The sequence below is a fragment of the Ramlibacter sp. genome (genome assembly GCF_036383835.1).
Lineage (GTDB): Bacteria > Pseudomonadota > Gammaproteobacteria > Burkholderiales > Burkholderiaceae_C > Ramlibacter.
On sequence record NZ_DASVNN010000150.1, the window covers coordinates 1 to 54,414 of the forward strand.

General features: G+C 70.2%; 60 protein-coding genes (1 of these 60 only partly in view). 45 read left to right on the top strand and 15 right to left on the bottom strand.

Going from position 1 to position 54,414, the window contains the following annotated elements; translation table 11 throughout:
- The first annotated feature begins 146 nt into the window (after positions 1-146).
- Positions 147-941 carry an alpha/beta fold hydrolase gene (locus VF522_RS23145; protein ID WP_330910692.1) on the top strand — a complete coding sequence of 265 codons (795 nt, stop codon included), beginning with the start codon at positions 147-149 and terminating at the stop codon, positions 939-941.
- Here VF522_RS23145 and sigJ read toward each other — a convergent pair whose 3' ends face one another.
- Positions 942-1,871: an RNA polymerase sigma factor SigJ gene (sigJ, locus tag VF522_RS23150; RefSeq protein WP_330910693.1), complete on the bottom strand. Its 930-nt coding sequence runs from the start codon at positions 1,869-1,871 to the stop codon at positions 942-944.
- Entirely contained in the window at positions 1,868-3,049 is a 1,182-nt protein-coding gene (locus VF522_RS23155; protein WP_330910694.1) for an NAD(P)/FAD-dependent oxidoreductase, read from the bottom strand. Before VF522_RS23155 ends, sigJ begins: the two co-directional genes overlap by 4 nt.
- Before the next feature lie 180 nt (positions 3,050-3,229).
- On the opposite strand from VF522_RS23155, the gene glnA reads away from it, so the two are divergent.
- Both glnA and VF522_RS23165 read left to right on the top strand, forming a co-directional pair.
- Positions 3,230-4,732 carry a type I glutamate--ammonia ligase gene (gene glnA, locus VF522_RS23160; RefSeq protein ID WP_330910695.1) on the top strand — a complete coding sequence of 501 codons (1,503 nt, stop codon included), beginning with the start codon at positions 3,230-3,232 and terminating at the stop codon, positions 4,730-4,732.
- Positions 4,733-4,734: 2 nt separating this feature from the next.
- Entirely contained in the window at positions 4,735-5,082 is a 348-nt protein-coding gene (locus tag VF522_RS23165; RefSeq protein ID WP_330910696.1) for a P-II family nitrogen regulator, read from the top strand.
- A gap of 12 nt (positions 5,083-5,094) precedes the next feature.
- Here VF522_RS23165 and VF522_RS23170 read toward each other — a convergent pair whose 3' ends face one another.
- Together VF522_RS23170 and VF522_RS23175 are read right to left on the bottom strand one after the other, a co-directional pair.
- Entirely contained in the window at positions 5,095-6,135 is a 1,041-nt protein-coding gene (locus VF522_RS23170) for an MBL fold metallo-hydrolase (protein ID WP_330910697.1), read from the bottom strand.
- Positions 6,136-6,138: 3 nt separating this feature from the next.
- Positions 6,139-6,798 carry a peroxiredoxin gene (locus VF522_RS23175; protein ID WP_330910698.1) on the bottom strand — a complete coding sequence of 220 codons (660 nt, stop codon included), beginning with the start codon at positions 6,796-6,798 and terminating at the stop codon, positions 6,139-6,141.
- 149 nt (positions 6,799-6,947) lie between these two features.
- On the opposite strand from VF522_RS23175, the gene VF522_RS23180 reads away from it, so the two are divergent.
- Positions 6,948-7,952: a cysteine synthase A gene (locus tag VF522_RS23180; protein WP_330910699.1), complete on the top strand. Its 1,005-nt coding sequence runs from the start codon at positions 6,948-6,950 to the stop codon at positions 7,950-7,952.
- Positions 7,953-7,956: 4 nt separating this feature from the next.
- On the opposite strand, the gene VF522_RS23185 is transcribed toward VF522_RS23180, so the two are convergent.
- Positions 7,957-8,415, bottom strand: coding sequence for a thioredoxin family protein (locus tag VF522_RS23185; protein WP_330910700.1), 459 nt, complete (start codon positions 8,413-8,415; stop codon positions 7,957-7,959).
- 128 nt (positions 8,416-8,543) lie between these two features.
- Between VF522_RS23185 and VF522_RS23190 the strand changes: the two genes are divergently transcribed.
- The 4 genes from VF522_RS23190 (at position 8,544) to VF522_RS23205 (ending at position 11,651) form a co-directional block, all read left to right on the top strand.
- Positions 8,544-8,918: a DUF2946 family protein gene (locus tag VF522_RS23190; RefSeq protein ID WP_330910701.1), complete on the top strand. Its 375-nt coding sequence runs from the start codon at positions 8,544-8,546 to the stop codon at positions 8,916-8,918.
- 76 nt (positions 8,919-8,994) lie between these two features.
- Positions 8,995-9,981: a hypothetical protein gene (locus VF522_RS23195; RefSeq protein ID WP_330910702.1), complete on the top strand. Its 987-nt coding sequence runs from the start codon at positions 8,995-8,997 to the stop codon at positions 9,979-9,981.
- A 61-nt stretch (positions 9,982-10,042) separates the two neighbouring features.
- Complete coding sequence (locus VF522_RS23200; protein WP_330910703.1) at positions 10,043-11,140, top strand: MBL fold metallo-hydrolase; 1,098 nt, start codon at positions 10,043-10,045, stop codon at positions 11,138-11,140.
- Positions 11,141-11,171: 31 nt separating this feature from the next.
- Positions 11,172-11,651, top strand: coding sequence for a VOC family protein (locus tag VF522_RS23205; protein WP_330910704.1), 480 nt, complete (start codon positions 11,172-11,174; stop codon positions 11,649-11,651).
- A 37-nt stretch (positions 11,652-11,688) separates the two neighbouring features.
- On the opposite strand, the gene VF522_RS23210 is transcribed toward VF522_RS23205, so the two are convergent.
- Positions 11,689-12,867 (bottom strand): serine hydrolase, encoded by a 1,179-nt coding sequence (locus VF522_RS23210; protein ID WP_330910705.1) that lies wholly within the window; start codon positions 12,865-12,867, stop codon positions 11,689-11,691.
- 182 nt (positions 12,868-13,049) lie between these two features.
- Between VF522_RS23210 and VF522_RS23215 the strand changes: the two genes are divergently transcribed.
- From VF522_RS23215 to VF522_RS23250, 8 genes are all read left to right on the top strand, one after another.
- Positions 13,050-13,679, top strand: coding sequence for a 3'-5' exonuclease (locus VF522_RS23215; protein WP_330910706.1), 630 nt, complete (start codon positions 13,050-13,052; stop codon positions 13,677-13,679).
- A 67-nt stretch (positions 13,680-13,746) separates the two neighbouring features.
- The gene (locus VF522_RS23220) at positions 13,747-14,625 is read left to right on the top strand and encodes a LysR family transcriptional regulator (RefSeq protein ID WP_330910707.1); all 879 of its coding nucleotides are present in this window, start codon (positions 13,747-13,749) and stop codon (positions 14,623-14,625) included.
- Between the two features lie 109 nt (positions 14,626-14,734).
- The gene (locus tag VF522_RS23225) at positions 14,735-15,748 is read left to right on the top strand and encodes a tripartite tricarboxylate transporter substrate binding protein (protein WP_330910708.1); all 1,014 of its coding nucleotides are present in this window, start codon (positions 14,735-14,737) and stop codon (positions 15,746-15,748) included.
- A 34-nt stretch (positions 15,749-15,782) separates the two neighbouring features.
- On the top strand, positions 15,783-16,592 hold the full coding sequence (locus VF522_RS23230) for an SDR family NAD(P)-dependent oxidoreductase (protein WP_330910709.1): 810 nt from the start codon (positions 15,783-15,785) through the stop codon (positions 16,590-16,592).
- A 4-nt stretch (positions 16,593-16,596) separates the two neighbouring features.
- Entirely contained in the window at positions 16,597-17,391 is a 795-nt protein-coding gene (locus VF522_RS23235) for an SDR family NAD(P)-dependent oxidoreductase (protein WP_330910710.1), read from the top strand.
- A gap of 15 nt (positions 17,392-17,406) precedes the next feature.
- Entirely contained in the window at positions 17,407-18,204 is a 798-nt protein-coding gene (locus VF522_RS23240) for an SDR family NAD(P)-dependent oxidoreductase (protein WP_330910711.1), read from the top strand.
- 28 nt (positions 18,205-18,232) lie between these two features.
- Positions 18,233-19,210, top strand: a complete 978-nt coding sequence (locus tag VF522_RS23245; protein WP_330910712.1) for a tripartite tricarboxylate transporter substrate binding protein — start codon at positions 18,233-18,235, stop codon at positions 19,208-19,210.
- A 17-nt stretch (positions 19,211-19,227) separates the two neighbouring features.
- Complete coding sequence (locus tag VF522_RS23250) at positions 19,228-19,743, top strand: carboxymuconolactone decarboxylase family protein (protein ID WP_330910713.1); 516 nt, start codon at positions 19,228-19,230, stop codon at positions 19,741-19,743.
- A gap of 40 nt (positions 19,744-19,783) precedes the next feature.
- On the opposite strand, the gene VF522_RS23255 is transcribed toward VF522_RS23250, so the two are convergent.
- The gene (locus tag VF522_RS23255; protein WP_330910714.1) at positions 19,784-20,383 is read right to left on the bottom strand and encodes a DUF2306 domain-containing protein; all 600 of its coding nucleotides are present in this window, start codon (positions 20,381-20,383) and stop codon (positions 19,784-19,786) included.
- Positions 20,384-20,622: 239 nt separating this feature from the next.
- On the bottom strand, positions 20,623-21,183 hold the full coding sequence (locus tag VF522_RS23260) for an N-acetyltransferase (RefSeq protein WP_330910715.1): 561 nt from the start codon (positions 21,181-21,183) through the stop codon (positions 20,623-20,625).
- Positions 21,184-21,929: 746 nt separating this feature from the next.
- On the opposite strand from VF522_RS23260, the gene gdhA reads away from it, so the two are divergent.
- From gdhA to VF522_RS23320, 12 genes are all read left to right on the top strand, one after another.
- A complete protein-coding gene (gene gdhA, locus VF522_RS23265; protein ID WP_330910716.1) occupies positions 21,930-23,273 on the top strand; it encodes an NADP-specific glutamate dehydrogenase in 1,344 nt (447 codons plus the stop codon).
- Positions 23,274-23,293: 20 nt separating this feature from the next.
- On the top strand, positions 23,294-24,022 hold the full coding sequence (locus tag VF522_RS23270; RefSeq protein WP_330910717.1) for a hypothetical protein: 729 nt from the start codon (positions 23,294-23,296) through the stop codon (positions 24,020-24,022).
- Between the two features lie 10 nt (positions 24,023-24,032).
- Positions 24,033-26,909 (top strand): monovalent cation/H+ antiporter subunit A, encoded by a 2,877-nt coding sequence (locus VF522_RS23275; protein WP_330910718.1) that lies wholly within the window; start codon positions 24,033-24,035, stop codon positions 26,907-26,909.
- Positions 26,909-27,253 carry a Na+/H+ antiporter subunit C gene (locus VF522_RS23280; RefSeq protein ID WP_330910719.1) on the top strand — a complete coding sequence of 115 codons (345 nt, stop codon included), beginning with the start codon at positions 26,909-26,911 and terminating at the stop codon, positions 27,251-27,253. Before VF522_RS23275 ends, VF522_RS23280 begins: the two co-directional genes overlap by 1 nt.
- Complete coding sequence (locus VF522_RS23285) at positions 27,250-28,890, top strand: monovalent cation/H+ antiporter subunit D (protein ID WP_330910720.1); 1,641 nt, start codon at positions 27,250-27,252, stop codon at positions 28,888-28,890. The genes VF522_RS23280 and VF522_RS23285 overlap by 4 nt, the downstream gene beginning before the upstream one ends.
- Positions 28,887-29,375 carry a Na+/H+ antiporter subunit E gene (locus VF522_RS23290; protein ID WP_330910721.1) on the top strand — a complete coding sequence of 163 codons (489 nt, stop codon included), beginning with the start codon at positions 28,887-28,889 and terminating at the stop codon, positions 29,373-29,375. Before VF522_RS23285 ends, VF522_RS23290 begins: the two co-directional genes overlap by 4 nt.
- A complete protein-coding gene (locus VF522_RS23295; protein ID WP_330910722.1) occupies positions 29,372-29,647 on the top strand; it encodes a K+/H+ antiporter subunit F in 276 nt (91 codons plus the stop codon). The genes VF522_RS23290 and VF522_RS23295 overlap by 4 nt, the downstream gene beginning before the upstream one ends.
- A complete protein-coding gene (locus tag VF522_RS23300) occupies positions 29,644-29,943 on the top strand; it encodes a monovalent cation/H(+) antiporter subunit G (protein WP_330910723.1) in 300 nt (99 codons plus the stop codon). The genes VF522_RS23295 and VF522_RS23300 overlap by 4 nt, the downstream gene beginning before the upstream one ends.
- A 77-nt stretch (positions 29,944-30,020) precedes the next feature.
- Positions 30,021-30,146 carry a hypothetical protein gene (locus VF522_RS23305; protein ID WP_330910724.1) on the top strand — a complete coding sequence of 42 codons (126 nt, stop codon included), beginning with the start codon at positions 30,021-30,023 and terminating at the stop codon, positions 30,144-30,146.
- Positions 30,147-30,260: 114 nt separating this feature from the next.
- Complete coding sequence (locus VF522_RS23310; protein WP_330910725.1) at positions 30,261-31,244, top strand: universal stress protein; 984 nt, start codon at positions 30,261-30,263, stop codon at positions 31,242-31,244.
- A complete protein-coding gene (locus VF522_RS23315) occupies positions 31,241-31,807 on the top strand; it encodes a hypothetical protein (protein ID WP_330910726.1) in 567 nt (188 codons plus the stop codon). Before VF522_RS23310 ends, VF522_RS23315 begins: the two co-directional genes overlap by 4 nt.
- A complete protein-coding gene (locus tag VF522_RS23320; RefSeq protein ID WP_330910727.1) occupies positions 31,804-31,968 on the top strand; it encodes a hypothetical protein in 165 nt (54 codons plus the stop codon). Before VF522_RS23315 ends, VF522_RS23320 begins: the two co-directional genes overlap by 4 nt.
- Positions 31,969-31,996: 28 nt before the next feature.
- Here the strand turns inward: VF522_RS23320 and VF522_RS23325 are convergent, their stop codons facing one another.
- Positions 31,997-32,263, bottom strand: a complete 267-nt coding sequence (locus tag VF522_RS23325) for a hypothetical protein (protein WP_330910728.1) — start codon at positions 32,261-32,263, stop codon at positions 31,997-31,999.
- A 187-nt stretch (positions 32,264-32,450) separates the two neighbouring features.
- Positions 32,451-33,386, bottom strand: a complete 936-nt coding sequence (locus VF522_RS23330) for a LysR family transcriptional regulator (protein ID WP_330910729.1) — start codon at positions 33,384-33,386, stop codon at positions 32,451-32,453.
- A gap of 91 nt (positions 33,387-33,477) precedes the next feature.
- Here VF522_RS23330 and VF522_RS23335 point away from each other — a divergent pair, with 91 nt between their 5' ends.
- The 13 genes from VF522_RS23335 to VF522_RS23395 all read left to right on the top strand — a co-directional run bounded on the left by VF522_RS23335 (position 33,478) and on the right by VF522_RS23395 (position 49,085).
- Entirely contained in the window at positions 33,478-35,313 is a 1,836-nt protein-coding gene (locus VF522_RS23335; protein WP_330910730.1) for a gamma-glutamyltransferase family protein, read from the top strand.
- Between the two features lie 37 nt (positions 35,314-35,350).
- The gene (locus VF522_RS23340; protein WP_330910731.1) at positions 35,351-36,316 is read left to right on the top strand and encodes a tripartite tricarboxylate transporter substrate binding protein; all 966 of its coding nucleotides are present in this window, start codon (positions 35,351-35,353) and stop codon (positions 36,314-36,316) included.
- Positions 36,317-36,327: 11 nt separating this feature from the next.
- Positions 36,328-36,849, top strand: coding sequence for a GAF domain-containing protein (locus VF522_RS23345; protein ID WP_330910786.1), 522 nt, complete (start codon positions 36,328-36,330; stop codon positions 36,847-36,849).
- A gap of 75 nt (positions 36,850-36,924) precedes the next feature.
- On the top strand, positions 36,925-37,905 hold the full coding sequence (locus tag VF522_RS23350; RefSeq protein ID WP_330910732.1) for a MurR/RpiR family transcriptional regulator: 981 nt from the start codon (positions 36,925-36,927) through the stop codon (positions 37,903-37,905).
- Positions 37,902-38,879, top strand: a complete 978-nt coding sequence (locus tag VF522_RS23355; protein WP_414709576.1) for an isoaspartyl peptidase/L-asparaginase family protein — start codon at positions 37,902-37,904, stop codon at positions 38,877-38,879. The genes VF522_RS23350 and VF522_RS23355 overlap by 4 nt, the downstream gene beginning before the upstream one ends.
- Before the next feature lie 2 nt (positions 38,880-38,881).
- A complete protein-coding gene (locus tag VF522_RS23360; RefSeq protein WP_330910733.1) occupies positions 38,882-40,867 on the top strand; it encodes a dipeptide ABC transporter ATP-binding protein in 1,986 nt (661 codons plus the stop codon).
- 29 nt (positions 40,868-40,896) lie between these two features.
- Positions 40,897-42,435, top strand: a complete 1,539-nt coding sequence (gene gsiB, locus VF522_RS23365) for a glutathione ABC transporter substrate-binding protein GsiB (RefSeq protein ID WP_330910734.1) — start codon at positions 40,897-40,899, stop codon at positions 42,433-42,435.
- A 16-nt stretch (positions 42,436-42,451) separates the two neighbouring features.
- The gene (gsiC, locus tag VF522_RS23370; RefSeq protein WP_330910735.1) at positions 42,452-43,372 is read left to right on the top strand and encodes a glutathione ABC transporter permease GsiC; all 921 of its coding nucleotides are present in this window, start codon (positions 42,452-42,454) and stop codon (positions 43,370-43,372) included.
- A complete protein-coding gene (gsiD, locus tag VF522_RS23375; protein WP_330910736.1) occupies positions 43,369-44,304 on the top strand; it encodes a glutathione ABC transporter permease GsiD in 936 nt (311 codons plus the stop codon). The genes gsiC and gsiD overlap by 4 nt, the downstream gene beginning before the upstream one ends.
- Before the next feature lie 5 nt (positions 44,305-44,309).
- Positions 44,310-45,314, top strand: a complete 1,005-nt coding sequence (locus VF522_RS23380) for a P1 family peptidase (protein WP_330910737.1) — start codon at positions 44,310-44,312, stop codon at positions 45,312-45,314.
- Positions 45,311-46,129, top strand: coding sequence for a M55 family metallopeptidase (locus VF522_RS23385; RefSeq protein WP_330910738.1), 819 nt, complete (start codon positions 45,311-45,313; stop codon positions 46,127-46,129). The genes VF522_RS23380 and VF522_RS23385 overlap by 4 nt, the downstream gene beginning before the upstream one ends.
- A 138-nt stretch (positions 46,130-46,267) precedes the next feature.
- Positions 46,268-47,644: a glutamine synthetase family protein gene (locus VF522_RS23390; protein ID WP_330910739.1), complete on the top strand. Its 1,377-nt coding sequence runs from the start codon at positions 46,268-46,270 to the stop codon at positions 47,642-47,644.
- A gap of 13 nt (positions 47,645-47,657) precedes the next feature.
- On the top strand, positions 47,658-49,085 hold the full coding sequence (locus tag VF522_RS23395) for an aspartate aminotransferase family protein (RefSeq protein WP_330910740.1): 1,428 nt from the start codon (positions 47,658-47,660) through the stop codon (positions 49,083-49,085).
- A 45-nt stretch (positions 49,086-49,130) separates the two neighbouring features.
- On the opposite strand, the gene VF522_RS23400 is transcribed toward VF522_RS23395, so the two are convergent.
- A complete protein-coding gene (locus VF522_RS23400; protein WP_330910741.1) occupies positions 49,131-49,619 on the bottom strand; it encodes a hypothetical protein in 489 nt (162 codons plus the stop codon).
- 71 nt (positions 49,620-49,690) lie between these two features.
- Positions 49,691-49,951, bottom strand: coding sequence for a hypothetical protein (locus tag VF522_RS23405; protein ID WP_330910742.1), 261 nt, complete (start codon positions 49,949-49,951; stop codon positions 49,691-49,693).
- Positions 49,952-50,142: 191 nt separating this feature from the next.
- Here VF522_RS23405 and phnC point away from each other — a divergent pair, with 191 nt between their 5' ends.
- From phnC to VF522_RS23425, 4 genes are read left to right on the top strand one after another with little or no spacing between them, the layout of a single operon-like run.
- Positions 50,143-51,003, top strand: coding sequence for a phosphonate ABC transporter ATP-binding protein (gene phnC / locus VF522_RS23410; RefSeq protein ID WP_330910743.1), 861 nt, complete (start codon positions 50,143-50,145; stop codon positions 51,001-51,003).
- 29 nt (positions 51,004-51,032) lie between these two features.
- Positions 51,033-51,998, top strand: coding sequence for a phosphonate ABC transporter substrate-binding protein (gene phnD, locus VF522_RS23415; RefSeq protein WP_330910744.1), 966 nt, complete (start codon positions 51,033-51,035; stop codon positions 51,996-51,998).
- A gap of 10 nt (positions 51,999-52,008) precedes the next feature.
- Positions 52,009-52,815: a phosphonate ABC transporter, permease protein PhnE gene (phnE, locus tag VF522_RS23420; protein ID WP_330910745.1), complete on the top strand. Its 807-nt coding sequence runs from the start codon at positions 52,009-52,011 to the stop codon at positions 52,813-52,815.
- Between the two features lie 8 nt (positions 52,816-52,823).
- Entirely contained in the window at positions 52,824-53,387 is a 564-nt protein-coding gene (locus tag VF522_RS23425) for a phosphohydrolase (RefSeq protein WP_330910746.1), read from the top strand.
- On the opposite strand, the gene VF522_RS23430 is transcribed toward VF522_RS23425, so the two are convergent.
- The 3 genes in view from VF522_RS23430 to VF522_RS23440 are tightly spaced (each overlapping or abutting the next) and all read right to left on the bottom strand, a layout consistent with a single transcriptional unit that may run on beyond the window.
- On the bottom strand, positions 53,384-53,815 hold the full coding sequence (locus VF522_RS23430; RefSeq protein WP_330910747.1) for a GNAT family N-acetyltransferase: 432 nt from the start codon (positions 53,813-53,815) through the stop codon (positions 53,384-53,386). The two genes, VF522_RS23425 and VF522_RS23430, sit on opposite strands and share 4 nt — an antisense overlap.
- Positions 53,812-54,354, bottom strand: coding sequence for a phosphonate metabolism protein/1,5-bisphosphokinase (PRPP-forming) PhnN (gene phnN, locus VF522_RS23435; RefSeq protein ID WP_330910748.1), 543 nt, complete (start codon positions 54,352-54,354; stop codon positions 53,812-53,814). The genes VF522_RS23430 and phnN overlap by 4 nt, the downstream gene beginning before the upstream one ends.
- A protein-coding gene (locus tag VF522_RS23440; RefSeq protein WP_330910749.1) for a DUF1045 domain-containing protein crosses the window boundary here: on the bottom strand, positions 54,351-54,414 show its end. It continues 620 nt past the right edge of the window; the window shows 64 of its 684 coding nt (coding positions 621-684); its start codon lies off the right edge, out of view — the gene reads right to left on this strand; the stop codon is at positions 54,351-54,353. The genes phnN and VF522_RS23440 overlap by 4 nt, the downstream gene beginning before the upstream one ends.

Here is a 54,414-nt window from a genome sequence, read left to right on the forward strand (position 1 = left end):
CTCGCCACGGAGGGAATGGTGGGCAAGCGGAGCTTGCCCACCCTACGGGGTGCCGGGGCGATCACCGGGGTTGCGCGGCGATCGTTTCGGCGTAGGGTGGGCAAGCTTCGCTTGCCCACCATTCCCCGCGCCTACCGGAGAAGCCCATGCCCGACGTCGACTCCGACGGTGTCTCCATCCACTACGAGCTGAGGGGCCACGGCTCGCCCGTGCTCCTGCTCGCCGGGCTGGCGGGCGTGGCAGCGTCCTGGGGGCCGCAGCTCGAGCTCTTCGCGGCGCATCACCAGGTGATCGCACCGGACCACCGCGGCACCGGCGCCTCCGAGCACACCGCGCGTGGCATGACGATCGCGCAGCACGCCTGGGACATGGCGCGGGTCATCGAGGCCGTCGGCTGCGGGCCTGTCCACGTGGTGGGATCCTCGACCGGCGGCGCCATCGCGCAATGGCTCGCGATCCGCCACCGCGAGCTGCTCCGCAGCGCCACGATCGTGTCTTCGATCGCGCGCGCCGACGCGTTCTATCGCCGCCAGTTCGAGATGCGCCGGCGCATGCTGGCCGACTCCGGCCTGCGCGCGTCCACCGAAGCCAACGCGCTGTTCCTGTTCGATCCGCGCTTCATGCGCGAGCATCCGGAGCGGGTGCAGGCGTGGGTGGACGCCGCATCGGCCGGCCCCTTCGAACCGGAGATCGCCTTCGCGCGGATCGACATGATCGTGGGACACGATGCCTTCGAAGAACTGCCCTCGATCACGACGCCGACGCTGGTGCTGGTGGGCGAGCGCGACTTCTGCGCCCCGCCGCATTTGTCCAGTGAGCTGGCCGAGCGGATCCCCGGCGCGGAGTTCGCCGTGCTGGACGGCGGGCATTTCATCTTCCTGGAGCAGCCCGAACTGCTGCACGACACCGTCGAGGCTTTCATCGCCAGGCACGAAGGGTGATCAGGCCGCGCCGCTCGCCAGCGTCTTCATCCCCCGAGCCGCCGCGATGCGCGCGAGCTTGTGCGGATTCATCACGTTGTCGATGCGCCGGATACGGTCGCCTTCCACGGACACCTGCATCACCGACAGCAGCAAGTCGCCCACGATCAGCAAGGCCGCAGGCCCGCCGTTGACCGTCTCCACGCGCACCACCAGGTCCGGCGGGATCTGCTGCGACAACCCGACATACAGGCGCGACACGGCGCGCACGCCGACGACGGGCTTGGTCGCGGCCGTCACATGGCCGCCGCCGTCCGCGCGCGACTCCACGTCGTCGGCCAGCAGCTGCGCGAGCTCGTCGACGTGGCCGCGCCGCACGGCGGCGATGAAGGACAGCAGCAGTTCCCGATGGCGCTCGGCGGAGGCCGTGGCCGGCTTGCGCACCGCGAGGTTCTGCTTCGCGCGGCTGAGCGCCTTGCGGCAAGCCTCCGGCGTGCGGCCGACGATGGTCGCGACTTCCGCATGCGGGTAGTCGAAGACCTCGGCCAGCAGGAACACCGCGCGTTCCAGCGGCCCGAGCGTGTCCAGCACGGAGAGGAAGGCGATCGAGATCGACTCCAGCCGTTCCACGTCCTGCTCGGGAGTGCCGGCGGCCACCGGCGCCGCGGCCGCTTCCGCCAGCGTGTCGTCGGCCACGGGTTCGGGCAGCCACACGCCGGGGTAGTGCTCGCGCTGCCGGCGCGCGCTCTTCAGCTCGTCGAGGCAGAGATGCGTGACCACGGTGGTCAGGAAGCCGGGAGGGTTCCGCACGTCGTCGCGCGTCTGCGAATACCAGCGCAGATACGCTTCCTGCACCGCGTCCTCCGCTTCGCCCACGCTCCCGAGCATGCGGTAGGCGAGGGCGAACAGGCGCGGGCGCTCCCGTTGCAGCGGATCGGCTTCGGCGCTCATCCCGGGGCGCGCTCCGCCCGCGGCATGGCCTGCGGCGCGCGGCCGGTGCGCTTCCACACCACCGCCTTGGTGCCCCGCGATTCCATCAGCAACGCCCACCAGGTCGAACGACAGATCATTTCCTTGAACCATGCACCGCGCCGGCCGGTGAGGATGCGGCCCGTGAGCCGTCCCTCGTCGTCGGCCCACTGGATCAGCCCGTCGCGCCGGCCCAGGCTCACGCAGTAAAAGAGCAGCGCGTAGTCGAAGGCCTCGCCCGGCTCGCCGCGCAGCTCGCGCGCGAGATTGTCGCCTACGTGCGCGCCCATGGGCATCGCGCTCTTGCATCCCATGGGCACGGTCTGCCCCGGCGGCAGCACGGGTGCGGCGATGTCGCCGGCGGCGTAGATCCAGGGATGCGAGACGGATCGCAGCTGCGGATCGACCAGCACCTGCCCGTGCGCGTTGACCCGCAGGCCCGCGTCCCAGGCCAGCGGCGGCAGCGCGAAGCCCGCGGCCCAGACGCAGAGGTCGAAGGCGAGCGCGCCGCTGTCCGTTTCGAGCCGCGCCGCGCTCACCGAATGCACCCGCACGCCTTCGTGCACGTCCACGCGCAGCTTGCGCATCACGTGCAGGATGTGGTCGCGGCCAGCGGGACTGAAGTCGTCGACCAGCCGGCCTTCGGTCGCGAGGCTCACCTCCAGCCGCGGGAAGGATTCGGCGACCTCGCTGGCGGCCTCGATGCCGGTGAGGCCGCCGCCGACGACCAGCACGCGCGCGTTGCGCGGCAGCGCCTGCAGGCGCTCGCGCAGTGCCGGCGCCGTCGCCGGATTCAGCGTGTGCGCATGCTCGGCCACGCCGGGCACCTCGTCGGATCCCGAGCGCGATCCGATCGCGAGCACCAGCCGGTCCCATGCGAACTGCTGCCCGCCCACGTGCACGGCGCGCTCCTGCGGGTCGATGGCTTCGGCCCAGCCTTGCACGAGTTCCACGCCCGAGCGGCGCAGCAGCGTGCCGATGCGGCGCTCCCGCAGCCCCTGGCCGGTCGCGGCCTGGTGCAGCCGGATGCGTTCGACCAGCACGGGCGCTGGATGGATGAGCCGGATGCGCGCGGCGGTGCCCTGGCGGCGCGCCCGGTGGGCCAGCCGCAGCGCGCATGCCACGCCCGCATAGCCGCCGCCGATGATGACGATGTCCATGGTTTTGCTCCTTCACCTCCATGACGATCGGCGCGGGCGAAACGTGACGTGCCCAGCTCGGCCTTGCTGCCCGTCAGGCCCCATTGCTTTTGCGGCAGAGCGACCTATCCTGCAACGGATGGGTGGAGCGACCGTCGCCACCCCGGCGCCGCGCTTTCCGCTCCCATCGAGGAGGCCGCCATGTCCGCTCGAGAGCCCGCCACCGAAACCGGAACCGCCTTCATCGCCCCCGGCAGCTACCGGGTCGAGCGGCCGGCCGGCCCGCAGGATGTCGTCGCGCTGATCGAGAACAACGGCATCCAGGTCGTCGACCTCCGCTTCACCGACCTCCCGGGCATGTGGCAGCACTTCTCGATCACGCTGCCCGAAGTGCACGAAGGCCTGTTCGCCGACGGCATCGGCTTCGACGGCTCCTCGATTCGCGGCTTCCAGGAGATCCACGAGTCGGACATGCTGCTCAAGCCCGATCCGGCCACGGCCTTCATCGACCCGATCTGCGAGATCCCGACGCTGTCGATGATCTGCGACGTGCACGATCCGGTGCTCGGCAAGCCGTACTCGCGCGACCCGCGCTACATCGCGAAAAAGGCCGAGAACCACCTGAAGGGCACGGGCCTCGCGCAGACCTGCTACTTCGGCCCCGAGCTGGAATTCTTCATCTTCGACTCGATCCGCTTCGGCCAGGACGAACACTCCGGCTTCTACTACGTCGAATCGGCCGAAGGCCAATGGAACACCGGCGCCGACGAGGGCGCCTACGGCGGCGGCAACCTGGGCTACAAGTCGCGCCTGAAGGAAGGCTACTTCCCGGTGCCGCCGCACGACACGCTGCAGGACATCCGCTCGGAGATCGTGCTGGCGCTGATGCAGGCCGGCATCCAGGTGGAGATCCACCACCACGAGGTGGCCACCGCGGGCCAGAACGAGATCGACATGAAGTACGCGCCGCTCACGCGCATGGCCGACAACGTCATGATGTACAAGTACGTCTGCAAGAACGTCGCGCGCCGGCACAACAAGGTCGCCACTTTCATGCCCAAGCCGATCTTCGCCGACAACGCGAGCGGCATGCACTGCCACCAGAGCCTGTGGCGCGGCGACAAGAACCTGTTCTACGACCCCGAGGGCTGGGCGCTCACCTCGCAGGAATGCCGCTGGTACATCGGCGGGTTGCTGCAGCACGCGCCGGCGCTGATGGCCTTCTGCGCGCCGACCACCAATTCGTACAAGCGGCTGGTGCCGGGCTACGAAGCACCGGTGAACCTCGCGATGTCGCAGCGCAACCGCTCCGCCGCCGCGCGCATCCCGATGTACTCGACGTCGCCGGCCGCCAGGCGCGTGGAGTTCCGCTGCCCCGATCCTTCGGCCAACGCGTATCTCGCCTTCGCCGCGATGCTGATGGCGGGGCTGGACGGCATCGCCAACAAGATCGAGCCGGGCGAGCCGCTGGACCGCAACATCTACGACCTGCCGCCGGAAGAAGCGGGCAAGGTGCGCCAGGTGCCGGGCTCGCTGCAGGAGTCGCTGGCGGCGCTGGAGGAGGACCAGGGCTTCCTCACGCGCGGCGAAGTGTTCACGCGCGACGTGATCGACACCTGGATCGACTACAAGCGCCGCAAGGAGATCGACCCGGTGCGCCTGCGCCCGCACCCCTGGGAGTTCCACCTGTACTTCGATGTCTGATCATGAAATGGGTCAGCGTTCTGGTGCGGCCCTTTCGCGTCGACGAAGTGGTGGCCGCGCTCGAGGCGATCGGCGTCGGGCGCCTGACGGTGACCGAGGTGCAGGAGTGGAGCGAGCACACGGTGCACGATCCGGCGGACGAAGACGAGGAAGTGCTGGAGAGCGGCCCGGGCTTCGTGCCGCACCTGCGCATCGAGATGGCCTTGCCGGACGAACAGCTGCGGCGCGCGATCGACGCGGTGCGCCGGTCCGCCCCTTCGGGCGCGCATGCCGAGGACCGGATCCTGGTCTGGCCGCTCGGCTTCGCGATGCGCATCCGCACGGCGGAGAGCGGCGAGGCCGCCCTCTGACGTGCCACAGCTTCAGGGTTCCGCGCCTTGCCGCAGCGGATAGCCGGCCTCGCGCCACGACTGCATGCCGCCGTCGAGCGCCACCGCGCGCTGGAAGCCCATGCCGCGCAGGGTGGCGGCGGCGAGCGTCGAGATGCGTCCCAGCTCGCAGCAGGTCACGATGCGGCGCGTCGGATCCGGCAGTTCCTCGTTGACGCGCAGTTCCAGCTGGCCACGCGGCAGCAGGTGGGCGCCGGGGATGTGGCCGTTCAGGTAGGCCTCGCGCTCGCGCACGTCCAGCACCACCAGGTCCGCATCCTGGTGCCCGATGCGTTCCTTCAACTGCGCCAGCGACATGAACGGCACCACCGCGGCGGCCTCGGCCAGCATCTGCGCCACCGTCTTGCCGCCGCTCAGGTTGGTGCGCAGCGCTTCGGTGATGTGGGCGGGCATGTTCAGGTTCAGGTTGCCCATCATCTCGATGAACGCCGCGCGGTTCTTCACCTGCAGCCGCGGGTTGCCGGCGATCTCCTCGCCGATCGTGGAGTGGCTGTGCCCCTTGTAGTCGTGCGCCGGGAACACCTTCAGCGCGGCGTCGAGCTTCAGCAACTTGCCGAACAGGCTGTCGTACAGCGCGCCGGCGTCGCCCGTCGGCAGGTCGGTGCGGCCCGTGCCGCCGATCAGCAGGGTGTCGCCGGTGAACACCCGGTCTTCGGCGACGAGGCACAGGGAGTCCTGCGTGTGGCCCGGGGTGTGCAGCACCTGCAGCTTCAGCTTGCCCACCAGCAGCATGTCGCCGTCGTCGACGCGCATGTCCACCCGCGGCGCCGTGCTCGCCCGGTGCATCACCAGCGGCGCGCCCAGCGACTGCGCGAGCGAGCGGCCGGCCGAAAAATGGTCGGCATGCGTGTGCGTGTCGACCACGTAGTGGATGCGCAGGCCGTCGCGCGCGGCCAGCGCCAGGTAGCGGTCGACCTGGCTGGCCTCGGGATCGATCACGGCGGCCGAACAGGTGTCGCCGCAGCCGACCAGGTAGGACTGGCAGCCGCCGGTGCGGACGTGCTCGAAGAGCACGTCTCACCCCGGCTGCTTGACCACCCGGAGATAAGGCCGGGGTGCCGCCCAGCCTTGCGGGAACAGCTTCTTCGCCTCGTCGTCGCTGACCGAGCCGGCGATGATGACGTCCTCGCCCTGCTTCCAGTTGACCGGCGTGGCGACCTTGTACTTGATCGTCAGTTGCATCGAGTCGAGCACGCGCAGGATCTCGTCGAAGTTGCGCCCGGTGGTCATCGGATAGGTCAGCATCAGCTTGATCTTCTTGTCCTGGCCGACGATGAACACCGAGCTGACCGTCTGGTTGAGGGCCGGCGTGCGGCCCTCGGACGTGCCGGGCTCCTCGGCGGGCAGCATGTTGTACAGCTTCGAGATCGAGAGGTCGGGGTCGCCGATGATCGGGTAGTTGACCTTCGCGCCCTGCGTCGCTTCGATGTCCGCGAGCCAGCGGCTGTGGCTGTCCACCGGGTCGACGCTCAGGCCGATCAGCTTGGTGTTCCGCTTGCGGAACTCGGGCTCGATGCGCGCCATGTAGCCCAGTTCGGTGGTGCACACCGGAGTGAAGTCCTTCGGGTGCGAGAACAGGATCGCCCAGCCGTCGCCGATCCACTGGTGGAACTGGATGGGTCCCGTCGTCGTGTCGGCGCGAAAGTCGGGTGCCGTATCGTTGATGCGCAGTGACATGGGATCCTCCGTGGGTCCGCGAACAGGGAGGTCAATGATGCGCGTGCGCATGCTCGGGCGTCAACGTGCCGCCGGCGTGCGTACGGACGAGAACCTCTCCTGCCGGTGATGTCTTCCGCGCGCGCGCCGGCCGGGTCTATGCTGGGCCCATGGACATCCGCGATGGCGTCACCGAAGCGGTGGGGCGCACGCCGCTGATCAGGCTGAGGAAGGCTTCGGAGCGCACCGGCTGCGACATCTTCGGCAAGGCCGAGTTCATGAACCCGGGAGGCTCCGTCAAGGACCGCGCCGCGCTGTACATCATCCTCGACGCCGAGGCCCGCGGCGATCTCCGGCCGGGTGGCCTGATCGTCGAAGGCACAGCGGGCAACACCGGCATCGGGCTGGCGCTGGTCGGCAACGCGCGCGGCTACCGCACGCTGGTGGTGATCCCGGAAACGCAAAGCCAGGAAAAGAAGGACCTGCTGCGCCTGTGCGGGGCCGAACTGCGCGAGGTGCCCGCGGCGCCGTACAGCAATCCGGGCAACTACGTCCACGTGGCGGAGCGCCTGGCGCGGGAGCTCGCGGGCAGCGAGCCCAACGGCGTGCTGTACGCGAACCAGTGGGACAACCTCTCCAACCGCGAAGGCCACGTGCGTTCGACCGGTCCGGAGATCTGGGAGCAGACCGAAGGAAAGGTCGACGGCTTCACGTGCTCGATCGGCACCGGCGGCACCCTGGCCGGCGTCGGGCTGTACCTGAAGTCGGTGAAGCCATCGGTGGTGATCGCCGCCGCCGACCCGAAGGGCGCCGGCATGTACCACTACGTCAAGCACGGCGAGCTGCGCAGCGAGGGCTCCTCGATCACCGAAGGCATCGGGCAGAACCGCATTACGCGCAACCTGGAAGGCGCGCCGATCGACGACGCCTGGCAGGTCCCTGACGAAGAGGCCCTGCCGGTGCTGTTCGACCTGCTGCGCGAGGAAGGCCTGTGCCTCGGCGGATCGAGCGGCATCAATGTCGCCGGGGCGATCCGCCTGGCGCAGCAGCTCGGGCCGGGCCACACGATCGTCACCATCCTCGCGGACAGCGGCACGCGCTACCAGTCCAAGCTGTTCAACCCGGAATTCCTGCGCGCGAAGAACCTGCCGGTGCCGGAGTGGCTCGCGCGCTGAGCGCTCAACTCGCCGGAACGTGCCGGCGCAGGAAGGCCAGCATCCGCGCCTCGTCGTAGTCGTTGTCGGCTTCGAGTTCCGCGGAGGGCTGCGAGGCGAGCACCCGTCCGTCCGCATCGAGCACGTAGAAATGCGGGTAGCCCTTCGCCTTCGGCCAGCGTGACAGCAGCGCCGGGTTGGGGTTGCGCGGCGAGTAATTCACCTTCACCAGGATGTAGCGCTCGCGCAGCGTTCGGAGGACCTCCGGCCGCGCAGCGACGAAGCGGTCGAAGACGTGGCACCAGGAGCACCATTCGCCGCCGAGGTCGACGAACACCAGCTTGCGCTGCTCCCGCGCCAGCGTGAGCGCCAGCTGCACGTCCGCCTCGGCATCGCGCGCGGGATCGAACTTCGCGGGCAAGGTCTGCGCGCCCAGCGCAGGGGCGAAGGCGGCGAGGGCAAGCAGCAGCAGTCTGCGGTGCATGCGGGAATTGTAGGAACAACGAAGCGCGCGGGCCATTGATCGTCGTCAAGGTCGAGTTCACTTGCAGGGAGAAATGCGTGCTCGCGCGGAGGGCCCATTGCATAATGCAAGCGACGTTTCCAGATGCCATGAACCTGCTCCGGCCCTCCCACCGCACGGCCCGCCTCCTGACGGCGTGGCTGGTGGTGTGGTTCCTGGCCATGGCGTGGCGTCCGGCGATCGGCATCGCCGATGCCGGCATGTTCGCTCCCGCAGGCATCGCGGCGATGCAGGCCGAGTACTGCGGAGGCGACGAATCCGCGGGACCGCACGCGCACCAGGGACACGACGGCGCGCAGGCGCATTGCCCGCTGTGCGCGCATGCGGCCTCGTCGCTTTCGCTGGATGCCGCCCCTGGCTGGCGTGCCCATGCATCGATCGCTTCTGCGCCCCCTGCCATCCCGTACGTGCCGGTGCGCGCCACGGTGCCGCCACCGGCGCGGGCACCTCCTGCCTTCTCCTGATTCCCTGCTTTTGCATTGACGGCTGCCGCCCGCCGCGGCGCAGCCTCGCCTTCCGGAATCCTCGAGGAGAAACAACATGAACCCATTCGCCGGGACTGCGGCACGTGCCGTCCGCAGTTCGCTTTCCGCCATCGTCATCGCCGCCTGCTTCCCGCTGTCCGCCCATGCGAGCTGCGGGTCCGCCTTCTGTTCGCTCAACACCGATTGGGGCGCGGGCACGACCGGGCTGAACGAAGGCAGCACGCTGGATTTGCGCTACGAGCGCATCCGCCAGGACCGCCTGCGCTCCGGCTCGCGCCGCATCGGCATCGGCGACGTTCGGCGCCACCACGACGAGGTGCGCACGCTCAACCAGAACCTCGTGGCGACCTACAGCCACACCTTCGCTTCGGGCTGGGGCGTCGCCGTCACGCTGCCTTTCGTGGATCGCGACCACCTGCACATCCACAACCACCACGGCGAGAAGCTGCCCGAGCAGTGGAAGTTCCGCGAGCTGGGGGACGTGCGGGTGACCGGTCGGTACCAGCGCTTGCTCGAAGGATCCGATGCGGCGCCGCGCCTCGTGGGCGCGTTCGCGGGCCTGAAGTTGCCCACCGGCAAGACCGGCGTGGCCAACGGTGACGGCGACGTCGCCGAGCGCAGCCTGCAGCCCGGCACCGGCACCACCGATCTCGTGCTCGGTGCCTTCCACCACCAGCAGCTCGCCCCGGGCGGTGCGGCGTGGTTCGCGCAGGCGCAGGTCCAGGCGCCCCTGAATTCGCACGACGGATTCCGCCCGGGAGTCCAGGTGGGCATGGACCTCGGCTATGCGCATCCGCTCACGGACCGGCTTTCCGCGATCGTCCAGCTCAACGCGGTCGTCAAGCGACGGGACCGCGGCGCCAATGCCGAACCCGAGGACAGCGGCAGCCGCTCGCTGTTCCTGAGTCCGGGCCTGAGCTACAAGATCGGCGAGCAGTTCCGCATCTACGGCTACTTCCAGCAGCCGCTGCGGCAGTCGGTGAACGGCGTGCAGCTCACGGCACGCAACGCGGTGGTGCTCGGCGTCTCCACGCTGTTCTGAGGCGCCGAGTCCGCGCGCGGCTATTTCGCCTGGGAGACCATCCCGCTATGCTGCGCGCACCATGATGAAACGCCTCGCCGGCGCCTGCCTGCTGCCGCTGATCGGCGCCTTGCTGCCGGCGCAGGCGCGCGCGGCGGCCGAAGACTGCGATCCGCGCTTCCTGGCTTCGCCGCAGTTCGTGGCGCAGGATTGCGTGTTCCGCAACCCGCCCAACCCGGACGCGAAGCCGCACCGTTCGACCTGGGCGATCTGGTCGCGCATGGTGCTGGAAAAGAAGCAGGGCACCGTGCCCGTCGATCCGATCCCGGTGCGCACCCTGGGCCGCGCCGACCTGGATGCACTGGACGCCGCGTCCAACCACGTCATCCGCCTGGGCCACTCCTCGCACCTGCTCAAGCTGCGCGGCAAGTGGTGGCTGATCGATCCCATGTTCGGGCAGCGCGCCTCGCCGGTCTCGTGGGCCGGGCCCGAGCGCAACCATGCCGCGCCGGTGGCGCTGGCGGACGTGCCGCCCATCGAAGGCCTGGTGCTCTCGCACGACCACTACGACCACCTCGACGCGCCCACCATCGAGGCGCTGAAGGACCGCGTGCAGCGCTACTTCGTGCCGCTGGGCGTGGGCCGGCGGCTGCGGGAGTGGGGCGTGCCGGCCGACCGCATCGAGGAGATGGACTGGTGGCAGGAAAGGCAATGGGGCGGCGTGACGGTCACGGCCACGCCCTCGCAGCATTTCTCCGGCCGCACCCTGTGGGACCGCAACCGCACGCTGTGGGCCTCGTGGTCGCTGCGCAGCGGCGCCGAGCGCATCTTCTACAGCGGCGACAGCGGCTACTTCCCCGGCTTCAAGGAGATCGGCACGCGCCTGGGCCGGTTCGACATCGCGCTGATCGAGAACGGCGCCTGGGACAGCTACTGGCCCACCGTGCACATGACGCCCGAGGAAACGGTGCAGGCGTTCCAGGACCTCGGCGCGCGCACGCTCTTCCTGGTGCACAACAGCACCTTCGACCTCGCCTTCCACGGCTGGCGCGAACCGCTGGAGCGCGTGGCCGCCCTGGCGCAGCAGCGCGGCATCGCGCTCGCCACGCCGGAGATCGGCGAGGTGCTGACGCTGGGCCAGCCGCGGCAGAACCGCCACTGGTGGGAGGGCTTGCGGTAGATTGCCTGTCCACGCCCATTTTGGAGTCGCAATGCTGAGCAAGAACACGATCTGTCTCTGGTACGACAAGGACGCCCTCGAGGCCGCGCAGTTCTACGCCAAGATTTTTCCGGACAGCGCCGTGGGCGCGGTCCATCGCGCGCCCGGCGACTATCCGTCGGGGAAGGAAGGCGACATCCTCACCGTGGAATTCACGGTGATCGGCATCCCTTGCATCGGCCTCAACGGGGGATCGACCTTCCAGCACAACGAGGCCTTCTCGTTCCAGATCGCGACCGAGGACCAGGCCGAAACCGATCGCCTGTGGAACGCGATCGTCGGCAACGGCGGCCAGGAGAGTGCCTGCGGCTGGTGCAAGGACAAGTGGGGCCTGTCGTGGCAGATCACGCCGCGCATGCTGATCGAATCGCTCTCCGACCCGGATCGCGCCCGGGCCAAGCGCGTGTTCGACGCGATGATGGACATGGGCAAGATCGACATCGCGAAGCTCGAGGCGGCGAAGCGGGGGTGAGGCCCCGGGGGGCGAAGCCGTTCGGGAGCGGCCTTCATCAGGGCGTCGCTGCACTCCCCGCCGCCGCGGACTCGACGATGAGGTCGAGCACGCGGCGAAGCTCCGGCGCAACGCCCGGGTCGTTGTACTCGCCGGCCGTGAGCACCACGACCAGATCCAGGTCCGGCACGATGAAGAGGCGCTGCCCTCCGTTGCCCACCGCAGCCCGGAAGGCGAAGCTGCGGCCGCCGGCCCGTACCGTCCCGAGCCACCACTGATAGCCGTAGTTGCTGTCGCTTCCCATGCCAGGCTCGCCGTACGGAACGCGCGGCGCGAACGAGGCCTGAAGCCACGCGGCGGGCACGACTTCGCGCCCCTGCCAGGTGCCGCCGGCGAGCACCAGGCGCCCGAGGCGTGCCAGGTCGCGGGGACGCAGCCTCAGCCCCGCGTAGGCGCGGGCGCGCCCGCGCAGGTCGGTGCCCCATTCCCAGTGCGTGATCCCGAGCGGCTCGAACAGCTTGCGCCGGACGTATTCCTGCAACGTGCTGCCGGTGCGCTGCTGGATCAGCTCTGCGAGGACGGCCGTGTGGCCGCCGTCGTAGTTGAAGTGCCGGCCGGGACCCGTAGCCAGCGGACGGTCGAACACGTAGCGCGGGATGTCGCCGCGCCAGGCCAGCCCGTTCTCGTCGTTGCCGAGGCCGCCGTACCGGCCCATCTCGTCCCACGCAAGCCCGCTGCGCATGGACAGCAGGTCTTCGAGGGTGATCCGTTCGCGCCCGCCGGTTCGCAAGTCGGCCAGGTGGGGGAACAGGTCCAGCACGGGCGTCTGGACGGGCGGCAGGCCGACATCGGCCTGGGCGATCCCCCAGAGCAGGCCGACCACGGACTTGCTGATCGATCGCATGTCATGGAGCGTGCCGGGTCCGAAGGTGACGCGCCGCGGCGCCACGAGAAGCCAGGGGACGTCGAGGCCGGCGCGGTAGGTCTCGGCGACGACTCTGCCCCCGCGCTCGACCACCACCGCGTGCAGGTTGCGCGGGCTGGTGCGAAACGCGCGAAGGGCGGCGCAGAGCCTGGCGGGATCGAACCCTGCGCCCGCGGCGTCGGCGACCTGCCAGCCGTCGTCCAGGCTGACGGGAGCTGCGCAGTCCGCCAGTGGCTCCGCGGTGGATGGCATAGGGGACGCCAACGAAACGCACAGGAACAGCAGAACCAGAATGCGACGGTGGTGACCCATTTTCTTCCCCTTGACGATGCGCGCACTATGAGAGGGCGGCGCGTGCTCGTCCCCGGGGATGCGACGAAACGGGCGGCGGAGGGGGCGAAATGCGTGGGTGAGGGCGCGAATGGGGCGATCGGGCGAGGGCGGCCTGGCGTCGGTTGTTGGCATACTCGGCCATTTGCCAGCCAGGGCATGCGTTGAACCCCATTGCAGTCATCGACTTCGAGACGACCGGCTTGTCGCCCGCCCAGGGAGATCGCGCGACGGAGATCGCCGTCGTGGTGCTGGAGGGAACGCAGGTCGTCGATCGCTTCCAGTCGCTGATGAACGCCGGCGTGCGCATCTCGCCGTTCATCGAGGCCTACACCGGCATCAGCAACGAGATGATCCGTGCGGCGCCCCCGGCCGCCGACGTCATGTCCGAGGCCGCGCGTTTCGTGGGCGACACGCCGCTGGTCGCGCACAACGCTGCGTTCGACCAGCGCTTCTGGGCAGCAGAACTGGCGAGGCTGGGCGGCCCTGCGCGCCCCGATCCATCGATGGCCTGCACCCTGCTGCTCTCCCGCCGCCTGTATCCCGAGGCCGGAAGCTACCGCCTGGGCTCGTTGGCGGCCTTCCACTCGATCGCCCCGGCGGGGCGCGCCCACCGCGCCATGGCCGACGCCGAGGTGGCGGCCGGCCTGCTCTCGCGCATCCAATGCGACATTCGCGAGCGGTACGAGGTGGACGAGGCACCGCACGACCTGCTGCTGAAGCTGCAGCGCTCCCCGCGGAAGGCCTTGCCCAAGGCCGTCCACGGCTACTTCCGGTCGTTGCGCGAGCATTGAGCCCCGGGGACGGGAGCCCCCTCGACGCCTCATGCCACCACAAGGCGGCTTGACGACAATCCCCCCCATGGACCTGGCTTCCCTCGAAATCCTCGTGGCCGCCGTGGAAGAGAAGAGCCTGTCGCGCGCCGCCGAGCGCGTGCACCTGGTGACCTCCGCCGCGAGCAAGCGCATCTCCGAGCTGGAACGGCGCCTCGGCACGACGCTGCTGCTGCGCCACGGCCGCGGCGTCGAGCCCACGCCCGCGGGCGTCGTGCTGTACCAGCAGGCGAGGGTGATCCTGCGCAACGTCGCCCAGGCGCGGGACTTGCTGGCCACCTATTCGAGCGGCGGCGTTCCGAGCATCCGGCTCGTGGCGAATTCGTCGACCGTGCTGCAGTTCCTGCCGAAGGAGATCAGCTCCTTCGCGCGCAAGATGCCGGGCGCGCGCGTCGACCTGCTGGAGGCCTTCAGCTACGACGTGGCCCCGATGGTCGCCGACGGCCAGGCGGACATCGGCATCTACCATGCGGAGCATCCGGCGTCCGGCGTGATCTCCATGCCTTACCGGCGTGACCGCATCGGGCTGGTGGTGCCGGTGGGGCATCCGCTGTCGCGCCGCAAGAACCTGCGCTTCAACGACGCGCTCGACTACGACTTCCTCGGCAACTTTCCCCGGCACAGCCTCGACGAATTCCTCACGCTCGCGGGCGCGACGATCACCCGGCCGGTGCGGGTGCGCGCGCAGGTGTCCAACCCGGAGGCGCGCTGTGCGATGGTGCGCGAAGGCCTGGGCCTCGCGGTGATGCCCGAGGGCATCGCGCGCAACTACGTCGGCCGCATGGGCCTGGTGGTGGTTCCGCTGAGCGATCCCTGGGCCGAGCGGCACCTGTTCGTCTGCGTGCGCGACCCGCAGGCGCTTTCGCCGCAGGTGAAAGCATTGCTGGAGCACCTGCTGCCTTCCTGAATCCGGAAACGGAGCTTTTCCGAATCGTCAAACCGGGGCGCCCGGCCATGCCTAGACTGCGGGCATGCCGCGGCGAAAGCATCCGCGGCGCAACGAACGGAGACGATTCATGAGCATTCCGGACAAGAGCAGGCGCGGCCTGCTGCAGGCGGCGGCCGCCGGCGCGACCTCGCTGGCCTTTCCTTCCTTCCTGGCCCTCGCTTCCGGCCGCGCGGCCGCGCAAGGCAGCTTTCCGTCGCGGACGATCCGCATCGTCATCCCGTTCACGCCCGGCGGCGGCACCGACCTGGTCGCGCGCACCGTGGCCGAAGGCATGGCCCGCGACCTCGGCCAGCCCGTCATCGTCGACAACAAGCCGGGCGGCGGCACCGTGATCGGCTCGGACCTGGTCGCGAAGGCGCAGGGCGACGGCTACACGCTGCTGGTCACCACTTCGGCGCACGCCATCAATAGCAGCCTGGTCAAGAACCTGCCGTACAGCACCGACAAGTCCTTCGCCGACATCTCGCTGGTCGCGCGCGGCCCGAACATGCTGGTGACCCACCCCAACTCGAAGTACCGCACGGTCAAGGACGTGATCGACTTCGCCCGCGCCAATCCGGGCAAGCTCACGTACGGCTCCTCGGGCAACGGCACGGCGGTCCACCTGGCCGGCGAGCTGTTCAAGATGATGGCCAAGGTCGACATCACGCACGTGCCGTACCGCGGCGCCGGCCCGGCGTACACCGACCTGCTGGGCGGCCAGATCGACCTGGTGTTCGCCACTGCCGCCGGCGCCGGCAAGTTCGTCGAGGCCGGCAAGATGCGCGCGCTCGCGGTGACGTCGCAAGCCCGCTCGCCCTCGTGGCCGCAGGTGCCGACCTTCGCCGAGTCGGGCCTGCCCGGCTACGAGGCCGATGTCTGGTACGCGGTGTTCGCCAGCGGCGGCACGCCGCCCGACATCGTGGCGCGTCTCAACACCGCCGTGCGCCGCGCCGTGGAGTCGCAGAACTTCCGCGACCGCGTGGCCAGCGAAGGCCTCGTGCCTTCGCCCACCACGCCCGAGGAACTCACGCGCTACGTGCGCGCCGAGGAGGCACGCTGGCGCAAGGTCGTCGTCGAGGGCAAGGTCTCGATCGACTGAGCGGCCACGAGATTCACCCAGGAAGAACACAGACATGACCAATACGAAAGGCGGCCGCCTGCAGGGCAAGGTCGCGATCATCGTGGGCGCCGGGCAGCAGCCGGGCGACACCGTCGGCAACGGCCGCGCGGCGGCGGAGCGCTACGCCGAGGAAGGCGCCACGCTGCTGCTGGTGGACATCAACGAGGAGTGGGCCCAGGACACCCTGAAGGCCGTGCAGCAGTACGGCCAGCCGGCCTCGGTGCTGACGGCCGACATCACGCGGGAGGAGGACTGCAAGCGCATCGCCGACGCCTGCGTGGAGCGCTACGGCCGCATCGACGTGCTGCACAACAACGTGGGCCGCTCCGGCGGCGACCGCAAGACGGTGGACCTGGACGTCGCCGTGTGGGAAGCGCTGATGGACATGAACCTCAAGGGCATGTTCATGACCTGCAAGCACGTGCTGCCGCACATGATCGCGCAGAAGTCCGGCTCGATCATCAACATCTCCTCGACGTCCTCGCTCGCCGCGCGGCCGACGATCACCTACAAGACCAGCAAGGGCGCCGTCAACACGATGACGCAGCACATCGCGATGGAGAACGCCGGGCACGGCGTGCGCGCCAACGCGATCCTGCCGGGCCTGATCGACACGCCGATGGCGATCGAGCGGCGCGCCAAGGAACGCGGCGTGTCGCGCGAGGTGGTGCGGGCCGAGCGCGAAGCGCTGGTGCCGATGCGCCGCATGGGCAGCGCCTGGGACGTGGCCAACGCCGCGGTGTTCCTCGCCTCCGACGAGGCACGCTACGTCACCGGCGTGCTGCTGCCGGTGGACGGCGGCCTGCTGGTCAAGCGCGGCTGACGCGATGGACCTGCAGCTTTCCGGCCGCCACGTGCTGGTCACGGGCGGCAGCAAGGGCATCGGCCGTGCCTGCGCCGAGGCCTTCCTCGCCGAGGGCGCGGTGGTGAGCCTGGTCGCGCGCGACGCGGCGGCGCTGGACGAAGCCACGGCGCGCCTGCGTGCGTTGCATCCCGGCGCCCGTGTCGCCGGCTTCGCCGCCAACCTGCGCGATCCCGCGGCGGCGCGCGCTGCGCTCGATGCAGCCGAGGCCGCCCACGGCCCGCTCGACGTGCTCGTGAACTGCGCGGGCGCGGCCAAGCGCACGCCGCCGGCGGAGCTCGATGCACAGGCCTGGCACGAGGCCATGGAAGCCAAGTACTTCGCCTATGTCCACATGATGGATCCGGCGGTGAAGCGCATGGGCGAGCGGCGCAGCGGCGCCATCGTCAACGTGATCGGCGCGGGCGGCAAGGTCGCCAATCCCACGCACCTCGCAGGCGGCGCGGCCAACGCGGCGCTGATGCTGGTGACCGCCGGCCTGGCGTCGGCCTATGCCGGCCGCGGCGTGCGCATCAACGCGATCAACCCGGCGCAGGTGCTCACCGAGCGCCTGCGCGCGCGGCTGGACGCGGAAGCGCGCCTCGCCGCCAGCGAAGGCCGGCCCGCGCCGGGCGCGCCCGGCGAGAAGCTGCCGATGGGGCGTCCCGCCGCGCCCGAAGAGATCGCCAACGTGGCGGTCTTCCTCGCCTCGCCGCGCGCGAGCTATGTCAACGGCGCCATCGTCGCGGTCGACGGGGCGTCCACGCCGATGGTCGTCTGACCTCCAGGAGGATTCATGCAGAGATTCGAGAACAAGGTGGCCATCGTCACCGGCGCCGGTTGTGTCGGCCCCGGCTGGGGCAATGGCCGCGCCATCGCCGTGCGGCTGGCGGAAGAGGGCGCGAAGGTGTTCGCGGTGGACCGCGACATGGCGGCCCTGCAGGAAACGCTGGAGCGCGCCGGAGCGGCGCGCGCATCCATCGTGCCGTTCGCGTGCGACGTGACCCGCAGCGCTTCGGTGCAGGCCATGGCGCAGGCCTGCCTGGCGCAGTTCGGCACCATCGACGTGCTGGTGAACAACGTCGGCGGCTCCGCCAAGGGCGGGCCGATCGAGCTGTCCGAGGAAGTGTGGGACACGCAGGTCGACGTGAACCTCAAGAGCGTGTTCCTGACCTGCAAGCACGTGCTGCCCACGATGGTGGCCAAGGGCTCGGGCGCGGTCGTCAACATCTCCTCCGCCTCCGGCCTGCGCTGGACCGGCGCGGCGCAGGTCGCGTATGCGGCCACCAAGGCCGGCGTGATCCAGATGTCGCGCGTCATCGCCGTGCAGCATGCGCCCGACGGCGTGCGCGTCAACTGCGTCGTTCCCGGCCAGCTGCACACGCCGATGGTCGAAGTGAGATTGGCGAAGCAGCGCGCCGGCGGCGACGTCGATGCGCTCCTCGCGCAGCGCCAGAAGCGCATCCCGCTCGGCTTCATGGGCGACGGCCGCGACACGGCCAGCGCCGTGCTGTACCTCGCGAGCGACGAGGCCCGCTTCATCACCGGCACCGAGATCGTGGTCGACGGCGGCATGACCGCGCGCTGCGACTGATCGCCTTTCCGACTCCAGGACCATCGACATGAAACTTTCCTTGCGCACCATCTTGCGCGGGCTCGCCGCGGCGGGCCTGGCCCTCGGCCTGCAGGCCTCCGCTCTCGCCGACACCTGGCCGAGCAAGCCCGTCAAGCTGATCGTCACTTTCGTTCCCGGCGGCGGCGCCGACATCATCGGCCGCTACGTCGCCAAGCACCTGGGCGATGCGCTGGGGCAGCCGGTGATCGTCGAGAACAAGCCGGGCGCCGGCGGCCTGATCGGCGTGCAGGCGGGACTCGCGGCTCCCGCGGACGGCTACACCTTCGTCCTGATCTCTTCCAGCTACACGGTCAATCCGAGCCTGTACAAGCTCAGGTTCGACCCGGTCAACGACATCACGCCAGTGGTGCAGGTCTCGAAAGGCCCGCTGCTCGTGGTCGCCAACCCGAAGCTGCCGGCCACCAACCTGAAGGAGCTGATTGCGCTGGGCAAGGCGAAGCAGGGCGCGCTGAACTACGCCTCGTCCGGCCAGGGCAGCCTGCTGCATCTCGCCGCCGCGCAGTTCGCCGACGAAGCCGGCTTCGACATGCGCCACGTGCCGTACAAGGGCGGCGGCGCGGCGCTCACCGACCTGGTCGCCGGCCAGGTCGACCTGTACTTCGCGGCCACCGCCAGCGCGATGCCGCACGTGAAGTCGGGCAAGCTGCGCGCGCTGGCCGTCACCACCGAGGAGCGCATTCCCGCGCTGCCCGACGTGCCGACGATCGCCGAGTCCGGCTTCAAGGGCTACGAGGCGACGCTGTGGTACGGCATCATCGCGCCGAAGGGCCTGCCGCCCGAGATCCTGCGGCGCATGAACGCGGAAGTGAACAAGGTGCTCGCGATGAAGGAGACGCCGGCGAAGCTGGAAGTCGATGGCGCGCTGCCCGGCGGCGGCACGCCCGCCGCCTTCCAGGCCGTGATCGCACGCGAGATCCCCAAGTGGGGCCAGGTGGTCCGCAAGATTGGCATCCAGCCGGAATGAGCCCAGGAGAATCGACCATGCGCATCGCCCCCATCCCGCCCGGCACCCGCCCCGAACTCGCCGAACAGGAAGCGCAGATCGCCGCCCAGCGTGGCCGCGTGTCGACGCTGTACCAGGTGCTCCTGAACAGCCCGCCCATGGCGCATGGCTGGGAGCAGCTGCTGACGGCCGTGCGCAACCGCAGCACGCTGCCCGCGGACCTGCGCGAGCTGATCATCATCCGCGTGGCGGTGCTCAACGGCGCCACCTACGAATACGAAGCGCACGTGCCGATCGCGCTGAAGGCCGGCGCGACGGAGCAGAAGATCGCCGCGCTGCGCGACCCGAAGCGGATCGGCCCCGGACTCGGCGACATGGAACAGGTGCTGATCGAGCTGACCGACACCATGACGACGGCGATCGAAGTGCCGGCGGCGCTGTACGAGCGCGTGCGCGGCTTCCTCGACGAGCGCCAGACCGTGGATGCGATGGTGACGATCGGCGCGTACAACATGGTGTCGCGCTTCCTCGTGGCGCTGGAGATGTCGCACTGACCTCCGCCGGCGCCGGCGGTGCGAGGCCGCCTGGCGCGCGCTACGCCCGGCGGTTCCAGTCGACCAGGGTGTCCGCCGCCAGCAGCACCAGGATCGTGGACAGCCACACGAACGTCGCATTGCCGCCGGCGTCCGCGGGGATGCGCACCTCGAGTACTTCGGTGACGAAGCGCGAGAGCACGAACGTGAGCGTGAGCGCGTAGCTGCGGACCATCCACGTCTGGTGCGACGGCATGTGGCGCGAGCGGATGGCGAGGAACGCGGCGACGGTGGTGACGACCCAGATGAGCGCCTGCGAGACGTGCGCCGTCGCCTCGGCCATGGGGGTGTACTGCAAGGCGACCCAGATGGCCAAGGGCGAAGCGAGCGCCGTGGTGCCGACGTAGACGTAGCCCGCCATGCGGTGCAGGCGCGGGTACGTTCGCCGCCACTCCGAAGAAAACTGGGTGGCGCCGGCGAGCAGGGCAGCGACGCCGCAGACGGCGTGCAGGTGCAGCAGTTCCTCGTACGGCCGGATCTTCTCGGTCCACGCCGGGTTCATGCCGAGCAGCAGCGGCATCTCCACCAGGAGGAAGACCCACAAGGTCATCAGGCAGATGAGGACGAACAGGATCGCCCCGGCTCCGGGGCGGCTCTGCATGGTTTGACGCAGGGTCGGTGGCTTGCGAACGCTCATGGGATCCCCCCGAGAAGAAGATTTTTTTCCCAAGAACGTCGCAGGCGCCGAAGTGCGTTGTGTGTCCGCGTTGCGAGGGCAACGCGGTGCGCTCTGGATGCCAGATTACGAAGATCGATGGGCGCGGGCAACCCTCCGATGGGAGGAGGCCGCTCCTGCCCCATTGCCGCGTTGCCCACGCATGTCGATGAGCCCGCCCGCGTTCATGGCATGACCCGCGCGAGCCCCTGCAGCGTCCAGCCGGCGCCCAGCAGCATCATGCGGGTGTCGAATGCCTCGAACGAGGTTCGTTCCACGCGGGAGTCCATGACCGCCAGGTGCTTGTCGCGGGTGGAGACCAGGGTGAGCGGGTGGGACCGCGCCAGCGACATCCAGAGCCGATACGCCGCGGGTGATTGGCGCGGCCCGCTCACCAGGCACAAGCCCGCCTCCAGCGCCCATCGATAGACGGCACTGGCCATGCCGCGCCGGCGATAGTCGGCCGCGTAGCGCGAATGCGGACTCCGAAGGTGGCGCCCCATGCGGCGGTCGAGCTCGAAGACCCGGTGGAACGACGTGCATCCGGCCAGGACCTGGCGCTGCCTGTCCTCGACATACACGTGGAACTCGCCGTCCGATTCCCGGTACCTGAACACGAAGTCCGGCATCGGCGTGGCGATCTCCGGCAGGCGGTGCAGGACGTCGCCCGGGCGTTGCATCCTCGCGTGCAGGCCGGCGAGTTCCACGGCGAGATCGCGGTGTTCGAGGGAAACGTCAATGCGCATGTTCCGCCTCCCGGCATCCGCTGACCAGCGCCGCGGGCTTGCGCCGCGCCGAACGGATGTCGCTTTGCGTCGAGGTGCATGCCGCATGCGATGCCCGCGTCGCAGATGAGGTCCTGCCACACGCGCAGCGATCCCGCGGCGTCCAGCAGGTCGCCGCCGCAGTCCACCGGAATCCCTCGGCGCAGGGGTTTTTCGAGCGGACGAAATCTTTCGTGAAATCCATGGCGGTGCGCGCGTCCGCGCGAGGGGACGCGTCGAATTCATCGTGTTGGAGCCGCGGAGGGACTCAGGCTGGCGCGAGGCTGGCCCGACGGTCGAAGGTGCGCTGGAACGAAAGGGAGGGGACCGCCGGGCTCAGGGATGCGCGGGCGTGCGCTGTGGATGCATGGCGGGGCGGGAGTATAAGCAGCAACGCGAGTGCCGGGAAGTGCGCGCGCTCATTCTGGCAAGGATCGTCGGGTCATGCGCCCCGCGGCGCGCAACAGCTCCTACACTGGCACGCATCACCTCATGCACACCCCTGTCCGTCCGGATCGCCACGCACGTCGCCTGCCGCACCCTGTGAATGCGGCGGGCCCGACCGTGCCTGCGCAAGCGCGCGCTGCGGGCCATCGAGGCACGCCAGCAGATTCCTGAGCCCGGCGGTCCCCTTCCTTCTTCAGCGCTGAACATCGACCGCCGGGCAAGTCCCAGGCGCCATTGCGAGCCGCCGCCGGCGCGGCGCTCGTACTCGATGGAAGTGCAGCATGAAATACGAATCGAGCGCCGCCTTTCTGGCGCAGGTCGAGGCCCGCAATCCTGGCCAGCCCGAGTTCGTGCAGGCCGTGACCGAGGTGATCGACAGCCTCTGGCCCTTCATCGCGGCGAACCCGCGATACGCCGACCACGGCCTGCTCGATCGCCTCGTCGAGGCCGAGCGCATCGTGCAGTTCCGCGTCGCGTGGGTGGACGACCAGGGCCAGGTGCAGGTCAACCGCGGCTACCGGGTGCAGCACAGTTCGGCCATCGGTCCCTACAAGGGCGGGCTGCGCTTCCATCCGTCCGTGAATCCGTCGATCCTGAAGTTCCTCGCCTTCGAGCAGACCTTCAAGAACGCGCTGACCACGCTGCCCATGGGCGGCGGCAAGGGAGGATCGGACTTCGAACCGAAGGGCCGCAGCCCCGGCGAGGTCATGCGCTTCTGCCAGGCCTTCATGAGCGAGCTGTTCCGCCACATCGGCGGCGACACCGACATCCCGGCCGGCGACATCGGCGTCGGCGCGCGCGAGGTGGGCTACCTGGCCGGCATGATGAAAAAGCTCAGCAACCGGTCGGACTGCGTGTTCACCGGCAAGGGCCTGTCCTTCGGCGGCTCGCTGGTCCGCCCCGAAGCCACCGGCTACGGCACGGTCTACTTCGCGCAGGAGATGCTGCGGCGCGCCGGCAAGTCCCTCGAAGGCCTGCGCGTGAGCATCTCCGGCTCCGGCAACGTGGCGCAGTACGCGATCGAGAAGGCCATGGCGCTCGGTGCGCAGGTGCTCACGGTGTCGGACTCGGGCGGGACGGTCGTCGAGCCCGGGGGCTTCACGCCGGCCAAGCTCGCGGTGCTGATGGAAGTGAAGAACCAGCTGTACGGGCGGGTGAGCGACTACGCGCGGCGCACGGAGGCGCACTTCCTCCCGGGCAGGAAACCGTGGGCCATCCCGACGGACGTCGCCCTGCCATGCGCCACGCAGAACGAACTCGATGCGGAGGATGCCCGCACGCTGGTGGCCAATGGCGTGCAGTGCGTCGCGGAGGGCGCCAACATGCCGGCCACGCTGGCGGCGGTGCACGTGTTCGAGGAGGCGCGCGTGCTGTTCGCGCCGGGCAAGGCCAGCAACGCCGGCGGCGTCGCCACCTCGGGGCTCGAGATGAGCCAGAACGCCATGCGCCTCGCCTGGCCGCGCGAGGAGGTCGACGCGCGGCTGCTCACCATCATGCAAGGCATCCACGCCGCCTGCGTGCAGCACGGATCCCGTCCCGACGGGAGCGTGAGCTACGTACGGGGCGCCAACATCGCCGGCTTCGTGAAAGTGGCCGACGCGATGCTGGCGCAAGGCGTCATCTAGCAGTCCGGGGAGGAACCGACATGAACGACAGTCTTCGCCTTTCGCTCCCGCACGTGAAGAAGGTGCTGGTGCTCCACGACCTGCATGCCGATGCGGACAACGCCGCCTGGCGTGGCGGCATGCTGGCGCGCGCGCACGGCGGCTGGCTGCGCGTGCTGAACCTGGGGCGCTTCCGCAGCGCCGAGCCGGCGCGCCAGCGCCTGGAGCCGCTCGCCTGGCGGCTGCAGGAGCACCTGCAGATCGCGGTGCTGGCGCAGGCCCTGCGCGGCTCGGTCAGCGGCGAATTGCGGCGGGCCGCGGAGGAGGCCGATCTCGTCGTGGTGCGCGCGCCCTCGGGCCTCGACGCCGCGACCGGGCTGCATCCCCTGCGGATCGCGCAACTCGCCGGCCGGCCGACGCTGGTGGTGCGCACGCCGGCGACCGCCGCGTACCGGCGGGTCCTCGTCGGCGCGGAGCAGGACGCCGCGGTGGAACGTGGCCTGGCCGCCGCGTTGGCCGACGGCAAGGAACTGCCGGCGGTGGCGCCCCTGCACTCCGCTCCCGCGCTGCTGCAGCGCGAACGCGCGCTCTTCCCCGACGTCGTGGTGCTGCCCTGCACGCAGTCCCCCTCGCTCGCGCGCCGCTTCCTGGCGCTGACGAAGACCGACACGCTGCTGCTGCCCGCGAGGCCGGAAGCCCGCGCACGGTCGCGCATGGCGGATGCGATGGACACCGCGCCGCCCGTGCCCGGCGGTCCGGCTCTCGGATAGAGTGCAGCGCATGCCGCTGTGGTGGATCGTCCTGCTGCCGTTTGGCGCGAGCGTGCTCGCGGCGGTGCTTCCCACGCGCGCGCGCAACTGGGAATCGCTACTGGCGGGCGCGGTGGCGGTGGCCGCGGCGGCGGGCCTGGGCTCGCTCTATCCGCGCATCGCCGCGGGCGAGGTCCCGAGCCACACGGTCGCCTGGCTGCCCGGCCTGGGCGTGTCCATGACGCTGCGCGTCGACGGCTTCGCCTGGATGTTCGGCATGCTGGTGAGCGGCATCGGTGCACTGGTGGTGCTGTACGCCCGCTACTACCTCTCCGCCGCCGATCCCGCGGCGCGCTTCCATGCGCTGCTGCTCGGATTCATGGGCGCGATGCTCGGCGTGGTGCTCTCGGGAAACCTGGTGCAGCTGGTGGTGTTCTGGGAACTCACCAGCCTGTTCTCCTTCCTGCTGATCGGCTACTGGCACGACCGCAAGGACGCGCGGCGCGGCGCGCGCATGGCCTTCGTGGTCACCGCCTCGGGGGGACTGGCCCTGCTGGCGGGCGCGATCCTGCTCGGACAGGTCGTCGGCAGCTACGAACTCGACGCCGTGCTGGCGGCCGGCGACCGGGTCCGCGCCCATCCTCTGTACGTGCCGATCGTCGTGCTCGTGCTGCTCGGGGCGCTGACCAAGAGCGCGCAGTTCCCGTTCCATTTCTGGCTGCCGCACGCGATGGCCGCGCCCACGCCGGTCTCGGCCTACCTGCACTCCGCCACGATGGTGAAAGCCGGCGTGTTCCTGATGGCGCGCCTGTGGCCCGTGCTGGCCGGCACCGACACCTGGCTGCTGCTGGTGGGCGGCGCCGGGGTGATCACGCTGCTGCTGGGCGCCTACCTCGCCATGTTCCAGCAGGACCTGAAGGCGGTGCTCGCGTATTCCACGATCAGCCATCTCGGCCTGATCACGCTGCTGCTCGGGCTGGACAGCCCGCTCGCCGCGGTGGCCGCGGTGTTCCACACCGTGAACCACGCGACCTTCAAGGCCTCGCTGTTCATGGCCGTGGGCATCATCGACCACGAGACCGGCACGCGCGACATGCGCCGGCTGCACGGGCTGTACCGCTTCATGCCGCGCACCGCCACGCTGGCCATCATCGCGAGCGCCGCCATGGCCGGCGTGCCGCTGCTGAACGGCTTCCTGTCCAAGGAGATGTTCTTCGCCGAGACGGTGTTCGTCAGCTCCACGCCCGCCGTGCAGTTCGCGCTGCCGCTCGCGGCCACGGTGGCCGGCATCTTCGCGGTGGTGTATTCGCTGCGCGTCGCGCACCGCGTGTTCTTCGGCCCGCCACCCGACGACTGCCCGCGCGTGCCGCACGAGCCGGTGCGGTGGATGCGCGTGCCGATGTTCGTGTTGGTGGTGGCGTGCGTCGTGGTCGGCGTGCTGCCCGAGGCGGCCGTCGGCGGCTTCCTCGCAACGGCGGCGCGACCGGTCGTGGGCGGCACGCTGCCGGAATACAGCCTCGCGGTCTGGCACGGTTTCAATGCGCCGCTGGCGATGAGCCTGGTCGCCCTCGCGGGCGGCTGGGTGACGTACGTCCTGTTCGCGCGCATGCGCCGGCAGGGCCGGCTCGACAAGGCGCCGCTGCTTTCGCGGCTGGACGGCAAGCGCATGTTCGAAGCGGTGCTCGCCGCCGGCACGGACGCCGCCCGGCGTGTCGTGCGCCGCGCGAGCAGCCCCCACCTGCAGCGGCAGCTGCTCTGGATCGTGGTGGTGGCCGGCGCCACGGCGCTCAGCGCCGCCATGATCGTTCCCCTCGAGTGGGGTTCTCGCCCGCGCGTGCCCGCGACCATCGACTTCGTCCTGCTGTGGCTGGTGGGCGGCGCCGCCGCCATCGGCGCGGCCTGGCAGGCCCGCTTCCACCGTCTCTTCTCGCTGGTGCTGCTGGGCGTCACGGGCGTGGTGCTGTGCGTGACCTTCGCGTGGTTCTCCGCGCCCGACCTCGCGCTGACGCAGATCGCGGTGGAATCGGTGACGCTGGTGTTCTTCCTGCTCGGGCTGCGCTGGCTGCCCAAGCCGCTGCCGAGCGACGAAGACCCGCGCCTGGCCTGGCGCGCGCTCTGGCGGCGCAGCCGCGATCTCGTGCTGTCGGTGGCGGCGGGCGCCGGCCTCGCCGCCGTGTCCTATGCGCTGCTGACGCGCACGGGCGCGCAGAGCATCTCGCCCTTCTTCCTCGAGAACGCCTTGCCCGGCGGCGGCGGCCGCAACGTGGTGAACGTCATGCTGGTGGACTTCCGCGCCTTCGACACGCTGGGCGAGATCACGGTGCTGGCCATCGTGGGCATCGCGGTCTATGCGCTGCTGCGCCGCTTCCGGCCCGCGCGCGAGCTGATGGACGTCCCGCCGCAGCAGCGTCTGCCGATGCGGCAGGCGCCCTCCGGCGAGGAGGATTCCCTGCGTGCCTACCTGGTCGTGCCGGCCGTGCTCGTGCGGCTGATGCTGCCCGTCACGCTGGTGGTCGCCGCCTACCTGTTCCTGCGCGGGCACAACCTGCCGGGCGGCGGTTTCGTCGCCGGACTCACCGTCACCATCGCCTTCATCGCGCAGTATCTGGTGGGCGGCACCCGCTGGGTGGAAGCGCGCCTGAACGTGCGTCCGCGCGCGTGGATCGCCTTCGGGCTGTCGGCGGCGGGGGTGACCGGCCTGGGATCGCTGGCGCTCGGCTATCCGCTGCTCACGACGCACACCGCGCATTTCACGCTTCCGGTGCTGGGCGGGATCCACTTGCCCAGCGCGCTGTTCTTCGACCTCGGCGTCTTCCTGGTCGTGCTCGGCTCCACCATGCTGCTGCTCACCGCGCTGGCGCACCAGTCGGGCCGCGCGCGGCGGCGCCCTGCCGGGAGCGAGGCCTGATGGAACTCGTGATCGCCCTCGCCATCGGCGTGCTGACGTCTGCCGGCGTCTGGCTCGTGCTGCGGCCGCGGACCTTCCAGGTCCTTGTCGGCCTGTCGCTGCTGTCGTATGCGACCAACCTGTTCATCTTCAGCGTCGGCAGCCTTTCGATCGCGCGCGAGCCCATCGTGCAGCCCGGCGTCGCGGCGGACCTGGTGCAGTACACGGACCCACTGCCGCAGTCGCTGGTGCTCACGGCCATCGTGATCGGCTTCGCCACCACGGCGCTGTTCCTCGTCGTGCTGCTGGCCCTGCGCGGCCTCACCGGCAGCGACCACGTCGACGGCCAGGAGGAACGCCCTTGAGCGCGGCCGCGCATCTCCTCGCCGCGCCCGTGCTGCTGCCGCTGGCGACGGCGGCGCTGCTGCTCGGCCTGGGCGAGCGCTGGCGCGACGCGAAGGCGGGATTGAACCTCGCGTCCCTGGTCGCGAGCCTGCTGGTCGCCGGCTGGCTGCTCGCGCAGGCCCAGGGCGTGCGCGCGCCCGTGGCGGTCTACCTGCCCGGCAACTGGCCGGTGCCGTTCGGCATCGTGCTGGTGCTCGACGGGCTCGCGGCGGGCATGCTGGTGCTCGCCGCCTGCACCGCGCTGGCCGGCCTGCTGTTCTCGCTGGCGCGCTGGCACCGGGCCGGCGTGCACTTCCATCCGCTGCTCCAGTTGCAGCTCGCGGGGCTCAACGGCGCCTTCCTCACGGGCGACCTGTTCAACCTGTTCGTCTTCTTCGAGGTGCTGCTCGCGGCCTCCTACGGCCTGCTCCTGCACGGCGGCGGCAGCAGCAGGGTGCGGCCGGGGCTGCACTACATCGCCGTGAACGTGGTGGCGTCCTTCCTGTTCCTGATCGGCGTGGCGCTGCTCTATGGCGTGACGGGAACGCTCAACATGGCGGACATCGCGCGCAAGCTGCCGCTCGTGCCGGTGGAGGACCGCGGCCTGCTGCATGCCTCCGCGGCGCTGCTCGCGGTGGCCTTCCTCGCCAAGGCGGGATTCTGGCCGCTGAACTTCTGGCTTCCCGCGGCCTATGCGGCCGCGAGCGCGCCTTCGGCGGCCGTGTTCACCGTGCTCACCAAGGTGGGCGTCTACACGGTGCTGCGCCTGTGGACCCTGTGCTTCCCCGCGGGCGCCGGGTTCTCGGCGCACTTCGGCGGCGCGCTGCTGGTGTGGGGCGGCCTGGCGACGCTCGCCTTCGGTGCGCTGGGCATGTTGCGCTCGCACCAGCTCGGGCGGCTCGCCGGCTACAGCGTGATCGCGTCTTCCGGCACGGTGGTCGCGGCGGCCGGCCTGGGCACGCCGGCCCTCACCGCCGGTGCGCTGTTCTATCTCGCGAGCTCCACGCTCGGCGCCGCCGCGCTGTTTCTGCTCGCGGAACTGGTGGAGCGCAGGCGCCAGGCGGAAGTGGATCCGCCCCGGGTGGACGCCGGCGGGCAGCTGCCCCGATTCGGCGAAGCGGCGCCGCCCGATGCGAACCTCGACGACAGCGCGGCGCCCGTGGTGGGCCGTCCGATCCCCGCATCGCTGGCGCTGCTCGCCGCGGCGTTCCTTCTCTGCGCCGTGGTCGTCGCGGGCATGCCGCCCTTGTCCGGTTTCGTCGGCAAGCTGGCGATGCTGCACGCCATCGCGCAAGGCGGACCGCGCGCGCCGGGCTTGCCCGGCTGGCTGCTCTTCGCGTTGCTGATCGTGTCCAGCCTCACCGGCGGCATCGCGCTCCTGCGCGCCTTCGCCACCCACTTCTGGGCCGCCAACGCGCGCGGCCCCGCGGCGCTGCGCCTCACCGAAGCGCTGCCGGTGGCCCTGCTGCTTGCCGGCTGCGTGGCGATCGCGGTGTCCGGCGAGCGCGTGCTCGCGTTCACCAGCGACGTCGCAGCGTCCTTGCACGCGCCGGGCCGCTACGTCGACACGGTCTTCGACGCGAAGCCGGTCCCCGCGCCGACGGGAGCGGGTCCGTGAGGCGCTGGCTGCCGTCCCTGCTGCTGTCCGCCGCGCTGCTGGCGCTGTGGCTGCTGTTGAACGATGCGATCGGCCCGTCGGACCTGCTGCTCGGGGCGATCGTGGCCGTGGTTGCGCCGGCCCTGGTCGCGCCGCTGAAGCCTCGCGGGCCGCAACTGCACAAGCCGCTGGTGCTCGCCCGCCTGATCCTGCAGGTCGGCCGCGACGTCGTGGTCTCGGCCCTGGAGGTCGGCGCCGGCGTGCTGCGCGCCGGCACCCGGCGGCCGCGCGGCGCCTTCGTCGCCGTGCCGCTGGACCTGCAGGACCCGCATGGCCTCGCCGCGCTCGCCATCATCACCGCCGTGGTGCCCGGCACCGTCTGGTGCGAGCTCGCCGCCGACCGCGGCAGCCTGCTGATCCACGTCTTCGACCTGGCGGACGAAGCCGCCTTCATCGCGCTGTACAAGCAGCGCTACGAACTGCCGCTGAAGGAGATCTTCGGATGAACCTGCTCGACGTCGCCATCACCGCCACGCTGTGCGCGTACTGCGCCGCCATGATCGTCGGCCTGGCCCGCGTCCTGCGCGGCCCGCGCGCGCTGGACCGCGTGGTCGCCTTCGACTTCGTGTTCACGGTGGCGCTGCTCGGGGTGCTCGTGCTGGCCATCCGCTACGGCAGCAGCACGTACTTCGATGCGGCATTGCTGATGGCGGTGTTCGGCTTCCTGGGTTCCGCCGCCCTCGGCAAGTTCCTGCTGCGCGGCGAGGTGATCGAATGATCGTGGAAGCGCTGGTCGCCCTGCTGCTGCTGGCCAGCGGCGGGCTCGTGCTCGCCGCCGCACTCGGCCTGTGGCGGCTCGACGATTTCTTCCTGCGCATGCACGCGCCCGCGCTCGCGAACACGCTGGCGAGTTGGGCCGTCGCCCTCGCGTCCATCGTCTACTTCACCGCGGCCAGCGGCCGGCCCGTGCTGCACCAGTGGGTGATCGTGATCGTGCTGGCCATCACGGTGCCGGTCACCACGGGCATCGTCGCGCGCGCCGCCTTGTTCCACCTGCGCAAGGACCGCGCGTGAGTCCGCGCGCAATGCCCTTGCATTCCTTGCCGGAATCGATTCGCGGCATTCGTGCACCGCGGCCTATACTCGGGCCCATGGCAATCCAAGCCGCCTTGCACCTCGCCGCCTTCATGACCCTGGCCCTCGCGGCACGGGCCGTGATGGCGCGCCGGTCCGCGCCAATGCGCGCGGGCCTGCAGCGTACGCCCGCACATTCCTAGGCCCGGCGGCCGCCACTTCCCCTCAAGCGCCATCCATCGACCGCCGGGCACCAGCCCGGCGCGCTTGCGAGCCCGTGCCCCCGCGGCCGGCTCGCGCTCGAATGGAGTGCCCTCATGCGTGCCTCGAATCCCGGAGAGCGGAAGCTCGCCGGACCTGGCTTCAGCCGTCAGACCCAGTTCACCGCGATCCTGGTGGCCACGGATCTTTCCGCGCAGGAGAACCTTGCGCTGCAGCGCGCGTGGCGGCTCGCCGATGCGCAACGTGCGGCCCTGAAGCTGATGTACATGCCGCCCGCGGGCCAGCCGGTGGCACGCGACGCCGCGGTGCGCCTGGCCAGGCTGGCCAGGCACCTGGAGGACACCTTCGCGCTGCGCGTGAAGACCGTGCCGCTCCAGTCGCACAGGCTGGAGGACCTGGTCGCGCAGTCCCGGGGCATGGACCTCGTGGTGCTGCCGCACCGGCGCGAACGCTCCACCGCCGCCTTCTTCCGCGGCCAGCCCGTGCTGCGCCTGGTGCGCAACGCCAGTTGCCCGGTGCTCGTCACCCGGCAGGCGGGAGGACAGCACTACGGACGCATCCTGGTCGCCGTCGACTTCTCGCCGGAATCGGAACGGCTCGTGCGGATCGCGGCCGGCCTCGAGGCGCACGCGGAGCTGGAGGTCTTCCACGCGATCGATACGCTCGGCGAGGCGCGGTTGCGCGCGGCGGAGGCCAGGGAAGAGGCCGTGCGCACCTACCGCGAGCGCTGCCTGCGCGACGCGCAGAAGGGGATGCTCACGCTCACCGATTCCTTCGATGCGCGCCGCAACCGCGTGTCGACCCTGATCGGGCGCGGCGACCCGGGCCGCCAGGCGGTGGTGCAGCAGGAGCGCTCGGGCGCGGACCTGGTCGTGGTCGGCAAGCGGCGCAGCTCCGCGTGGCAGGACTTCTTCAGCGGCAGCGTCGCCCATCGCGTCCTGAGCTGGGGCAGCAGCGATGTGCTCGTCGTGCCGCCTGCGCGCGAGCCGGCGACGGGGCCGATCGCGGCACGTCGCATCCACGGGGCGGACGGCGCCGCGGCGCTGGAGATGCGCCCGGCGGGAAGGAGGGCGTCATGATGCACGTGCGTGACCCGCTCGACCTGCTGCCCCTGCGCCAGATGGTGACGGCGCGCGGCGACGCCGCCCTCGTCTTCGCCCGCCCCGGCCTGCTCGATGGCTTGTCCAGGCCGGATCGCTACCGGATCGCCGGCCACGACCAGGGCGGGCAGATCCTGGCGGCGAGCGAGTTCGCGCTGGCGGACGCCCGGCTCCTGCTGCAGCAGGCCTATGGCGACCTGGTCGGCTTCGGGGCGCCCACCGTGCACACGTACGTGGACGCCGCGGCGCAGTCGCTGATGGTGCCGATCATGTTCCTGCGCATCGACGCACCGCGCCCGCACATGCTGCAGCTGCTGGAGATCCTGCAGGCGCGGCGCGCCCGGTGGTTCGAAAAGGAGACGCCAAGGGACCGCGTCGTGATCCGGGCGGAGCTGGCGTTCTCGCGCGCGCACGGGCTGCAACGGCAACTCCTGGAGCTGACCGACGGGTCCGCGCACTGCCTGTCGTGGCTGCTGGGCTATGAGCGGTCGCTGCAGGAAGGGAAGGCGGGATCGGCGAAGGACGCGGGGGTGCACGCATGAGCGCGGAAGACGTTGCGCTGTTGCTGGCCCTCCTCGGCGGCACTTCCGTGGCCACGTCCTGGCTGGGGCGCCGCAAGGGCGACGCGCCGCGGGACGTCCGGCTGCTGTCGGCCTTCGGCTCGGTCCTCCTGTCCGCCGCGGCCGCGACTTACTTCGCGTGAGCGATCGTCGACAAGGCCGCCATGGGCCTTACCTGGCCGAGGTGGAAACGAGCGGCGCGCGCTTGTTGTTGGCTTTCACGTACACCGTGGGGGTGTCCGTGGCGGCCGTTGCCGCCGGTTCGGCACCGACGAAGTGCGTGAAGCGGTAGACGCCCACGGCGGCCAGCACCGCGAGGGCCAGCACGTAGCGCTTCTCGTTCCTGCGGTTGCCGCTGAAGATCGCCAGCAGCGCGAAACCTGCAATACCGATCACCAGCATCTTCAGGTCGAGCGACAGTGAGTGGAAGAAGTCCATGTTGAGTTCGTATCGGCAGGAACCCAACTCTAGCGAGGATGTGCGACCGCGGCCAGCGCGCCACGCGTTTTCGCGCGGCCGGTGTTGCGGCGATCCACGCGTTCCATCCCGATATGCAACACGATGTTCTTGCGTGCTACGAATCGAAGGCCGGCGTGATGGAATCGCGATCGGCTTCCCGATGCATTCAGCGTTGGCGCGGTCGCAGCGCCTCGGCAATGCCGTCGACCAGCTGCGCATTGCTGAGGTCGGCCCGCCGCACCACGCCTACCGGCGGCAGGTTCCATTGCAGGCGCTGCGGCAGGACGCTGGCGCCGCTGGACTCGGCCACTTCGAGCGCGATGTCGTCGGGCAGGATGGTGATGGCGTCTGGCAGCTGGCGCAGCACCGAACTGACGGTCTTCTGCGCATAGGCCTCCAGCACGGGTGCGGGCACCTGCTGCCCGGCCGAAGCGAAGATCGCATGGATCATGTTGCGGATGGGCGAGTGCTGCGGCGGCAGGATCCACTGCAGCGACGTGAACGCATCCCAGTCGATGCCGCGCCGCGCCAGCCGCCTGGCCGCCGCGCGCGAAGCCACCAGCCGCGGCTCCTGCGGGTAGAGGTGCTGCTGCACGAGCCCGCTGCCCGCGCGGGCGGAGGTGAACCTGCAGATCGCGCAATCGAGCCGCCGGCTTTTGACGGCCTCCAGCAGCCGGTCCGTCGTGGCCTCCTCGACGGCGAAGCCGAGGGCAGGCCGCAGCCCGAGCAGGTGGCGCCACAGGGTGTCGTGCGTGTCGTTCGACAGGAAGGGGATGACGCCCACGCGCAGCACGCCCTGGAAACCGGCCGTGAGCGAGGCGAGGTCCTGTTCCAGCGCCGAGGCATCGAGCAGGGCGTTGCGCGCGCGTGCCAGCACGAGCTCGCCCGCGGGCGTGGCCTCCAGGCCCCTTCGGCCGCGCACGAACAGCGGCGTCATGAAGATGTCCTCGATCTCGGCGAGCGCCCGGGTGACGGTCGGCTGCGCCAGGTTCAGCCGCTGCGCGGTGCGGCTGATGGACCGCTCGCGATCGAGTTCGGTGAGCAGCATGAAATGGCGCAGCTTCAGCCGCGAGGACAGGCGCTGCAGGGTCGGCGTGGTCATGCGCCCATCCTAGCGCCCGTATAGCAGGCAATGCATGAACCCATCGAAAGATATGTCAGCCGGGCTATTCCAGATGCCTACACTGCCGGCGATGTTCACCACCCGGCCCGAAATCATCGGCACGTTCGGCGTTGCTTCGTCCACCCACTGGCTGGCGTCGCAGACGGCCATGGGCGTGCTGGAACGCGGCGGCAACGCCTTCGATGCCGCAGTCGCCGCCGGCTTCGTGCTGCAGGTGGTCGAACCGCACCTGAACGGCCCCGGCGGCGAAGTGCCGATCCTGTTGTGGGACGAGCGCCAGCGCCGCATGCACGCGCTGCGGGGACAGGGTCCGGCGCCGCAGGACGCGAGCGTGGCGGCCTTTCGTGCCCTCGGCTTCGACCAGGTCCCGGGGATCGGGCTGCTGCCGGCGGTGGTGCCGGCGGCGTTCACCACCTGGCTGACGATGCTGCGCGACCACGGCAGCTGGGACCTGGCGGACGTGCTCGCGCCCGCCATCGGCTACGCCCGCGACGGCTTTCCGGTGCTGCCGCGCCTGTCGCAGGCCATCCTCGCGGTGCGCGAACTCTTCACGCGGCACTGGCCTTCGTCGGCCGCCACGTGGCTGCCGGGCGGCAAGGTCCCGATGCCGGGTTCCCTGCACACGCTGCCGGCGCTGGCAGACACCTACGAGCGCATCCTGCAGACCGCGCAGCGGGAGGGTGGCACGCGCACCGGCGTCATCGATGCCGCGATCCGTTGCTGGCAGCAGGGCTTCGTGGCCCGCGAGATCGACCGCTACTACCGCAGCGAGGCCGTGTACGACACCAGCGGCGACCGGCACACGGGCTTGCTGCGTTACGAGGACATGGCCGATTGGCGGCTGGAACCCGACGCGCCGGTGACCGCGGACTTCGGCCGCTATACGGTCGCCAAGTGCGGCTTCTGGAGCCAGGGCCCGATGTTCCTGCAGCAGCTTGGCGTGCTGCGGCACGCCGACCTGGCCGCGCATGCGCCCGGCACCGCGGGTTTCGTGCATCTCGTGAGCGAGGCGGCGAAGCTGGCCCTGGCGGATCGGCTCGCCTGGTACGGCACGGCACCGGGCGCCGAGGCGCGCCTGCAGGAGGCCTTGCTGTCCGACGACTACCTGCGGGCGCGCTGGGCTTCGATCGACCCGCGCCATGCTTCGCGGGAGCTGCGCCCGGGACAGCCGCTGGGCGTCGCGCCCCGCATGCCGGACCTCGGCGTCGCCGCCCGCACGCTGGAGAAGGCCGACATCCGCTTCGGCATCGGCGAGCCCACCTTCGCCACGCTGCCGCCGCCCTCGGAATGGGCGGAGCGCGAGATCTTCGTCGGCGACACCTGCCATGTCGACGTGATCGACCGCCACGGCAACATGGTGTCGGCCACGCCGTCGGGCGGCTGGCTCTCGTCGAGCCCGGCGATCCCCGCGCTCGGCTTCGGGATCAGCACGCGCCTGCAGATGACCTGGATGGACGAGGGCCTGCCCAACACGCTCACGCCGCGGGTGGCGCCCTGCACCACGCTGTCGCCGACGCTCGCCCTGCGCGACGGCGAGCCCTGCCTGGCCTTCGGCACGCCCGGAGGCGACCAGCAGGACCAGTGGTCGCTGGCGTTCTTCCTGCGCCACGCCGTGCACGGAATGAACCTGCAGGAGGCGATCGACGCACCGGCGTGGCACGTCAAGCACGCGCCCAGTTCCTTCTGGCCGCGCCAGACGGTGCTGAACACGCTGCAGATCGAGTCGCGCTTCGACCCGCGCGAGATCGACGCCCTGCGCGCCCTGGGCCACGACGTCAACGTCGGCGAGCCGTGGTCCGAGGGCCGCATCTGCGCCGCCAGCCGCAGCACGGACAGCCGCGGGCGCCGCGTGCTGCGCGCGGCCGCCAATCCGCGCGGCATGCAAGGTTACGCGGTCGGCCGCTGACCCACCTTTTCCCGAATCGAGACCACAGGAGACAACCATGTTCAAGAACGTCCGCCGCGCATTGCTGGGCCTGGCCCTTGCGTTCACGGCCCACGCGGCGCTCGCCGACTATCCCGATCGCCCCATCACCCTGATCGTGCCGTGGGCGCCCGGCGGCTCGACCGACATCCTGGGCCGGGCGATCGGTGACCAGCTCGCGAAGTCCATGGGCCAGCCGGTGGTGGTCGACAACCGCGCCGGCGCCTCGGGCAACATCGGGTCGGCCGCCGTGGCGAAGGCCAAGCCGGACGGCTACACGCTGCTGATCGGCTCGATGAGCACGCATGCGATGAACCCCGCGCTGATGGCCAGCATGCCGTTCCGGGGCTCGGACGATTTCACGCCGATCGCGCTGGTGGCCAACGTGATCAACACGATGGTCGTGAACCCCTCCGTGCCCGCGAAGAACCTGAAGGAGTTCATCGCCTATGCCAAGGCCCATCCGGGCAAGCTGGCCTATGCCTCCGCCGGTGCCGGTTCCACCAACCACCTGAGCGCCGAGATGTTCATGAAGGCGGCCGGCATCGAGATGCTGCACGTCCCCTACAAGGGAGGCTCGCCGGCCGTGCTGGCCACGGTGTCCAACGAAACCCAGGTGCTGTTCTCCGCCGGCACCCAGACGCTGCCGCACGTCAAGGCCGGCAAGTTGCGGCTGCTGGCGGTCACCGAGGCGACGCGGTCCAAGCTGCTGCCCGACGTGCCGACGGCCTCCGAGGCGCTCCCCGGCTACGAGATGGGCGTCTGGTATGCCGTGTTCGGTCCGGCCGGAATGCCGCGCGAGCTGGTGCAGCGCTTGAACGCCGAGATCAACAAGGCGCTCGCCCTGCCGGAGATGCGCGCGCGCATGGATGCCATCGGGGTGGACCTGGTGATCAGCAAGCCGGAACAGCTCGCACGCCAGCTCAAGTCGGACACCGAGCGCTACGGCAAGGTGATCAAGGACCTGTCGATCAAGCTGGACTGAGCGTGGACGCCATGGCCGTGCTCGCGGCAAGCGAGCGCCTGTGCGATGCGCTGCACCGCTGCAATGACCCCGCGGCTGCGCTGGGCCACGTCGAGGCCGCGCGCCTCGCCCTCCTGGGGGCGGGCCTGCTCACCGTCAACGTGGATGCGACGAAGCCCGGGGACCCGCCCGGCGAGATCCACCTGATGCGGGCCTGGACGTCGAACGCCCTGGCGTATCCCGTCGGCGGGCGCAAGCGCAAGCTGCGGACCCCGTGGACCGAGCAGCTGCTGGTGCGCGGCGAGGTGTTCATCGGCGAGGGCGAGGCGGCACTGGGTGCCGTGTTCGACGACGCGGCGCTGATCGCGTCGCTCGGCCTGCGCAGCGTGATCAACGTGCCGCTGCTGGACGGCGGCCTCACCCGTGCGACGTTCAACGTGCTGGGCCCGCGGCCGCATTGGCAGGCGCACGAGGTCGCCGCGGTTCGCCTGCTCGCGCTCGTGGCGCGGCCTTTCATCCTGCGCCTGGCGTCGGTGTTGGAGAGTGCCGACTAGGGGGCGGACCAGGGAGATTCCGGATGATCGAATATTTTCAGTATCATGCCGGCGATTGAAAAAAAATCTCCATCGATGAGTTCGCCCCGTTCCGGCAATCCCTCCCTGGCCCAGCGCATCGCCCGGGTGCTGCCCGCGCTGACGCCCTCGCACCGGCAGATCGCCGACTGGGTGCTGGCGCATCCGCTGCATGCCGCGACGATGCCCATCGACGAGCTCGCCGCGACCGTCGGCGTCTCGGTGGCCACCGCCAACCGCTTTGCCCGCGCGCTGGAGTTCGAGGGCTATGCGCAGTTCCGCGCCGCTCTCGTCCTGGGCTTCGAAACGACCCTCGCGCCGGTGGAGAAGCTGCGCAGCAAGCTGGAGCGCTCGGCCACCGTGGGCGAGGTCTGCGCCGGGGTTCTGGCGGACATCCAGCAGAACATCGCGGCCACCCGCCAGGCGCTGGACGCGCAGGCCTGCGAACGGGCCGTGGAGGCCATCCTGCGCGCGCGGCGCGTATATGTGGTCGGCTTCGGCGCGAGCAGCTGGCTCGCCGGCCTGCTGCAGCGCGGACTGGATGCCTATCACGAGAACGTGCACGCGCTGCCCACCGTGGAGGGCGCGTCCTTCGCGGCCAAGGTGCTGGCGCGGGCGCAGGCCGCCGACCTGCTGGTCGCCATCGCCTTTCCTCGGTACCTGGCCGACACGGTGCGGCTCGCGCGGCTGGCGCACGAGCGCGGCATGACCGTGCTGGCGCTGACCGACCGCGTGACCTCCCCGCTGGCGCCGCTGGCCGACGTGTCCCTGTACGCCGACGTCGACAGTCACTACTTCGCCGCCTCCGAGGCCAGCGCGCTGCCCCTGATCGAGGCCTTGTGCAGCGCGGTCGCGCATCGCGCCAAGGGCTCCGTGCACGCGGCGACCCAGCTGGCCGAATCGGTGCTGCCCTGGCTGCACGACGGCGAGCGCGGCAACACCCGCGCCGGCACGCAACGTGCTGCGCCCCCGGCACGCGGCCAGCGCACCGCGACCCGGCGCGCGACCCCCAGAACCATTTCCAGGACTTCCAAGTGAACGCCACCCCTTTGCGTCCCGTCATCGCCATCCACGGCGGCGCCGGCACCATGAGCCGTGACAGCGCCGCCGCCGCGCAGCAGGCCGCCTACCACGACGCGCTGCGCGCCGTGCTGCTGCCGCCGCAGCAGCTGCTGGCCGCGGGCGGCAGCGCGCTCGACGCCGTGACGCTGGCGGTCGAACTGCTGGAGGACTGCCCCCTGTTCAACGCCGGCCACGGCGCGGTGTTCACGCACGACGAGACGCACGAACTCGATGCCGCGGTGATGGATGGCGCCACGCTGCGCGCCGGCGCGATCGCCTGCGTCAGCCGCGTGCGGCGCCCGGTGCGGGCGGCCCGCGCCGTGATGGAGGACAGCGACCACGTACTGTTCGCCGGCGCCGGGGCCGAGGAGTTCGCGCGCCGCCAGGGCCTGGAGATGGTGGAGCCTTCCTACTTCTCCACCGAGGCGCGGCGCGAGCAGCTGAAGCGCGCGCTGGGCAGCGACCGCGCGGTGCTGGACCACGACGGCGCGGCGCTGGCCTTCCGCACCCCCGCGCCGCCGCTGGAGGAGCGCGGCAAGATGGGCACGGTCGGCGCCGTCGCCTTCGATGCGCACGGCAACGTGGCGGCCGCCACTTCGACCGGTGGCATGACCAACAAGCAGCCGGGCCGCATCGGCGACTCGCCCCTCATCGGGGCGGGCACTTATGCCGACAACGCGACGGCGGCGATCTCCTGCACCGGCACCGGCGAGATGTTCATCCGCCTCGCGGCGGCCTACGACATCTGCGCCCGCATGCGCTACGCCGGCCTGCCGCTGGACCTCGCCGCCGAGCTGGTGGTGCAGGAGGCGCTGCCCGCCATCGGCGGCCGTGGCGGCCTGGTCGCGGTCGACCGCCACGGCAACGTGAGCATGCCGTTCAATACCGAGGGCATGTACCGCGGCTACGCTCGCGTCGGCGAAGCGGCGCACACGGCCATCTTCCGCTGAGCATGCAGACACCCCCGACCGACTCCCTGGTTCCGCTCCTGCTGCCGGAGCAGCGCGTCGTGCAGGTCGACGACCTGTCGGTGCGCTTCGCCAACTCGGAGCGCACGGTGGACGCCGTGCGCAACGTGTCCTTCCACGTCGACCGCGGCGAGACGCTGGCCATCGTCGGCGAGTCGGGCTCCGGCAAGTCGGTGACCTCGCTGTCGCTGATGCGGCTGGTGGAGCACGGCGGCGGGCGGATCGTCGGCGGCCGCATGGCCTTCCGCCGCCGCGACGGCCAGGTGCTGGACCTGGCGCGCACGAGCGACGCCGCGATGCGCGGCATCCGCGGCGCCGACATCGCCATGATCTTCCAGGAGCCGATGACGTCGCTGAACCCGGTGTTCACCGCCGGCGACCAGATCGCCGAGTCGGTGCGCGTGCACCAGGGCAAGACGGCGGCCGAAGCGCGCGCCGAGGCGCTGCGCATGCTGGAACTGGTGCGCATCCCGGAGGCGCGCTCGGTGCTGGGGCGCTATCCGCACCAGCTGTCCGGCGGCATGCGCCAGCGCGTGATGATCGCGATGGCGCTGGCCTGCCGGCCCGCGCTGCTGATCGCCGACGAGCCGACCACGGCGCTGGACGTCACGATCCAGGCGCAGATCCTGCAGCTCATCCGCCTGCTGCAGGAGGAGATGCGCATGGGCGTCATGTTCATCACCCACGACATGGGGGTGGTGGCCGAGGTCGCCGACCGCGTGCTCGTGATGCGCGGCGGCCACCAGGTGGAGACGGGGCGTTCCGAGGAGCTGTTCGCGCGGCCGCGCGAGCGCTACACCCGCGCCCTGCTGGCCGCGGTGCCTCGCCTGGGCGCCATGCAGGGCACCGAGCTGCCGCGCAAGTTCGAGCTGCTGCGCGCCGACGACGCGGCGGCGCCCGAAGTGCCGCCGCAGCCGCAGGACACCGTGCGCGCCGACCAGGCCGCGGTGCTGCGCGTGCAGGACCTGGTCACGCGCTTCGACGTCCCCGGCGGCCTGTTCGGGCGCGTGAAGCGGCGCGTGCATGCGGTGGAGCAGGTGAGCTTCACCCTGCAGCCCGGCGAGACCCTGGCGCTGGTGGGCGAGTCGGGCTGCGGCAAGTCCACCACAGGACGCTCGCTGCTGCGGCTGGTGGACAGCGAGGCGGGCCTCATCGAGTTCGGCGGCAAGAACGTGCGCGAGCTGCCGCGCGGCACGCTGCAGAACCTGCGGCGCAACATCCAGTTCATCTTCCAGGACCCCTTCGCCTCGCTGGACCCGCGCCTGACCGTCGGCTTCACGATCATGGAGCCGCTGCTGATCCACAAGATCGCTTCGGGCCGGGAAGCGCAGGAGCGCGTCGAATGGCTGCTGCGCAAGGTGGGCCTGCCGCCGGACGTGGCGCAGCGCTATCCGCACGAGTTCTCCGGCGGCCAGCGCCAGCGCATCGCGATCGCCCGCGCGCTGGCGCTCAACCCGCAGGTCGTGATCGCCGACGAATCGGTGTCGGCGCTGGACGTGTCGATCCAGGCGCAGATCGTCAACCTGATGCTGGACCTGCAGCGCGAGCTGGGCATCGCCTTCCTGTTCATCTCGCACGACATGGCGGTGGTCGAGCGCATCAGCCACCGCGTGGCGGTGATGTACCTCGGCCAGATCGTCGAGATCGGACCGCGCCGCGCGATCTTCGAGAATCCGCAGCATCCCTACACGCGCCGGCTGATGGACGCCGTGCCGATCGCCGACCCCGCGCGCCGCCACCTGAAGCGCCAGCTGCTGGAAGGCGAGGTGCCCAGCCCCATCCGCGCCGTGGGCGACGCGCCCGCGGTGCGGCCGCTGGTGGAGGTCGGTCCCGGCCACTTCGTCGCCCGGCATCCGGTCGGCGACTACAGCATTTCCGTCATCCCCGCGCAGGCGGGGATCCAGGGCATGGGAACGCGCGCCGCCGGCGCGCCGCTCGAAAGCCCTGGATTCCCGCCTGCACGGGAATGACAGTCGAGTTTTTCACTGAGGAGACTGCAATGAGATATTCCCTTGCTTCCGTCGCCGCCCTGGCGCTGGGCGCCTCGCTGGCGGCGACGCCGGCTTTCGCCGCCAAGGACGTGACGGTGGCCGTCGCTTCGACGTTCACCACCATGGACCCGTACGACGCCAACGACACGCTGTCGCAGGCCGCCGTGAAGTCCTTCTACCAGGGCCTCTTCGGCTTCGACAAGAACATGAAGATGGTGCCGGTGCTCGCCGAGAGCTACCAGGCCGGCAAGGACGGCCTGGTCTACACGGTCAAGCTGAAGAAGGGCATCAAGTTCCACGACGGCACGGACTTCAACGCCGAGGCGGTGAAGGTGACCTTCGACCGCGTCACCAATCCCGAGAACAAGCTCAAGCGCTACGTCCTGTACAAGAACATCGCCAGGACCGAGGTGGTGGATGCTTCGACGGTGCGCTTCACGCTGCACGAGCCCTTCTCGCCTTTCATCAACTCGCTGGCGCACCCCTCGGGCGTGATCATCTCGCCGGCGGCGCTGAAGGAGCACGGCAGCAAGGGCATCGCCCAGCACCCGGTGGGCACCGGCCCGTTCAAGTTCGTCGAGTGGAAGCCCAGCGACTACCTGAAGGTGGCCAAGTGGGACGGCTACTGGCGCAAGGGCTATCCCAAGGTGGACACCATCACCTGGCGCCCGGTCGTGGACAACAACTCGCGCGCCGCGATGATGCAGACGGGCGAGGCCAACTTCACGTACCCGGTGCCGTACGAGCAGGCCGAGGTGCTGAAGACCAAGCCGCAGCTGAACCTGGTCGCCGCGCCCTCCATCGTGCATCGCTACCTGTCGATGAACACGATGCAGAAGCCCTTCGACAACCCGAAGGTGCGCCAGGCGATCAACTACGCCATCAACAAGCAGGCGCTGGCGAAGGTGGCCTTCTCCGGCTACGCGATCCCGGCCGAGGGCGTGATCCCCAACGGCGTGGAATACGCGGCCAAGCTGGGCCCGTGGCCGTATGACCCGGCCAAGGCCCGCGAGCTGCTCAAGGAAGCCGGCTACCCCAACGGCTTCGAGACGCAGCTCTGGTCCGCGTACAACCACACCACGGCGCAGAAGGTGATCCAGTTCGTGCAGCAGCAGCTGGCCCAGGTTGGCATCAAGGCGTCGGTGCTGGCCCTGGAAGCCGGCCAGCGCGTCGAGAAGGTCGAAAGCGCGCAGGACCCCGCCACGGCGCCGGTGCGCATGTATTACGTGGGCTGGTCCTCGTCCACCGGCGAGTCCGACTGGGCGCTGCGTCCGCTGCTGTTCGGCGAGTCCATGCCGCCCAAGATGTTCAACACTGCCTACTACAAGAACGAGGCGGTGGACGCGGACATCAAGAAGGCGCTGAACACCACCGACACCAAGGAAAAGGCCGCGCTGTACACGGACGCGCAGAAGCGCATCTGGGCCGACGCGCCCTGGGCCTTCCTGGTGACCGAGCAGCTGCTGTCGGCGAGCACGAAGAACCTCTCCGGGTTCTACGTGATGCCGGACGCGTCCTTCAACTTCGACGAAGTCGACCTGAAGTAAGCCGACCCGCACCGCGATGGCCAGTTATTTCCTCAAGCGCCTGCTGGGCCTGTTGCCGACGCTGCTGATCGTCGCGGTGCTGGTGTTCCTGTTCGTGCACATGCTGCCGGGCGATCCCGCCCGGATCGCCGCGGGCGTCGACGCCGACGCCCAGACGGTGGAACTGGTCCGCAAGGACCTCGGCCTGGACAAGCCGATCGCGCAGCAGTTCGTCGACTTCTTCGCGCGCATGCTGCACGCCGATTTCGGGCAATCGCTGCGCACCAAGCGCGCGGTGTCCACCGAGATCGCCGAGCGCTTCATGCCGACGCTGCTGCTCACCCTTGCCGGCATGGCCTGGTCGGTGGTGTTCGGCATGGCCATCGGCATCGCATCGGCCGTCTACCGCAACCGATGGCCCGACCGCCTGGGCATGACCCTGGCCGTGTCGGGCATCTCCTTCCCCGCCTTCGCGCTGGGCATGCTGCTGATGGAGGTCTTCTCCGTCTACCTGGGCTGGCTGCCGACCGTGGGCGCGGACAGCTGGCGCCACTACATCCTGCCGTCCGTGACGCTGGGCGCCGCCGTGGCGGCCGTGATGGCGCGCTTCACCCGCGCCTCCTTCATCGAGGTGGTGCGCGAGGACTTCGTGCGCACCGCCCGGGCCAAGGGCCTGAACGAACGCGTGGTGCTGTTCAAGCACTGCATGCGCAACGCACTGATCCCGGTGGTGACCATGATGGGCCTGCAGTTCGGCTTCCTGCTGGGCGGCTCCATCGTCGTCGAGACGGTGTTCAACTGGCCCGGCCTCGGCCGCCTGCTGGTCGACGCGGTGACCACGCGCGACTATCCCGTGATCCAGACGCTGGTGCTGCTGTTCTCGCTGGAATTCATCCTGATCAACCTCATCGTGGACCTGCTGTACGGGTTCATCAATCCGACCATCCGCTACCGATGAACGCGCCCGCCACCCCGTCCCTCGTGACCGACGCCGCGGCGCCGGAAGCGGACGCCGCGCCGGCCGTGGCCGCGGCCTCGCGCGTGCGCACGCCCTGGAGCGAGTTCTGGCGCAAGTTCCGCCGCCAGCACGTCGCCGTGGGCGCACTCGTCTTCGTGCTGCTGCTGGTCGCGGTCGCCATCGTGGCGCCGTGGATCGTGCCTTACGACGCCGAGAACTTCTTCGACTACGACCGCCTGAACCAGGGCCCGTCGTGGGTCCACTGGATGGGCGTCGACGCGCTGGGCCGCGACATCTTCAGCCGCATCCTGATGGGCGCGCGGATCTCGCTGGCGACCGGCTTCTTCTCGGTGGCGATCGGCGGCGTCATCGGCGCGGCGCTCGGGCTGCTGGCCGGCTATTACGGCGGCTGGTGGGACCGCATCGTGATGCGCATCTCCGACGTGCTGTTCGCCTTCCCCGGCATCCTGCTGGCGCTGGGCGTGGTCGCGATCCTCGGCTCCAGCATGGTCAACGTGGTGGTGGCCGTGTCGGTGTTCAGCGTGCCGGCCTTCGCCCGCCTGGTGCGCGGCAACACGCTGGTGCTCAAGCAGATGACGTACGTCGAGGCGGTGCGCAGCGTCGGCGCCTCGGACTGGACGATCCTGATGCGGCACATCCTGCCCGGCAGCATCTCGGCGATCGTCGTGTACTTCACCATGCGCCTGGGCACCTCGATCATCACCGCGGCCAGCCTGTCCTTCCTGGGCATGGGCGCGCAGCCGCCGACGCCCGAGTGGGGCGCGATGCTCAACGAAGCGCGCGCCGACATGGTGAACGCGCCGCACGTGGCGCTGTTCCCCAGCCTCGCGATCTTCTTCACGGTGCTGGCCTTCAACCTGCTGGGCGACGGCCTGCGCGACGCGCTCGATCCGAAGATCGACCGCACCTGAGTTCCATGGAGCTTCCCTTCATCGGCCGCCTTCCCGCCGGCGCGCGCGACGCGATCAGCGACGTCGGCAGCGTGACGGTGGGCCATTGCACGCTGGACGACGGCGCCGTGCAGACCGGCGTGACGGTGCTGCGACCGCATGCTGGCGACCCCTACCGCGACCGCGTGCCGGCCGCGGCCGTCGTCCTCAACGGCTTTGGCAAGAGCGTCGGCCTGGTGCAGGTGGAGGAGCTCGGCGTGCTGGAGACGCCCATCGCGCTGACCAACACCTATTCGGTGGCGGCGGTGGCGCAGGCGCAGATCCGCGCCTGCATCGCGGCCAACCCGGAAAGCGGCCGCGGCCTGCCCACGGTCAACCCGCTGGTGTTCGAGTGCAACGACGGCTTCCTCAACGACATCCAGCGCATGGCGATCGGCGAGGAACATTACGCGCAGGCGCTGGCGAATGCCGGCGTGGACGTGGCGGAGGGCTCGGTCGGCGCGGGCCGCGGCATGTCCTGCTTCGGGCTCAAGGGCGGCATCGGCACGGCCTCGCGGCTGGCGGAGGGCTGCACCGTGGGCGCGCTGGTGCTGGCGAACTTCGGCAAGCTGCCGCAGCTGCGGGTGGCCGGCGAAGCGATCGGCGAACGGCTCGCGGCCCGCCAGGCCCGTGCCGAAGCGGGACCTGAGAAGGGCTCGATCATCCTGCTGCTGGCCACCGACGCGCCGCTCGACGCGCGCCAGCTGCGCCGGCTGGCGCTGCGCGCCGGCGTCGGCCTCGCGCGCACCGGCTCCGTGTTCGGGCACGGCAGCGGTGACATCGCGCTGGCTTTCTCCACCGCGTACACGGTGCCGCTGCAAGGCGATCGCCCCATGCCCGCACTGGCGATGCTGCACGAGACCCGGCTCGACGCGCTGTTCGAGGCGGCGGCCGACAGCACCGAGCAGGCGATCCTGCGCGCCCTGTGGCGCGCGCAGCCCGTGACCGGCCGCGATGGCCACAGGCGCGAGGCCCTTTCCGAACTGACATGAAAGTCCTGATCTCCACCGACATCGAAGGCGTCGCCGGCGTCGTGAGCCCGCAGCAGACGCGCGCGGGCAACCCCGAGTACGAGCGGGCCCGCCTGCTCATGACGGCGGAGGCCAACGCGGCGATCGCCGGCGCCTTCGACGCGGGCGCCGACGAAGTGCTGGTCAACGATTCGCACGGCGACTATCGCAACATGCCGGCGGAACTGCTGGATCCGCGCGCGCGCTACGTGCTGGGCAAGCCGCGCTACCTCGGCATGATGGGTGGCGTGGAGGAGGGCGTCACGGCCGTGTGCATGGTGGGCTACCACTCGCGCGCTCAGGGCCGCGGCATCCTGGCGCACACCATCAACAGCTTCGCCTTCGCCCGCGTGTCCTTCAACGGCCAGGAACTCGGGGAAGCGGGCATCTACGGTGCGCTCGCCGGCGCCTACGGCGCCTCGGTGGTCATGGCCAGCGGCGACGACGCCTTCATCGAGGAACACCGTCCGCTGTTCCCGCACGCGGTGTTCGTGCAGACCAAGCGGGCCACCGGCCAGACCAGCGGCCTCAGCCTGTCGCCCGCCGAGTCCTGCGCCGCGATCCGCGCCGGGGTGATGCAGGCGCTGGAGAACCATGGCCGAGCGAATCCGCTGCTGTTGCAGGCGCCCGTGACCGTGCGCATCCAGACGCAGACGCCGGCGCTGGCCGACCTGTTCTGCCAGTGGCCCACGCTGCAGCGGTTGGGTGGCGACGAGATCGGCTTCGAGGCGCCGACCGTGGAAGCCGCCGTGCGGATGGTCAACTGCCTGTCGGCGATGTCTGCGCTGCTGCGCTAGGGAATGCGGAGCTCGGCCGCAGCGTCCGGAGGACGCGCGGCCCGGCAGCTCGCTTCTTTTTCCGCGAACAACGCGTCTTCAGCTCGGGAGTTGCCCTGAGCCGGCCCCGCAAATCGTGCCGCCGGGCTAGCATGGGTCATGAGCGCGGAAGATCGTCGACAGTTTCAATTCACCGAGCTCGAGAGATGGCTCGACGAGCGTCGGGTGACCGAAATCGAGTGCCTCGTGCCCGACCTCACGGGTGTCGCGCGCGGCAAGATCCTGCCGCGCGAGAAGTTCACCGAGGACCGCGGCATGCGGCTGCCCGAAGTGGTGGTCGCGATGAGCGTCACCGGCGAGTATCCGCACGACGGGCCGTTCTTCGACGTCATCAGCCGCCACGACGCCGACATGCACCTGGTGGCCGACCCGAGCACCGTGCGCATCGTGCCCTGGGCGGCCGATGCCACCGCGCAGGTCATCCATGACTGCTACGACCGCGACGGCACCCTGGTGCCCTTCGCGCCGCGCTCGGTGCTGCGCCGGGTCTGCGACATGTTCGAGCGCAAGGGCTGGGTGCCGGTGGTCGCTCCGGAGCTCGAGTTCTACCTGGTGGCGCGCAACACCGATCCCGACCTGCCGCTGAGGACGCCGGTGGGCCGCAGCGGCCGCGCCGAGACGTCCCGCCAGGCCTATTCCATCGACGCCGTGAACGAATTCGATCCGTTGTTCGAGGACGTGTACGACTACTGCGAGAAGATGAACCTGAGCGTCGACACGCTGATCCACGAGGTCGGCGCGGGGCAGATGGAGATCAATTTCCTGCACTCGTCGGACCCGCTGGCCATCGCCGACGAGGTGTTCCTGTTCAAGCGCATCGTGCGCGAGGCCGCGCTGCGCCACGACATGTACGCCACGTTCATGGCCAAGCCGATCGCGGGCGAGCCCGGCAGCGCGATGCACGTGCACCAGAGCCTGGTGAGCAAGGAGACCGGGCGCAACATGTTCAGCAACGCCGACGGCAGTCCGAGCCAGGAGTTCTTCTGGTACATCGGCGGCCTGCAGAAATACGTGCCGGCGGCGATGGCGCTGTTCGCCCCCTACGTGAACAGCTATCGCCGGCTGGCCCGCTTCACCGCCGCGCCGATCAACACCGAGTGGGGCATCGACAACCGCACCGTCGGCATCCGATCGCCCGTGTCCACGCCGCAGGCCCGGCGCGTGGAGAACCGCGTGATCGGCGCCGACGCGAACCCGTATCTCGCGCTGGCGGCCACGCTCGCCTGCGGCTACCTGGGCATCGAGCAGCGCCTGGAGCCGACGCAGGAGTGCGCGGGCGACGCCTACCAGAGCGCGCAGGCGCTGCCGCGCAGCCTGGCCGACGCCGTGTCTCTGTTGCGGGACGACGGGGACCTGGGCCATGTGCTGGGCCAGGAGTTCCTGACCGTGTACACCGAGATCAAGGACCTCGAGCACGAGGAGTTCATGCGGGTGATCTCGCCGTGGGAGCGCGAGCACCTGCTGCTGCACGTCTGAAGGAGACGCGTCCATGTCCGCCCGACCCGCCGTCACCAACCAGGACCTGCAGGCCTTGTCCCAGCGCAGCACGCGGGAGTGGCAGGACGCGGACGCCGCGCACCTGCTGCATCCCTTCACCGACCACCAGGCGCTCGCGGCCAGGGGCGTGCGCGTCATCACGCGGGGCGAGGGCGTGTACGTGTGGGACAGCGAGGGCCAGCGCATCCTGGATGCGATGTCCGGCCTGTGGTGCGTCAACGTGGGCTACGGCCAGGAAGCCCTGATCGCCGCCGCGACGCAGCAGCTGCGCACGCTGCCCTACTACAACGCGTTCTTCCAGACCACCACGCCGCCGGCCACGGCGCTGGCGGAGCGGCTCGCCGCGGTCACGCCGGCGCACTTCCAGCACGTGTTCTTCAGCGGTTCCGGCTCGGAGGCCAACGACACCAACATCCGGCTGGCGCGGCGCTACTGGGACCTGATGGGCGAGCCCGAACGCAAGGTGATCGTCTCGCGCACCAACGCCTACCACGGCTCGACGATGGCGGCCGCATCGCTTGGGGGCATGGCGGCGATGCATGCGCAAGGCGGGCTGCCGATCCCGGACATCGTGCACATCGGCCAGCCGCACTGGTGGGCGCATCGCGAGGGCGCCGCCAAGGGCCTCACGCGCGAGGAGTTCGGCCTCGTCGCCGCGCGCTGGCTGGAAGAGAAGATCGCCGGGATCGGTCCGCAGAAGGTCGGCGCCTTCATCGCGGAGCCGGTGCAGGGCGCCGGCGGCGTGATCGTGCCGCCGTCCACCTATTGGCCCGAGATCCAGCGCATCTGCGACCGCCACGGCATCCTGCTGATCAGCGACGAGGTGATCACCGGCTTCGGCCGCACCGGCCGCTGGTGGGGCTGCGAGACTTTCGGCTACAAGCCCGACCTCATGACCTTCGCCAAGGGCATCACCAGCGGCTACGTGCCGCTGGGCGGCGTGATGGTGGGCGAGCGGGTGGCGCGCGTGCTGATCGAGCGCGGCGGCGAGTTCGAGCACGGCTACACGTATTCGGGCCACCCGGTGGCCTGCGCGGTCGCGCTGGCGAACCTGGACGTGATCGAGCAGCAGGGGCTGGTGCAGCGCGTGCGCGAAGACACCGGGCCTTACCTGGCGCAGCAGCTTGCCCCGTTGCAGGACCATCCGATCGTCGCCGAGATCCAGAGCTGCGGACTGATGGCGGCCGTGCAGCTGTGCCGCCATCCGCCCACGCGCGAGGCCTTCGCCGTCGAACACGGCATCGGGATGGTCTGCCGCAAGCACTGCTTCGACAGCGGGCTGGTGATGCGGGCCGTGGGCGACCGGATGATCGTCGCGCCGCCGCTGGTCATCACCCGCGCCCAGATCGACGAGATGGTCGGACTGGTGCGGCAGGCGCTGGACCGCACGCATGCGGAGGCTCGGGCCGCCGGTTGGTAGGAAACTGCCCGACGGCGGGGCGCGAGCGGGCCTGGCCCCGTCTGCTCAGAGGGTGCCGACGTTCGCCTTCAACCCGATGGTGGAAGAGCCGCGAATGAATTCACCATTCCAGCCGAGCGTGCCGATCCGCAGTTTGCCCGGCGCGGTGCGTTGCAGGGTCACCGCGGCCCCGGCCCGGAGCGCGCCTTTCAGCATCCAGCTGGCCGCGGCGCCGAGCTGCAGGGTCTTCCGCTCGAACCGGGCCTCGATCGTCCCGTCCCGGTCGCAGACCTGCGCCCGGCCTTCGGCCAGCAGCCCCTCGCCGGTTTTCTCGAACGAGATGAACAGGGCGCCCTGGCGGTCGCCCAGGGACACGATCAAGGGGCGCGCATCGCTCATGCCGGTTTCCTCCCACGTGAGGGGGAATTCCTGGTCCTGCAGCAGAGTCCGCAATTGAGCAACGCTGCCGGCGCAGCTCGCTTGTGCGTGGCTGGCCGCGGCGAACAGCAAGCAGGCGACCGAAGTCCTGCGAATGGCGGCGAATGTGAACTGCACCGCGCGGATTCTGCCCGCCGTTCGTGACAGTTCTGCTGCAGGCGCATTTCCCGCGCGCCGGCAGTTGACGCTCAGGAAAGTGCTGTCCCGGGCAGGCGCCCGGCCGCAAGACGCTGGCCGTGGCGGGTCGCGGCCGAGTAGTACTGCGCGAGCCGCCAATCGCGCAGCACGCCCATCGCGAGTTCGAACCGGTCGAAGCCCAACGCGTAGAGTCTTTCGAGGTCGAACGGCTCTTCCGCCTCGAGTGCATGCAGCAGGCGCTGCAGCGTGAGCAGATCTTCCTCATGTGGGGATCTGGCGATGGCGGCACGAGCGGATTCAATCGCGTTCATGGAATGCTCCGGGGGTTGGAGGCAGGGCGCGGTGCGGCCCGCGCGAATTCTCGTGCATGACGCCCTGCCAGCCGAACTGCCGTTCGTCGCGCGAGCAGGTAGGAGATGGCTGGCGACGCCATTCACCCGCGCCTGCCATCAAAACGTCATGTTGGGTCCCCAGCATCCCGGGAAATTCTCCTGGAGCTTTCATGGATGCAGCGATCCGCGTGCGCGCACTCGACAAGACGTTCGGCAATGGCCGCAAGGCACTGCAGGCCATCGAGCTGGACGTCCGGCCTGGCGAGATGGTCGCGCTGATCGGGGCTTCCGGCTCGGGCAAGTCCACGCTCCTGCGGCACATCGCCGGCCTGATGGCGGCGGATCGGGGCGCGGGTTGCATCGAGCTGCACGGCCGCAAGGTGCAGCAGGACGGTCGCATCGCCGCCGACATCCGCGAGGTTCGTGCCGGTGTCGGCTTCGTGTTCCAGCAGTTCAACCTCGTCGACCGGCTGCCCGTGCTGGTGAACGTGCTGGCGGGGACGCTGCACCGCGTTCCGCTGTGGCGCAGCCTGCTGCGCTGGTTCACCCCCGAGCAGAAGGCGCATGCCGTCGAAGCCCTGCGGCGCGTCGGCATCGCCGAGTGCTGCCACCAGCGTGCTTCGACCCTCTCCGGCGGCCAGCAGCAGCGCGCCGCGATCGCCCGCGCGATGGTGCAGGGCGCGCGCGTGATCCTCGCCGACGAGCCCATCGCTTCGCTCGACCCCGAATCGTCCCGCCGCGTGATGGACATCCTCGCCCGCGTGAACCAGGAGGATGGCTGCACCGTGGTCGTGTCGCTGCACCAGGTGAACGTCGCGATGCGCTACTGCGCGCGCACTGTCGCGCTGCACCACGGCCGCATCGTCTACGACGGCCCCTCCGCCGCGCTCACGCCCGCGCTGCTGCGCGACCTGTACGGCGCCGAGGCCGACGAGATCCTCGCCCTGGGCGACTCCATTTCCTCGCTGCACGAGCCGCGCCGGCCCGCGCAGCCCGTCACCTGGACGCAGCCGCTGCCGCAGGCCGCCTGACCTTTTCCCCCGCTCCAAAGGACCCACCCATGAACAAGCAGATTCTCGCCGCGCTCGCGGCCATCTTCGCGCTGGCCACCGCCGGCGCCCAGACGCCGAAGGAGATCAATTTCGGCATCATCTCCACCGAATCCAGCCAGAACCTCAAGCAGGACTGGCAGCCCCTGCTGGCCGACATGGAGAAGCGCACCGGCCTGAAGGTCAATGCCTTCTTCGCTTCCGACTACGCCGGCATCATCGAAGCGATGCGCTTCAACAAGGTGCAGGTCGCGTGGATGGGCAACAAGTCGGCGATCGAGGCCGTGGACCGCGCCGGCGCCGAAGTGTTCGCGCAGGTCGTGAACGCCGACGGCACCCTGGGCTACCACTCGCTGGTGTCCGTGCACAAGGACAGCCCGTACAAGACCATGGACGAGGTGCTGAAGAACGGCAAGTCCCTCAGCTTCGGGATCGGCGACCCCAACTCCACCTCCGGCTTCCTGGTCCCCAGCTATTACCTGTTCGCGAAGAACGGCCTCGAGCCGCGCGCGACCTTCAGGAACGTGCGCGCCGCCAACCACGAAACCAACATCCTGGCCGTGGCGAACAAGCAGGTGGACGCCGCGGTGCACAGCTCCGACGTCCTGGACCGGATCGAACAGCGCCAGCCCGAGGTGTTCGGCAAGATCCGCGTGATCTGGAAGTCGCCGCTGATCCCGGCCGACCCGCTGGTGTGGCGCAAGGACCTCGATGCGGACGTGCAGCAGCGCGTGAAGCAGTTCATGCTCTCCTACGGCAAGGGCGCCGAGGCGCAGCGCGAGAGCGCCATCCTGAAGAAGCTGGTGCTGAGCGGCTTCCGGCCCTCGGACAACGGCCAGCTGAATCCCACCCGCGCGCTGGACCTGTATCGCGAAAAGCTGAAGCTGGAAGCGGACGCGGCCATGAACGCGCAGGAGAAGGCCGGCAAGCTCGATGCGGTCAACCGCAAGCTCGCCGAGCTGCAGCGCGCCTCGTGAAGCAGCGGCGATGAACCAGACCGGTCACCTGGCCGCCGTCCCGCCGGGCCTGCCGCAGCCGCCCAGGGCGAACTGGGGCGCGCTTCTCGGCTGGGGCGTGCTGCTGGCGCTGCTCGCCGCTTCCTGGAAGGGCGCCGACATGCGCCCGCTGGACCTGCTGCGCGACTCGGCCAACATGACGCAGTACGCCGGCAGCTTCTTCCCGCCGGACTTCCGCGACTGGCGCGTGTACCTGCAGGAGATGCTGGTCACGGTGCAGATCGCGCTGTGGGGCACCGGGCTGGCCGTCGTGTGCGCGGTGCCGCTGGGGCTGCTGTCCTCGTCCAACATCGCGCCCGCCTGGGTGCGCCAGCCGGTGCGCCGGCTGATGGACGCGGCGCGCGCGATCAACGAGATGGTGTTCGCCATGCTCTTCATCGTGGCCGTGGGCCTCGGTCCCTTCGCCGGCGTGCTGGCGCTGTGGGTGCACACGACGGGCGTGCTCGCCAAGCTGTTCTCCGAGGCCGTGGAAGCCATCGACCCGCAGCCCGTCGAGGGCATCCGGGCGACCGGCGCCAACGCGGTGGAGGAGGTCTTCTACGGCGTGCTGCCGCAGGTGCTGCCGCTGTGGATCTCCTATTCGCTGTACCGCTTCGAGTCGAACGTGCGTTCCGCCTCCGTCGTCGGGATGGTGGGCGCCGGCGGCATCGGCGTGGTGCTCTGGGAGATCATCCGCGGCTTCCAGTACGCCCAGACCTGCGCAGTGATGGTCATCGTGATCGTCACCGTCACCGTGATCGATCTCGCTTCCGCCCGCATCCGCCGGGTGTTCGTCTAGGAACCGCCATGCCCCTGACCATTCCGCAGATCGTGCGCCTCTACGAAACCGAAGGCGCGGCCCGCTACGGCAACGAAGCCATCAGCCAGGAACAGCATGCGCTGCAGTGCGCGCTGCTCGCGCAGCAGGCCGATGCCCGCCCGGAACTGGTGGCCGCGGCGCTGCTGCATGACCTGGGCCACCTGCTGTACGCGGGGGTGCCCGACGCGCCAGAAGGCGACGACCTGCACGAGTTCCGCGGGCTGCCCTTCCTGCGCGGCGAGTATCCCGAGGCGGTGCTCGCGCCGATCCGCCTGCACGTGGCGGCCAAGCGCTTCCTGTGCGCGATGGACTCCACCTACTCGGACACGCTTTCGCCGGCGTCCCGGCGCAGCCTGGAGCTGCAGGGCGGCCCGTTCAGCGCCCTCGAGATCGAGGCCTTCCTGCGCGAGCCGCATGCGATGGACGCGGTCGCGCTGCGCCAGTGGGACGACCTGGCCAAGAGCCCGACCCGCGCGACGCCGGGCTGGGCGCATTTCGGCAAGGTCCTGCGCGAGGTGAGCCTGCGGGAAGACGCGGGAGTGCCCGCCTAGGCGAGCGACTTCACCAGGTACTTCGGCGACTCTGCGTAGCCGATGCGCGCGTAGAAGCGGTGCGCGTCGACGCGCCGCACGCCGCTGTGCAGCTCGATGCGGTCGCAGTCGCGCAGCCGTGCCTGCGCCTCGGCCCAGGCTTCCAGGCGCGCACCGATGCCCAGCCCGCGCGCGCCTTCCGCGACGCACAGGTAGGCGATGCGGCAGAAGTCGCGCGGCAGCGCGAGCTGCGGCAGGAAGTGCAGCGAAATCACGCCCAGCACCACGCCATCGGCTTCGGCGACGCGCAGCAGGGCGTCGGGATGCTCGTCGAGCTCGCGCAGCCGGCGCTCGATGAAAGCCTCGGCCCCGGGATAACCGAGTTGCGCCAGCAGCTCGACGATCGCAGGCGCGTCGCCCACGTGCGGATGCCGCAGCAGCGGCGTCATCGCGCCAGCTCCACGAGGTAGTCGCGCAGCGCGGCGCCGGCGTTCTCCAGCGCGCTGTCGTTGGCGATCACGCGGTGGGCAAAGGGCGCGGACAGTCCGGCATTGCGCGCCAGGCGCAGCGAGATCGACTTCGCATCCTCGCGGGCGCGTGTGTGCAGGCGGGAATGCAGCACGTCCGGCGACGCGGTGAGCAGCACGCAGCGCAGGTCGCTCCGGTGCGCCACGGACCGCGCATGCTCGCGCGAGCCGTTCACCACCACGATCTCGCCGGCCGCCACGCGCCGCGCGTACTCCGATCGGATGCCATAGCGAAGGCCGTGCGCATCCCAGTTCCAGGCCAGGCCGCCCTGGCGCCGCAGCGCCTCCAGGGTTGCCGGGTCCACCGGCTCGTGCTCGGACCCCGGCTCGCTCGGGCGCGTGACGAGCCGCCGCGCGAAGCAGATGGCCGGGTGCGATGCGAGCTCGCGCTGCGCCCAGCCCAGCACGCTGTCCTTGCCGGCGCCGGAGGGGCCGCAGACCATCACCCACCACCCCTTCATGGCCGCAGCTCCGCCTCGTGCACGCGCGCGAAGGGGGCGGCGGCGTGGTCCTCGCGGAAT

Bases quoted from the DNA above. Each gene is read 5' to 3' on its own strand.
- VF522_RS23145 (WP_330910692.1), top strand. From the start codon at position 147: ATGCCCGACGTCGACTCCGACGGTGTCTCCATCCACTACGAGCTGAGG.
- sigJ (WP_330910693.1), bottom strand. From the start codon at position 1,871: ATGAGCGCCGAAGCCGATCCGCTGCAACGGGAGCGCCCGCGCCTGTTC.
- VF522_RS23155 (WP_330910694.1), bottom strand. From the start codon at position 3,049: ATGGACATCGTCATCATCGGCGGCGGCTATGCGGGCGTGGCATGCGCG.
- glnA (WP_330910695.1), top strand. From the start codon at position 3,230: ATGTCCGCTCGAGAGCCCGCCACCGAAACCGGAACCGCCTTCATCGCC.
- VF522_RS23165 (WP_330910696.1), top strand. From the start codon at position 4,735: ATGAAATGGGTCAGCGTTCTGGTGCGGCCCTTTCGCGTCGACGAAGTG.
- VF522_RS23175 (WP_330910698.1), bottom strand. From the start codon at position 6,798: ATGTCACTGCGCATCAACGATACGGCACCCGACTTTCGCGCCGACACG.
- VF522_RS23180 (WP_330910699.1), top strand. From the start codon at position 6,948: ATGGACATCCGCGATGGCGTCACCGAAGCGGTGGGGCGCACGCCGCTG.
- VF522_RS23185 (WP_330910700.1), bottom strand. From the start codon at position 8,415: ATGCACCGCAGACTGCTGCTGCTTGCCCTCGCCGCCTTCGCCCCTGCG.
- VF522_RS23190 (WP_330910701.1), top strand. From the start codon at position 8,544: ATGAACCTGCTCCGGCCCTCCCACCGCACGGCCCGCCTCCTGACGGCG.
- VF522_RS23195 (WP_330910702.1), top strand. From the start codon at position 8,995: ATGAACCCATTCGCCGGGACTGCGGCACGTGCCGTCCGCAGTTCGCTT.
- VF522_RS23200 (WP_330910703.1), top strand. From the start codon at position 10,043: ATGATGAAACGCCTCGCCGGCGCCTGCCTGCTGCCGCTGATCGGCGCC.
- VF522_RS23205 (WP_330910704.1), top strand. From the start codon at position 11,172: ATGCTGAGCAAGAACACGATCTGTCTCTGGTACGACAAGGACGCCCTC.
- VF522_RS23210 (WP_330910705.1), bottom strand. From the start codon at position 12,867: ATGGGTCACCACCGTCGCATTCTGGTTCTGCTGTTCCTGTGCGTTTCG.
- VF522_RS23220 (WP_330910707.1), top strand. From the start codon at position 13,747: ATGGACCTGGCTTCCCTCGAAATCCTCGTGGCCGCCGTGGAAGAGAAG.
- VF522_RS23225 (WP_330910708.1), top strand. From the start codon at position 14,735: ATGAGCATTCCGGACAAGAGCAGGCGCGGCCTGCTGCAGGCGGCGGCC.
- VF522_RS23230 (WP_330910709.1), top strand. From the start codon at position 15,783: ATGACCAATACGAAAGGCGGCCGCCTGCAGGGCAAGGTCGCGATCATC.
- VF522_RS23235 (WP_330910710.1), top strand. From the start codon at position 16,597: ATGGACCTGCAGCTTTCCGGCCGCCACGTGCTGGTCACGGGCGGCAGC.
- VF522_RS23240 (WP_330910711.1), top strand. From the start codon at position 17,407: ATGCAGAGATTCGAGAACAAGGTGGCCATCGTCACCGGCGCCGGTTGT.
- VF522_RS23245 (WP_330910712.1), top strand. From the start codon at position 18,233: ATGAAACTTTCCTTGCGCACCATCTTGCGCGGGCTCGCCGCGGCGGGC.
- VF522_RS23250 (WP_330910713.1), top strand. From the start codon at position 19,228: ATGCGCATCGCCCCCATCCCGCCCGGCACCCGCCCCGAACTCGCCGAA.
- VF522_RS23255 (WP_330910714.1), bottom strand. From the start codon at position 20,383: ATGCAGAGCCGCCCCGGAGCCGGGGCGATCCTGTTCGTCCTCATCTGC.
- VF522_RS23260 (WP_330910715.1), bottom strand. From the start codon at position 21,183: ATGCGCATTGACGTTTCCCTCGAACACCGCGATCTCGCCGTGGAACTC.
- gdhA (WP_330910716.1), top strand. From the start codon at position 21,930: ATGAAATACGAATCGAGCGCCGCCTTTCTGGCGCAGGTCGAGGCCCGC.
- VF522_RS23270 (WP_330910717.1), top strand. From the start codon at position 23,294: ATGAACGACAGTCTTCGCCTTTCGCTCCCGCACGTGAAGAAGGTGCTG.
- VF522_RS23275 (WP_330910718.1), top strand. From the start codon at position 24,033: ATGCCGCTGTGGTGGATCGTCCTGCTGCCGTTTGGCGCGAGCGTGCTC.
- VF522_RS23280 (WP_330910719.1), top strand. From the start codon at position 26,909: ATGGAACTCGTGATCGCCCTCGCCATCGGCGTGCTGACGTCTGCCGGC.
- VF522_RS23295 (WP_330910722.1), top strand. From the start codon at position 29,372: ATGAACCTGCTCGACGTCGCCATCACCGCCACGCTGTGCGCGTACTGC.
- VF522_RS23300 (WP_330910723.1), top strand. From the start codon at position 29,644: ATGATCGTGGAAGCGCTGGTCGCCCTGCTGCTGCTGGCCAGCGGCGGG.
- VF522_RS23305 (WP_330910724.1), top strand. From the start codon at position 30,021: ATGGCAATCCAAGCCGCCTTGCACCTCGCCGCCTTCATGACCCTGGCC.
- VF522_RS23310 (WP_330910725.1), top strand. From the start codon at position 30,261: ATGCGTGCCTCGAATCCCGGAGAGCGGAAGCTCGCCGGACCTGGCTTC.
- VF522_RS23315 (WP_330910726.1), top strand. From the start codon at position 31,241: ATGATGCACGTGCGTGACCCGCTCGACCTGCTGCCCCTGCGCCAGATG.
- VF522_RS23320 (WP_330910727.1), top strand. From the start codon at position 31,804: ATGAGCGCGGAAGACGTTGCGCTGTTGCTGGCCCTCCTCGGCGGCACT.
- VF522_RS23325 (WP_330910728.1), bottom strand. From the start codon at position 32,263: ATGGACTTCTTCCACTCACTGTCGCTCGACCTGAAGATGCTGGTGATC.
- VF522_RS23330 (WP_330910729.1), bottom strand. From the start codon at position 33,386: ATGACCACGCCGACCCTGCAGCGCCTGTCCTCGCGGCTGAAGCTGCGC.
- VF522_RS23335 (WP_330910730.1), top strand. From the start codon at position 33,478: ATGTTCACCACCCGGCCCGAAATCATCGGCACGTTCGGCGTTGCTTCG.
- VF522_RS23340 (WP_330910731.1), top strand. From the start codon at position 35,351: ATGTTCAAGAACGTCCGCCGCGCATTGCTGGGCCTGGCCCTTGCGTTC.
- VF522_RS23345 (WP_330910786.1), top strand. From the start codon at position 36,328: ATGGCCGTGCTCGCGGCAAGCGAGCGCCTGTGCGATGCGCTGCACCGC.
- VF522_RS23350 (WP_330910732.1), top strand. From the start codon at position 36,925: ATGAGTTCGCCCCGTTCCGGCAATCCCTCCCTGGCCCAGCGCATCGCC.
- VF522_RS23360 (WP_330910733.1), top strand. From the start codon at position 38,882: ATGCAGACACCCCCGACCGACTCCCTGGTTCCGCTCCTGCTGCCGGAG.
- gsiB (WP_330910734.1), top strand. From the start codon at position 40,897: ATGAGATATTCCCTTGCTTCCGTCGCCGCCCTGGCGCTGGGCGCCTCG.
- gsiC (WP_330910735.1), top strand. From the start codon at position 42,452: ATGGCCAGTTATTTCCTCAAGCGCCTGCTGGGCCTGTTGCCGACGCTG.
- gsiD (WP_330910736.1), top strand. From the start codon at position 43,369: ATGAACGCGCCCGCCACCCCGTCCCTCGTGACCGACGCCGCGGCGCCG.
- VF522_RS23380 (WP_330910737.1), top strand. From the start codon at position 44,310: ATGGAGCTTCCCTTCATCGGCCGCCTTCCCGCCGGCGCGCGCGACGCG.
- VF522_RS23385 (WP_330910738.1), top strand. From the start codon at position 45,311: ATGAAAGTCCTGATCTCCACCGACATCGAAGGCGTCGCCGGCGTCGTG.
- VF522_RS23390 (WP_330910739.1), top strand. From the start codon at position 46,268: ATGAGCGCGGAAGATCGTCGACAGTTTCAATTCACCGAGCTCGAGAGA.
- VF522_RS23395 (WP_330910740.1), top strand. From the start codon at position 47,658: ATGTCCGCCCGACCCGCCGTCACCAACCAGGACCTGCAGGCCTTGTCC.
- VF522_RS23405 (WP_330910742.1), bottom strand. From the start codon at position 49,951: ATGAACGCGATTGAATCCGCTCGTGCCGCCATCGCCAGATCCCCACAT.
- phnC (WP_330910743.1), top strand. From the start codon at position 50,143: ATGGATGCAGCGATCCGCGTGCGCGCACTCGACAAGACGTTCGGCAAT.
- phnD (WP_330910744.1), top strand. From the start codon at position 51,033: ATGAACAAGCAGATTCTCGCCGCGCTCGCGGCCATCTTCGCGCTGGCC.
- phnE (WP_330910745.1), top strand. From the start codon at position 52,009: ATGAACCAGACCGGTCACCTGGCCGCCGTCCCGCCGGGCCTGCCGCAG.
- VF522_RS23425 (WP_330910746.1), top strand. From the start codon at position 52,824: ATGCCCCTGACCATTCCGCAGATCGTGCGCCTCTACGAAACCGAAGGC.
- VF522_RS23430 (WP_330910747.1), bottom strand. From the start codon at position 53,815: ATGACGCCGCTGCTGCGGCATCCGCACGTGGGCGACGCGCCTGCGATC.
- phnN (WP_330910748.1), bottom strand. From the start codon at position 54,354: ATGAAGGGGTGGTGGGTGATGGTCTGCGGCCCCTCCGGCGCCGGCAAG.